General features: G+C 49.2%; 54 protein-coding genes, 1 tRNA gene, 3 pseudogenes and 1 other annotated feature (1 of these 59 cut by a window edge). Of the genes and pseudogenes, 29 read left to right on the top strand and 29 right to left on the bottom strand.

The window, feature by feature from the left end:
• Positions 1–1873: the 3' portion of a BamA/TamA family outer membrane protein gene (locus H6F86_RS08830; RefSeq protein ID WP_190448163.1), read on the top strand. The gene continues 602 nt to the left of window position 1, outside the view; 1873 of the gene's 2475 nt are visible here — the last part of the coding sequence; the start codon falls outside the window, past its left edge; the stop codon is at positions 1871–1873.
• A gap of 69 nt (positions 1874–1942) precedes the next feature.
• Here the strand turns inward: H6F86_RS08830 and H6F86_RS08825 are convergent, their stop codons facing one another.
• Both H6F86_RS08825 and H6F86_RS08820 read right to left on the bottom strand, forming a co-directional pair.
• Positions 1943–3085 (bottom strand): glycosyltransferase, encoded by a 1143-nt coding sequence (locus tag H6F86_RS08825; RefSeq protein WP_190448161.1) that lies wholly within the window; start codon positions 3083–3085, stop codon positions 1943–1945.
• 60 nt (positions 3086–3145) lie between these two features.
• Complete coding sequence (locus H6F86_RS08820; protein ID WP_190448159.1) at positions 3146–4759, bottom strand: cyclic peptide export ABC transporter; 1614 nt, start codon at positions 4757–4759, stop codon at positions 3146–3148.
• A 218-nt stretch (positions 4760–4977) separates the two neighbouring features.
• Here H6F86_RS08820 and H6F86_RS08815 point away from each other — a divergent pair, with 218 nt between their 5' ends.
• On the top strand, positions 4978–6003 hold the full coding sequence (locus H6F86_RS08815) for a glycosyltransferase family A protein (RefSeq protein ID WP_190448156.1): 1026 nt from the start codon (positions 4978–4980) through the stop codon (positions 6001–6003).
• 82 nt (positions 6004–6085) lie between these two features.
• Here the strand turns inward: H6F86_RS08815 and H6F86_RS08810 are convergent, their stop codons facing one another.
• Positions 6086–6475 (bottom strand): hypothetical protein, encoded by a 390-nt coding sequence (locus H6F86_RS08810; RefSeq protein ID WP_190448154.1) that lies wholly within the window; start codon positions 6473–6475, stop codon positions 6086–6088.
• A 145-nt stretch (positions 6476–6620) separates the two neighbouring features.
• Between H6F86_RS08810 and H6F86_RS08805 the strand changes: the two genes are divergently transcribed.
• Positions 6621–7361 carry an HAD family phosphatase gene (locus H6F86_RS08805; RefSeq protein ID WP_347240103.1) on the top strand — a complete coding sequence of 247 codons (741 nt, stop codon included), beginning with the start codon at positions 6621–6623 and terminating at the stop codon, positions 7359–7361.
• A 208-nt stretch (positions 7362–7569) separates the two neighbouring features.
• Here the strand turns inward: H6F86_RS08805 and H6F86_RS08800 are convergent, their stop codons facing one another.
• From H6F86_RS08800 to H6F86_RS08785, 4 genes are all read right to left on the bottom strand, one after another.
• Positions 7570–8031 (bottom strand): BON domain-containing protein, encoded by a 462-nt coding sequence (locus H6F86_RS08800; RefSeq protein WP_190448151.1) that lies wholly within the window; start codon positions 8029–8031, stop codon positions 7570–7572.
• A 95-nt stretch (positions 8032–8126) separates the two neighbouring features.
• Positions 8127–8780, bottom strand: coding sequence for a general stress protein (locus H6F86_RS08795; RefSeq protein ID WP_190448148.1), 654 nt, complete (start codon positions 8778–8780; stop codon positions 8127–8129).
• A 203-nt stretch (positions 8781–8983) separates the two neighbouring features.
• On the bottom strand, positions 8984–9853 hold the full coding sequence (locus H6F86_RS08790) for an aldose epimerase (protein WP_190448146.1): 870 nt from the start codon (positions 9851–9853) through the stop codon (positions 8984–8986).
• 9 nt (positions 9854–9862) lie between these two features.
• Positions 9863–12040, bottom strand: coding sequence for a CapA family protein (locus tag H6F86_RS08785; protein WP_190448144.1), 2178 nt, complete (start codon positions 12038–12040; stop codon positions 9863–9865).
• A gap of 276 nt (positions 12041–12316) precedes the next feature.
• On the opposite strand from H6F86_RS08785, the gene H6F86_RS08780 reads away from it, so the two are divergent.
• Both H6F86_RS08780 and H6F86_RS08775 read left to right on the top strand, forming a co-directional pair.
• Complete coding sequence (locus H6F86_RS08780) at positions 12317–13723, top strand: TldD/PmbA family protein (RefSeq protein WP_190448142.1); 1407 nt, start codon at positions 12317–12319, stop codon at positions 13721–13723.
• Positions 13724–13939: 216 nt separating this feature from the next.
• Positions 13940–14161 (top strand): hypothetical protein, encoded by a 222-nt coding sequence (locus H6F86_RS08775; protein WP_190448140.1) that lies wholly within the window; start codon positions 13940–13942, stop codon positions 14159–14161.
• 129 nt (positions 14162–14290) lie between these two features.
• Here the strand turns inward: H6F86_RS08775 and H6F86_RS08770 are convergent, their stop codons facing one another.
• Both H6F86_RS08770 and coaE read right to left on the bottom strand, forming a co-directional pair.
• On the bottom strand, positions 14291–14962 hold the full coding sequence (locus H6F86_RS08770) for a hypothetical protein (RefSeq protein WP_347240102.1): 672 nt from the start codon (positions 14960–14962) through the stop codon (positions 14291–14293).
• A 91-nt stretch (positions 14963–15053) separates the two neighbouring features.
• Complete coding sequence (coaE, locus tag H6F86_RS08765) at positions 15054–15710, bottom strand: dephospho-CoA kinase (RefSeq protein ID WP_190448138.1); 657 nt, start codon at positions 15708–15710, stop codon at positions 15054–15056.
• A 465-nt stretch (positions 15711–16175) separates the two neighbouring features.
• Between coaE and H6F86_RS08760 the strand changes: the two genes are divergently transcribed.
• The 3 genes from H6F86_RS08760 to cobW all read left to right on the top strand — a co-directional run bounded on the left by H6F86_RS08760 (position 16176) and on the right by cobW (position 18872).
• A complete protein-coding gene (locus H6F86_RS08760) occupies positions 16176–16517 on the top strand; it encodes an NAD(P)H-quinone oxidoreductase subunit M (RefSeq protein WP_190448137.1) in 342 nt (113 codons plus the stop codon).
• A gap of 297 nt (positions 16518–16814) precedes the next feature.
• Positions 16815–17531 carry a heme oxygenase (biliverdin-producing) gene (locus H6F86_RS08755; protein ID WP_190448135.1) on the top strand — a complete coding sequence of 239 codons (717 nt, stop codon included), beginning with the start codon at positions 16815–16817 and terminating at the stop codon, positions 17529–17531.
• A 258-nt stretch (positions 17532–17789) separates the two neighbouring features.
• Positions 17790–18872 carry a cobalamin biosynthesis protein CobW gene (cobW, locus tag H6F86_RS08750; protein WP_190448133.1) on the top strand — a complete coding sequence of 361 codons (1083 nt, stop codon included), beginning with the start codon at positions 17790–17792 and terminating at the stop codon, positions 18870–18872.
• Between the two features lie 196 nt (positions 18873–19068).
• On the opposite strand, the gene H6F86_RS08745 is transcribed toward cobW, so the two are convergent.
• Entirely contained in the window at positions 19069–19383 is a 315-nt protein-coding gene (locus H6F86_RS08745; protein ID WP_190448131.1) for a Mo-dependent nitrogenase C-terminal domain-containing protein, read from the bottom strand.
• Positions 19384–20043: 660 nt separating this feature from the next.
• Between H6F86_RS08745 and H6F86_RS08740 the strand changes: the two genes are divergently transcribed.
• Entirely contained in the window at positions 20044–20247 is a 204-nt protein-coding gene (locus tag H6F86_RS08740) for a hypothetical protein (protein WP_190448129.1), read from the top strand.
• A gap of 23 nt (positions 20248–20270) precedes the next feature.
• Here H6F86_RS08740 and crtH read toward each other — a convergent pair whose 3' ends face one another.
• Positions 20271–21803, bottom strand: a complete 1533-nt coding sequence (crtH, locus tag H6F86_RS08735) for a carotenoid isomerase (protein ID WP_242033446.1) — start codon at positions 21801–21803, stop codon at positions 20271–20273.
• A 459-nt stretch (positions 21804–22262) separates the two neighbouring features.
• Here crtH and upp (H6F86_RS08730) point away from each other — a divergent pair, with 459 nt between their 5' ends.
• The 3 genes from upp (H6F86_RS08730) (at position 22263) to H6F86_RS08720 (ending at position 23808) form a co-directional block, all read left to right on the top strand.
• A complete protein-coding gene (upp, locus tag H6F86_RS08730; RefSeq protein ID WP_190448124.1) occupies positions 22263–22913 on the top strand; it encodes a uracil phosphoribosyltransferase in 651 nt (216 codons plus the stop codon).
• Between the two features lie 137 nt (positions 22914–23050).
• On the top strand, positions 23051–23383 hold the full coding sequence (locus tag H6F86_RS08725; protein WP_190448122.1) for a hypothetical protein: 333 nt from the start codon (positions 23051–23053) through the stop codon (positions 23381–23383).
• Between the two features lie 122 nt (positions 23384–23505).
• Positions 23506–23808, top strand: a complete 303-nt coding sequence (locus H6F86_RS08720) for a YggT family protein (protein WP_190448120.1) — start codon at positions 23506–23508, stop codon at positions 23806–23808.
• Between the two features lie 122 nt (positions 23809–23930).
• On the opposite strand, the gene H6F86_RS08715 is transcribed toward H6F86_RS08720, so the two are convergent.
• On the bottom strand, positions 23931–24365 hold the full coding sequence (locus H6F86_RS08715; RefSeq protein ID WP_190448118.1) for a hypothetical protein: 435 nt from the start codon (positions 24363–24365) through the stop codon (positions 23931–23933).
• A gap of 161 nt (positions 24366–24526) precedes the next feature.
• On the opposite strand from H6F86_RS08715, the gene H6F86_RS08710 reads away from it, so the two are divergent.
• On the top strand, positions 24527–25228 hold the full coding sequence (locus H6F86_RS08710; RefSeq protein WP_190448116.1) for a hypothetical protein: 702 nt from the start codon (positions 24527–24529) through the stop codon (positions 25226–25228).
• An 18-nt stretch (positions 25229–25246) separates the two neighbouring features.
• Here H6F86_RS08710 and map read toward each other — a convergent pair whose 3' ends face one another.
• The 6 genes from map to H6F86_RS08680 form a co-directional block, all read right to left on the bottom strand.
• A complete protein-coding gene (gene map / locus H6F86_RS08705) occupies positions 25247–26071 on the bottom strand; it encodes a type I methionyl aminopeptidase (protein WP_190448367.1) in 825 nt (274 codons plus the stop codon).
• Positions 26072–26373: 302 nt separating this feature from the next.
• Positions 26374–29211, bottom strand: coding sequence for a pitrilysin family protein (locus H6F86_RS08700; protein WP_190448114.1), 2838 nt, complete (start codon positions 29209–29211; stop codon positions 26374–26376).
• A 174-nt stretch (positions 29212–29385) separates the two neighbouring features.
• Entirely contained in the window at positions 29386–30195 is an 810-nt protein-coding gene (locus H6F86_RS08695) for an ATP-binding cassette domain-containing protein (RefSeq protein WP_190448112.1), read from the bottom strand.
• Positions 30196–30207: 12 nt separating this feature from the next.
• On the bottom strand, positions 30208–30990 hold the full coding sequence (gene cbiQ, locus H6F86_RS08690; RefSeq protein WP_190448109.1) for a cobalt ECF transporter T component CbiQ: 783 nt from the start codon (positions 30988–30990) through the stop codon (positions 30208–30210).
• Positions 30991–31063: 73 nt separating this feature from the next.
• The gene (locus H6F86_RS08685) at positions 31064–31420 is read right to left on the bottom strand and encodes a PDGLE domain-containing protein (RefSeq protein ID WP_190448107.1); all 357 of its coding nucleotides are present in this window, start codon (positions 31418–31420) and stop codon (positions 31064–31066) included.
• A 66-nt stretch (positions 31421–31486) separates the two neighbouring features.
• Entirely contained in the window at positions 31487–32245 is a 759-nt protein-coding gene (locus tag H6F86_RS08680) for an energy-coupling factor ABC transporter permease (RefSeq protein ID WP_242033435.1), read from the bottom strand.
• 384 nt (positions 32246–32629) lie between these two features.
• On the opposite strand from H6F86_RS08680, the gene rplS reads away from it, so the two are divergent.
• From rplS to rplL, 8 genes are all read left to right on the top strand, one after another.
• On the top strand, positions 32630–32995 hold the full coding sequence (gene rplS / locus H6F86_RS08675; protein ID WP_190448105.1) for a 50S ribosomal protein L19: 366 nt from the start codon (positions 32630–32632) through the stop codon (positions 32993–32995).
• Positions 32996–33105: 110 nt separating this feature from the next.
• Positions 33106–33178 (top strand) — tRNA-Trp (locus H6F86_RS08670).
• A gap of 240 nt (positions 33179–33418) precedes the next feature.
• Positions 33419–33643, top strand: a complete 225-nt coding sequence (gene secE / locus H6F86_RS08665) for a preprotein translocase subunit SecE (RefSeq protein ID WP_190448103.1) — start codon at positions 33419–33421, stop codon at positions 33641–33643.
• Positions 33640–34272, top strand: coding sequence for a transcription termination/antitermination protein NusG (gene nusG / locus H6F86_RS08660; RefSeq protein WP_190448101.1), 633 nt, complete (start codon positions 33640–33642; stop codon positions 34270–34272). The genes secE and nusG overlap by 4 nt, the downstream gene beginning before the upstream one ends.
• A gap of 8 nt (positions 34273–34280) precedes the next feature.
• The gene (gene rplK / locus H6F86_RS08655) at positions 34281–34706 is read left to right on the top strand and encodes a 50S ribosomal protein L11 (RefSeq protein ID WP_190448099.1); all 426 of its coding nucleotides are present in this window, start codon (positions 34281–34283) and stop codon (positions 34704–34706) included.
• Positions 34707–34818: 112 nt separating this feature from the next.
• Positions 34819–35532, top strand: a complete 714-nt coding sequence (rplA, locus tag H6F86_RS08650) for a 50S ribosomal protein L1 (protein WP_190448096.1) — start codon at positions 34819–34821, stop codon at positions 35530–35532.
• A gap of 110 nt (positions 35533–35642) precedes the next feature.
• Positions 35643–35804, top strand: a sequence feature (ribosomal protein L10 leader region).
• Between the two features lie 74 nt (positions 35805–35878).
• Complete coding sequence (rplJ, locus tag H6F86_RS08645) at positions 35879–36412, top strand: 50S ribosomal protein L10 (RefSeq protein WP_190448094.1); 534 nt, start codon at positions 35879–35881, stop codon at positions 36410–36412.
• A 109-nt stretch (positions 36413–36521) separates the two neighbouring features.
• Positions 36522–36914 carry a 50S ribosomal protein L7/L12 gene (rplL, locus tag H6F86_RS08640; RefSeq protein WP_190448093.1) on the top strand — a complete coding sequence of 131 codons (393 nt, stop codon included), beginning with the start codon at positions 36522–36524 and terminating at the stop codon, positions 36912–36914.
• Between the two features lie 234 nt (positions 36915–37148).
• Here rplL and H6F86_RS08635 read toward each other — a convergent pair whose 3' ends face one another.
• The 3 genes from H6F86_RS08635 to H6F86_RS08625 form a co-directional block, all read right to left on the bottom strand.
• Positions 37149–37769, bottom strand: coding sequence for a heme-copper oxidase subunit III (locus tag H6F86_RS08635; protein WP_190448091.1), 621 nt, complete (start codon positions 37767–37769; stop codon positions 37149–37151).
• 198 nt (positions 37770–37967) lie between these two features.
• Entirely contained in the window at positions 37968–39728 is a 1761-nt protein-coding gene (ctaD, locus tag H6F86_RS08630; protein WP_190448365.1) for a cytochrome c oxidase subunit I, read from the bottom strand.
• A 113-nt stretch (positions 39729–39841) separates the two neighbouring features.
• Positions 39842–40945, bottom strand: coding sequence for a cytochrome c oxidase subunit II (locus H6F86_RS08625; RefSeq protein ID WP_190448089.1), 1104 nt, complete (start codon positions 40943–40945; stop codon positions 39842–39844).
• 450 nt (positions 40946–41395) lie between these two features.
• On the opposite strand from H6F86_RS08625, the gene H6F86_RS08620 reads away from it, so the two are divergent.
• From H6F86_RS08620 to H6F86_RS08600, 5 genes are all read left to right on the top strand, one after another.
• The gene (locus tag H6F86_RS08620; RefSeq protein WP_190448087.1) at positions 41396–42382 is read left to right on the top strand and encodes a heme A synthase; all 987 of its coding nucleotides are present in this window, start codon (positions 41396–41398) and stop codon (positions 42380–42382) included.
• Positions 42383–42520: 138 nt separating this feature from the next.
• Positions 42521–43519, top strand: coding sequence for a heme o synthase (locus H6F86_RS08615; protein ID WP_190448086.1), 999 nt, complete (start codon positions 42521–42523; stop codon positions 43517–43519).
• Between the two features lie 239 nt (positions 43520–43758).
• On the top strand, positions 43759–44778 hold the full coding sequence (locus tag H6F86_RS08610) for an ABC transporter ATP-binding protein (protein ID WP_190448083.1): 1020 nt from the start codon (positions 43759–43761) through the stop codon (positions 44776–44778).
• A gap of 151 nt (positions 44779–44929) precedes the next feature.
• The gene (locus H6F86_RS08605; RefSeq protein ID WP_190448081.1) at positions 44930–45805 is read left to right on the top strand and encodes an ABC transporter permease; all 876 of its coding nucleotides are present in this window, start codon (positions 44930–44932) and stop codon (positions 45803–45805) included.
• Positions 45806–45971: 166 nt separating this feature from the next.
• Positions 45972–46358 carry a hypothetical protein gene (locus tag H6F86_RS08600; RefSeq protein WP_190448080.1) on the top strand — a complete coding sequence of 129 codons (387 nt, stop codon included), beginning with the start codon at positions 45972–45974 and terminating at the stop codon, positions 46356–46358.
• Between the two features lie 84 nt (positions 46359–46442).
• Here the strand turns inward: H6F86_RS08600 and H6F86_RS08595 are convergent, their stop codons facing one another.
• Both H6F86_RS08595 and H6F86_RS08590 read right to left on the bottom strand, forming a co-directional pair.
• Positions 46443–48911: a bifunctional serine/threonine-protein kinase/ABC transporter substrate-binding protein gene (locus H6F86_RS08595; protein ID WP_190448078.1), complete on the bottom strand. Its 2469-nt coding sequence runs from the start codon at positions 48909–48911 to the stop codon at positions 46443–46445.
• A 132-nt stretch (positions 48912–49043) separates the two neighbouring features.
• Positions 49044–49367: a cytochrome c gene (locus tag H6F86_RS08590; RefSeq protein ID WP_199305166.1), complete on the bottom strand. Its 324-nt coding sequence runs from the start codon at positions 49365–49367 to the stop codon at positions 49044–49046.
• 329 nt (positions 49368–49696) lie between these two features.
• Here H6F86_RS08590 and petG point away from each other — a divergent pair, with 329 nt between their 5' ends.
• Positions 49697–49810, top strand: a complete 114-nt coding sequence (gene petG, locus H6F86_RS08585) for a cytochrome b6-f complex subunit V (RefSeq protein ID WP_075600448.1) — start codon at positions 49697–49699, stop codon at positions 49808–49810.
• A 291-nt stretch (positions 49811–50101) separates the two neighbouring features.
• Here petG and H6F86_RS08580 read toward each other — a convergent pair whose 3' ends face one another.
• The 3 genes from H6F86_RS08580 to H6F86_RS08570 form a co-directional block, all read right to left on the bottom strand.
• Positions 50102–50593 (bottom strand): ureidoglycolate lyase, encoded by a 492-nt coding sequence (locus H6F86_RS08580; protein WP_190448074.1) that lies wholly within the window; start codon positions 50591–50593, stop codon positions 50102–50104.
• A gap of 162 nt (positions 50594–50755) precedes the next feature.
• The gene (gene upp, locus H6F86_RS08575; RefSeq protein ID WP_190448072.1) at positions 50756–51391 is read right to left on the bottom strand and encodes a uracil phosphoribosyltransferase; all 636 of its coding nucleotides are present in this window, start codon (positions 51389–51391) and stop codon (positions 50756–50758) included.
• 182 nt (positions 51392–51573) lie between these two features.
• Positions 51574–52008, bottom strand: a complete 435-nt coding sequence (locus H6F86_RS08570; protein ID WP_190448070.1) for a DUF4079 domain-containing protein — start codon at positions 52006–52008, stop codon at positions 51574–51576.
• 733 nt (positions 52009–52741) lie between these two features.
• On the opposite strand from H6F86_RS08570, the gene H6F86_RS33105 reads away from it, so the two are divergent.
• Both H6F86_RS33105 and H6F86_RS08560 read left to right on the top strand, forming a co-directional pair.
• Entirely contained in the window at positions 52742–53020 is a 279-nt protein-coding gene (locus H6F86_RS33105) for a helix-turn-helix domain-containing protein (protein WP_190448068.1), read from the top strand.
• Positions 53021–53368: 348 nt separating this feature from the next.
• Entirely contained in the window at positions 53369–53647 is a 279-nt protein-coding gene (locus tag H6F86_RS08560; protein WP_190448067.1) for a hypothetical protein, read from the top strand.
• A 404-nt stretch (positions 53648–54051) separates the two neighbouring features.
• Here the strand turns inward: H6F86_RS08560 and H6F86_RS08555 are convergent.
• The 3 pseudogenes from H6F86_RS08555 to H6F86_RS08545 all read right to left on the bottom strand — a co-directional run bounded on the left by H6F86_RS08555 (position 54052) and on the right by H6F86_RS08545 (position 56025).
• Positions 54052–54878: pseudogene (locus H6F86_RS08555) on the bottom strand (IS630 family transposase).
• Between the two features lie 120 nt (positions 54879–54998).
• Positions 54999–55216, bottom strand: a pseudogene (locus tag H6F86_RS32140) (transposase); the annotation flags it as partial.
• A gap of 99 nt (positions 55217–55315) precedes the next feature.
• Positions 55316–56025 (bottom strand): annotated as a pseudogene (locus H6F86_RS08545) (IS1 family transposase).
• Between the last annotated feature and the right edge of the window lie 925 nt (positions 56026–56950).

Here is a 56950-nt window from a genome sequence, read left to right as displayed (position 1 = left end):
AGACATTAAACCGGAGACGATACTAGCCCCAGGTGAGAGAGTAACGGTGCCAGCGTTGCCCAGCGCCACACCAGTTACACCTCCCAGCCAGCGCACCCCTGCCCCTAGAGGCACGATCGCGTTACCTGATCTGGTTGTGACAGCAACAGATGTACAGATTGTGGGCGCTGAGGCAGAGCTACAGCAAGTGGTTCGCAATACGGTCAAAACACAACCAGGTGGCGGCACCAGCAGTACTCAGCTTAAGCAAGATGTGGCAGATATTCTAGGCACTGGGCTGTTTGCCAATGCCAGCGTTAGCAGTCGCACTAATCCTCAAGGGTTGAGTGTAGTTTTTCAAGTCGAGCCAATCATAGTGCGATCGCTGCGGCTAACAGGGGCACAAGCGCTGACGGTAGACGTTGCAAATCAACTGTTTGGCGAACAGCTTGGTACAGCAGTTAGACCCACCCTGCTCAACGAAAGTGTAAGACGTATTAATGAGTGGTACGCCCAAAACGGTTATTCGCTAGCGCGGGTCTTGACCTTACAGCCAACACGAGAGGGGGTTGTCACCGTTGAGGTTGCTGAAGGCTACGTGGGTGATGTGCAAGTGCGCTTTGTCAACAAAGAAGGTAATCCCGTTGATGAGCAAGGACAGCCGATTCGGGGACGGACTCAACCCGGTTTCTTGCGCCGCCAGATCAAACTACAACCAGGACAGGTCTTTCGCGAAGACGTAGCCCGCACCGACTTGCGGCGGCTTAGTGAATTGGGCATCTTTGATGGTGCCAACGTTTCCTTTGAGGGCGATGCACGACGGGTTGCCGTTATTTATAACGTGGTTGAGGCATCGGCGCGGCGGGTCAACTTTAGCGGTGGTTATAACGATGAGCAGGGTCTTTTTGCGTCAATCAATTTTCAGGACAACAACTTTGGGGGACTGGGACAACGATTTAGCACCAACATTCAGCCAGGAACGCTAGACACACAGTTTGATGCCCGTTTTGACAGCCCGTACCGTGATACCGACCCGAATACACCTGGTTATGGTGCCAATGTTTTCCGGCGACAGGGACTATCGCGCGTGTTTGACGATGACATCAAGCTGCCAAACGGTAGTCGTGCGCGGGAACGCAAAATTGGTGTCGGGATTGATGCCACTAAACCGCTAAGTCCTACCTGGAGAGGAACGTTAGGGTTGAGCTATACCAACGTGAGCCTACGCGATCGTGAGGGTGACGTTTTTGCCAGAGATGAAAGAGGGAATCCACTCTCACTGAGCGGGACAGGCATTGATGACTTGACGACCCTATCGTTCACAGCCATTCAAGACTTACGCGATAACATCGTTAATCCAAGCCGTGGCTCGGTTGTAACGCTTAGTACCGAACAATCCATTCCGATCGGTCGCGGCGAAGTGTTTGGCAATCGCCTACAGGCAAACTATGCCACATTCATCCCAGTCGGTTTAATCAAGCCGAATGCGGATGCCCAACAGCCTCAAGTGGTTGCTTTTAATCTTCAGGGTGGCACTACGATCGGCGATCTGCCTCCTTACAATGCCTATGTGTTAGGCGGACCGAACTCTGTACGCGGCTATGGCGCAGGCGACCTCGCAACCAGCCGCAGTTACTTTCTAGCCTCTGCCGAATATCGCTTTCCCCTTTATCGCTTCATTGGGGGTGTGGTCTTCGCTGATTTCGCCTCCGATTTAGGCTCTAGCGATGAAGTGCTGGGCGAACCAGGCATACAACGAGGCAAACCGGGCACAGGCGCTGGCTTTGGTTTAGGCTTACGAGTTAACTCACCGTTTGGCATTATTCGTGCAGACTTTGGCGTCAGTAATCAAGGCGATAGTCGCTTTCAGCTTGGCTTTGGGCAACGCTTCTAAAGGCGGAGATCGGGAGAGTTTCGCGTTGATTCTTTCCTCTAACAATCAGCCACTTGAACCCTTTACCCCTTACTCCCATTGGGTTAGCAGCCCATCGCCTTCCACTCGTAGCTGTCGTCCACGCCAGTAAACACTCTGACCAAACGCACCCATCAGCCAGACGAGAAAGGTCAGCACATCTCGGAATGGCAAGAGCCAGAGCCAGCGTGAGAGGCTGGGACACTTGATACTGAAGATAGTAGTCGCCACCTGAAGGTAGCGAACGATGAAGGTAACTAGACTAAGGGCGATCGCCCAATTAGCAAAACCCGACAGCAACAGCAACGGCAAACAAAACACTGTGCCATAGCAAAACACCATGCTGTAATACTGGGCACCCCGATTAAAGCGAATGGTGCGTGCCCAGCGTAGCTCCCGCTGAAAGACCTGCCCAACAGTTTCGTTCCCAGTGTCTGATTCCACCACGTAGCGCGATAGTTCGATGCGATAGCCCGCCTCAGCGGCTCGTTTGCCAAGGTTATAGTCTGAGCCAATACGGTTAAAGTGCAGACCACCAAAGCTGGCAAGCGTAGTTTTGCGAGTGGCGATCGTCGCACCAACGGCACACCGCAAACCACGATCGAGTACGCGGGCAATGAGCAAGCTAGGAATAAAGTCAAAGCAGCGACCTAATGAGGCGATCGCAGCTCCCAACGAGTGTGGCTGGTAGCTAATAAACGCACAGGTCACAAGCCCCACTTTTTCATCTACTAGCGGTGCCGTAACGGTGCGAATGTAGTCAGCATGAACCCGAATATCGCTGTCAGCAAAAATAATGACCTCGTGCTGTGCCTGCTCCAGCAGATAGCTTAGATTGCTGTCCTTATAGTTAATGCCCCGTGGTTCCAGTCCGTAGAACAAGCGGGCGCGATCGCTATAGGTTGCCACCACTTTTTGCAGCATCGGGATTGCCGGATCGTGCGGATCTGTGACACCAAACAGCACTTCATAGTTGGGATAGTTCTGAAGGCAGAAGGACGACCAGTTCTCCCAGGCTCCAGCATCAACACCACAAGCAGGTACAAGAATAGAGACGGGCAAATCCAGGTTATCTGCCGTACTAGGGAGAGTAGCAGCGTTAAAGAACTGATAGGTAAAAGTGGCACAGGCAAGGTAGAAGACGATCGAACCACTGATGAGCAAGACAAGCAAAAGTTCCAGAAGCGTGATCATGAGTGCTGTAGGTTAGACACGATCGACTGACCGTAAGGGTGATGAGTGTGGCTCGTGGTGCTAGTGCGATTCTATCTGTCCGTAGTTCAGTTTGAGGGCACGATCGCACAAGTGAAAGTATTGGTCATCATGGCTAACCACAAGCACAGTCTTGCCCTGCTTCTGTAATTGGGGCAAAAATTCTGTATAAAACAGATCCTTAAAGCTTGGATCTTGGTCTGCCGCCCATTCATCAAAGACATAAATCGGGCGATTCTCAAGATAGGCAGTCAGTAAGGTAAGCCGCTTGCGCTGCCCTTGAGACAGTGCCGTGGTCGAAAGCTTCCCGTTTAACACTTTCACTTTACGATCGAGACGTAAGCGTTGCAAATAGAGTTGCGCCTGTGCATCTAAATCCGTCTGATCTAACCCCAGCAAGCGATCGAACAGGTAGAAATCGGCAAACACAACTGCAAAGTGCTGACGATACCACTCCTGGCGCTCAGCATCAATTACCTGTCCATCCAGATAAATCTCACCGCTCTCGGGTTGATACAGTCCGGTGATCAGCTTTGCTAGCGTCGATTTACCGCTACCATTGCCACCCACAATGAAGATGATTTCACCGTGCTGTAAGGTCAAGTCAATCGGTCCCAACACAAAGCAGGCATCATCTTGATCGGTCTGATAGGTGTAGGCAACACCTTTGAGCGTCAACGTTTGCCAGTTTTGGTTGGGCGGGGCTGGCACTGCTAGCACTTCCGATCGGGTCGCTAGCGACAAGCCCAACGCCTCAATTTTACCGAGCGCAATCCCAGCACGGCTAATCGTTGGCAGTTGGCTCACCAGGCGATCCATCGGCAACATCAGGTAGGTAAACGTCAGCACATACCCTGAAATCGTTTGGGGATTCAGCGTCATTATCTTTGGCAGGGCAAACAGTACAAACCCGACCGCAAAGAAAAAGATTAGCTTGCCCCAGCTAGCCGTAATTGCAAACATCATCAGCCCGCGCACACTGTAATGCCGAAAAGCCGCTGCCGTTGGTTGCAAATCTTCTTGCAAAAACGCCTGCCGCCTCCAGTAGTGCAGCTTCAGTTCCTTCGTGCCTTCCGTCACGGTGCGAAAGTGTTGAAAGAGATGATCCTGCTCTTCGCGGGCGCGTGCTAGCAGTTGCCGACCCTGCCGCAGCAGCCAGCCACAACTACTCAGTGCTGCGATCGTCACGCCCACAACGAGAAAAAATACCTGCCAGGAGAGCCAGGTAATGTAGACCAGACAACCTGCTACCGTTGCCAGATCGATGCAGAGGAACGGCACCAAGCGTACTGCATCTGTGACAGCCTGCACGTCATCTGTCAGGGTAGCCAACAGACGCGGGGCACCCAGCTTTTCGAGATGAGCTAGCTCAGAGGCAAGAATCTGACGGCTAAGGCTCAGACGCAGTTGAAACACTGCCTGCTGTGCAAGCTGGATCAGCATCATCTGCGAAATCACGCTGGTGACCAACGCCACTAGCGCCAGACCGCCAAAGATCCAAGCGAATGCAGCGAGCGATCGCGCATTTTCCTGAGTTAGTGATCGGCTAATCAGCGCGATCAAGCTTGCCGTGCTGCCACCGCTAAGAAAACCTGTCAAGACGGCGATCGCCACCATCCACCAGGACGACCGTAAAAGAAAAACAACCAGACTCATGCGGTCCTATCAAACTCCATCCTGAACAAGCCGCCTGGAAGGAATGAACTTTTTAAAAAACGCTTAGTCATATTATCCTGTCAACTTAGAATTACATAAAGAAAGATGGGCAAAATTAAGTCACGACCGATGCCTAGCACCCACTCAAGACATTCTTTTGATTAGCAACGTTTAATTAATCTCTTCATCGCAGCCCTATCCCTTGAACAGGAGTACTAATGCAATCGGCAAAGATGCCGCCAATGGAGCAGTTTCCAAGCTTTTCTTTGGTGCTGGAGACAGAAAATCTAGCCAATGCTCATCTAGACGGTTTATCGCAGTCTTTAACCTCATTGGCGCAACAAAGTGTACCGCTAACAGTTGCTAACGAAGTTTTGATTATTGATACTGGCAATACGCCAGCCCAATTATTAAAGCAACTGTGCGATCGCTATCCTTGGCTAAAAATACAGCAAGCACCCTCTTCCACAGGCTACTACAAGGCAAAAATGCTGGGAGCCGCACTGGTTACGGGGGAAGTAGTTGTCTACTGCGACTCTGATTGTACCTACGAGCCACAATGGCTACAGCACCTTCTGATGCCCTTTGTAGTCAGGAATGATATCCAGATCGTCGCTGGTGAAACAAGCACTCGTGGCGTTGGGCTTTACGGCACTGCAATGGCAATCGCTTACATTTTTCCGCAGTACTCTAGTAGCCAATCTCTGGCTCCAACAACGCAATACTTCCTCAACAACGTGGCGTTCCGGCGCGAATTTCTGCTGAAGCAGCCCATTCCAGTCGCGTTACCGTTATATCGTGGTAATTGCGTCATTCATGCTCGTTATCTACAGCAACAGGGCTACACGCTTTGGCGACAGCCTCAAGCAAGAGCTGCCCATGCACCACCGAGCGATCGCTCACATTTTTTTTGGCGGTTTCTGCTGATTGGGCACGACTATTATTGGCAGCAGCAATTGCTAGCCAAACCGACTAGCACAATGCAGCAACCGAATGCCATGCAGAACCTCAGCGACGATCGCGATCCTACTGCTGGTTTCAAGGGCAAGCTAGAGGTCTTTCGCGATCGCCTCCAAAAGATGGCGCGGCACGATCGTCGCCATGTTTTTTACCTGCCCTTTGCACTGCCGATCGTCATCGTCTCTGCACTGCTGGTTTTTGCCGGATACGTTATCACAGCTCGCCGCCCAGACTACTTACTCAAGTCTTATGCCCATGTACTTGATGGCAGGGAGGAGCTTTGAGTTTTTTGCTCCCCGTTTTAGCCTTTAGCCTTTGTTTTAGGTTTTAGCCTTCAGCCTTTAGCCTTCCACTCTCTTGCCACTTCTACCGTTGAATCGGAATCTTGACTCCACCCTCTAAAGCAGGCGGCTTGAAGAAATCGATCGGGTCAATCGTAGTTGGCTTTCGCTGAGAGGTGGAAAAGCGTTGGATGAGGGAGTCGAGCGAATTGGTCGCTGGCGGCGTTGTAGGTTTGGGATTTGCCTGAAGAATACCTAAAACACCGTTCAATTGGTCAGACGTATAGGATGTGACAGGACGACCAGCGCCACTTGGCATCTGGTTGATTGACGCTGGCTGAGTTACCAGAGGCGCACTTTGAGACGTCATAGGTGTAGTGGTTAGATCTGCCGCACTCGCTTGTGCGTAAGCAGCAGTCCCATGAAAACCGATCGCGATCGCAGTCAATAGCACTCCAGCTAGCAAACCTTTCATCAGCACAGCTCCTTAATACACTCAGAATAAAACGAGCGTTCCCTCAAAGATAATGCATCTATCAAAAGGGACCTCTAATTACGTGCCAGTCGTCTCCTCTCGCTCAGAGGTGCTACTTTAAGGTGAAGAAATCTTAAGCATCGCCGTGGCAACCACTCAACCCAACTTAGAACAAGCTCTCGCTACCATTGCAGAAACTCAACTTTTAGGCATTCTGTACGATCTAGACGGCACGCTAGTGAACACTGACCCGCTGCATTTCCAGGTTTGGCAAGCCATGCTGCAAGAGTATGGACTAGACATTGACGAAGCCTTTTACCAAGCCAAAATCAGTGGACGTTTAAATCCGGCGATCGTGCAGGATTTGCTGCCCCACCTGTCGCCATTGCAACAGCAACAGTTTATTGAGCAAAAGGAAGCTCAGTTTCGTGAGCAAGCACCTCAACTAACGCCGTTACCAGGCTTAATGAAGTTGATGCAGTGGGCAACAGAACAAGGGCTAAAACAAGGCGTTGTCACCAATGCACCACCCGAAAATGTTCACCATGTCCTGCGATCGCTACATCTAGAAGAAGCCTTTGATCAGGTTGTAATCGCTGACATACTTGGCATTGGTAAGCCCGATCCGGCTCCCTATACTCATGCACTTCAACAATTTGACCTCGCGCCCAAACAGGCTCTAGCCTTTGAAGATTCGCCATCGGGGATACGATCGGCAGTTGGTGCAGGCATTCTCACCATTGGCATTGCCACAAGCTACGACCCCCAAACGCTCTATGCCCTAGGAGCCGCGCTAGTTATTCCCGATTTCACTGCGCCTGCTCTATGGGAACTGCTAGACGCTACCGCCAATAGATCCAAGGAGCGAGAATTAAATAACCTATAACCGTTCACAATCTGGAAAGGCGGTAGCCTGCATCATTGCCCTACGTCAATGTCGTGCCTTACGTCCCCCTATCTCTGCTTTCGAACAGTGGAATAGATCGCCCTTCGTTCAAAAAAGTTGGGTTTATACAGATACTTTAAACCTGAGAAATTTCACAAAAAAGGGATGCCTACTGACATCCCTTTTCACAGTTACTGAAGTGTTCCAGCTAGTTTGTTTTTGCTGGTGCTGCCACTTTTGCTTTCACTGCAACACTCTTAACACCCTTAATTTCCTTTGCCAACGGTTCAATTTTGGCAAGCTGTGCTTGAGTCGGTACAGACCCTGCTACCGTTACAACCCCTTCCTTAGAATCTACAGTCAGCTTGCTGTTGGGGATATTTGCCTCTAGCTTGCCGCGCACTTCACTTTGCAGATCTCCATCAGTTCGCTTGTCCTGATTGCCGCCAGCATCATTACGCTGCTCACGTGCCCGGATATCAGACTCAATTTGCTTTTTGCGAACGTCATTAGTTGCGTCATTCTTCGCAGTCTGAGCTTCTTGAGTATTCGGCACCTGACCGCTATTGTTAGTAGCATTAGGGGCATCTGACGTTGTTTTAGCATTGTTGCAAGCGACTGTACTGACTAATAAAAAGCCGCCCAACAATAGGGGCATAATCTTTTTCATTTTTTTAATCCTTTGATTGAAATGTATCAACTAAAAAGGTTTGCAGAGACGAGCTTATGCCCGTCCCCACAAAGTACTTAAAGCACTAGCAATAACTACAGCAAGGGATCGCGTCTTGTTGTCGTTTCGCTTGCTGTATAACCAGCGCCAGAAGGATAGGTTGTACGATCGGCGTTTTCGTGAACTGTTGCGTTATAAACACCCCATTCCTGAATACCGCGATGGCTTAAGATTGCTTCTGCTCGGCGAATCTCGTCTTCAGAGCCATCCACGATCACTAAGTAATCGCCTCTAGAGACGCGATCGTTGTACACCTTGGCACGGTCTTCAGGAATACCCAGCCCAACTAAAGCACCAACGAGACCACCTGCTGCTGCACCAATTGCGCCCCCAGTAAGGGTGGTTGCCAATGCAGTTGCCAGCGCTCCGCCTAACATCACTGGACCAATGCCAGGAATAGCGAGTGCGCCCAGACCAACCAGCAAACCTGTCAAACCACCCAAAGCACCCCCTGCTGTGGCACCTTTCTTTGCACCTTCGTCTGCTTGGGTATCATGAGCCACTTGCTTGCCCTTGTCACCAGCATGGGTGCCTGCACCAGCAATATCAGCCGCACGATCGGTATCACGACCCACAACTGAAACTCGATCCATTGGAAAACCGCTATCTCTCAATTCACGTACGGAGGTTTCTGCATCCTGATAGCTAGAAAAGGTACCCACTGCACGTTTGTGATGTCCTAAAGCCATTTTTCCCTCCTTCCCACTTGCAGGTCTAAAACGCTACAAGTACGGAATAAATTTGTTATCTACGCTACTATTTTGTCTGATGCGCTTAGCGTTTGTCTCATCCCGAAGAGATGACTTGCACTCAGATTCAAGGAGGGGAAGGATAAAGGCTAAGGACTAAAAATTGTCTGTTCGGTTTCTGCTTCAGCCTTATTCAGCTCAAGTTAAAGGAAATCTGCTGTCAGGCTAAAAACGGTTTCCAGGCTGGCTCCTGGTGCAAGGGAAAGCAGCCGCTCGCCTGTATTCAGCGCATTCCGCCCAGCAGTCCAGGGTTCCAGGCAATAGAATGGCTTGCCCTTCACTGTCCAGAACACAATGATGGAAAACTCATCGCTTTGAGTTAATGTTAGGCGGAAGCCTTGGGCGCGATCGGTGACGCTAGCAGAGTGGCGAGACAGATTAGTAAAGGCAACGTCGATTTCATCCCGCTCAAAGTCAAACGTGCCGTCAAACGGATGTTTGATCTTAGTCGGTTGGTCTAGCAGGCGATCGGCAGGGATATCAACTTCTAACTGTGCCTTGTCCACAACTTGAAAGTAGGGATGAAATCCAGCAGAGAACGGCATGGGACTATCCGAATGATTCACGTAACGCTGATGAGCAATCAGTTTGTTGCCCTCCAGCGTGTAGGTAAAAAGAAGCTGAAAGTCGAATGGGTAGACGGCGCGAGTTTGGTCGTTGCTGGTAAGCGAGAGGGTGATGCTGGCACGATCGTCCGTCGCCTGATCCACTACCTCCCAGGGAAGTTCACGGGCAAAGCCATGCTGCTTGAGCGTATAAGACTGCCCGTTGTGAGTGTACGTGTTGTCAGGCAGATTGCCACAGATGGGAAACAGAATCGGAATACCGCCCCGCACCGTCAGCGTTGGGTCTGTAAGTCGGGCTGCGTCCAGATAGAAAATTTCCTGCCCTTGTACGCGCCAGCGAGTCACAATGCCTCCACGCTCTGGAATCACCTCTAACGAGGTCTTCGTCGTCTGATCTGAGAGCGTGTAGGTCTTGTATTGACCTTGTTCAACTGCGATCGCAAACATCCAAAGACCTCACCATGCCATCGCTGCCAATAATGACACATCTGGAATTAATTCGGCACCAACGTGTTCGGAAGCAACCCAATCCTGACGGTGCTTTTTAGCGGTTTGGCGACGGGCAGAAGGCTGCTGTGCTGTCTCGTTTTGCAATCGAGCGCTGGATGCCGGAACCGCAGTGCTAGCTGTAACGGACTGACGGACAGGTTGACGGTGAGCAACTGGCAGTGCGCTTAAGAGCCGTCCTGGTAACGCTGAGTGGTCTAACGTGGCAGGCGTGGCGGCATCTGGCTGTGCAGGTTCAGTCGCAGGCACCATTGCATCCGAGGGTGAGTTCACTGGTGAATCACTAGATTCTGGCTGGCTGGAGTTAAACGGAGTGCGATCGGGCGAAGTGATGAACGAATCAGTTGGATTGGCGAAGCCAGAACGTTTTTTTGCTGGCAAGGGAGCCGCCTGCTCCATCTGGCGATCCGTCTCACTGTCAGTTGAAGCTGGCGCAGTTGATTCGACTGGAAGCGGCATATCAGGTGCTGGTTCGGTCGCTGGTTCAGTTGCGTCAGAGGGCGTAGTAGCAGGTAAAGTCGGTGATTCAGTTGTTGTAGCAGCAGTCGCTCCAGCAACGCCTGGTCGGGCATCGAGCGCAATGGGCGATCGCATTGGTTCCTGAAAGCCGCTGGAGCGGTCGGCAATCTGGTTCAGAATCTCGGCGCTGCGTTCGCTAGCAACTCTCGGCTGGTAGCCCCGCACTTCCACCGGCACAAATTCGACTTTCATTTGCTTGTCTTTAAGAGCAACCTTCAGAACAGCAGTATCGTAATCGCTGCGAGGATTGCCGCCAAAGATAAAATTACCCATCGAGTAGGCGATCGGGCGACCTTTGTAAATTTCTGCACCCTGTAGCACATGGGGATGATGCCCCACGACCACATCTGCACCTTGGTCGATTGAAAAATGCGCCAGGTTTATCTGCCAGTCAGCGGGATGGGTCGCCAGTTCTTCACCCCAGTGGTAGTTCACAATCACCCAATCCACCTGGCTACGAACGGCTTTTATATCTTCCGCAATGCGTTGCTCATCCGCGTAGTTGGTGCCAGCCTTGGTTTCACTCGCACTTTCAAAATCCGCGCCATAGTAGCCAAAGTAAGCAACCCGCTGACCTTTCACGTCGATGATTTCGGGGCGACGGGCTTCTTTCACGTTTCGTCCTGCACCAACGTGGGCAATGCCTGCTTGTTTCAGCGTGTCTAGCGTCTCTACTAGCCCAGGTTCTTGATAATCCATCGCGTGGTTGTTTGCCAGGTTCACCAGACTAACACCGCCGCTAGTCAAGACCTTTACTGCATCAGGATCAGCTTTGAAGTTAAATTCCTTATCTGGCAGCGGAATCGTAGCCCGCGTCAACGGGTTTTCCAGGTTCACCATACCTAGATCTGCCTTGCGGTACTCATCCATATTGGCAAAGGTGCGCTCATAGTCTTTTCCAATCGCATCGGCAAAATGGTCCGACAGCGTTACATCACCCGCAAACGTCAGTGTAACGGTAGGGTCTTTAGGGTCGGGAACGCGATCGTGCTTGACAACAGACACTGTTTCTAACGCTGCCTGTACTGTGTTAGGACGAAGAGATGTAGGGCTGGGGTTTGCTTTTGGTAACGAGGAAGAAGCGGTTGCGTTGGTTTGCTCAGAGGGCGCTTTGGAAAAGCCCAGCACACAGCCAAACACGAACGCAAAAATCGGTGGTCCGCTAATCAGCATTGACCGCATCGTTTTAAGCTGCGATCGCTGCTGCGCGGTTTGACGAAGCTGAGTGCGAAGGTGCTGCGATCGTTGTTTGCGGGCACGACGCGCTGGCGAAACTACCCGTACACTTTGCTCCCACACTGGCGCTTGCTCATGCATCAGCTTGCCAGCAATGCGAATGCCCTCAATTTGAGCCGAATTCAGCTTCCAGATGCGATGACAGATGAAGTGGATCAGTTCAGTGCGTCCCGACTCAGCAAGCTCGCGCTGTGAGGGCGGCAGCGGTAATTCGATCAACACTCTCAAACAGCCTGGACGAATGCCACCTACATAGGCACGAATACCATGGGGCAGCAACACAGCGTTGAGCCAATGCGCGATCGCTTGAAAATTTCCCGCCCGTGCCAGTTCTACTAGCGATGGGTGGTGAACGCTATCTGTATAAACCATGAATCTCTGACCTCACTCTGCCGCATCACACCGTAACCTTGCAGCATTCTGCTATCACTCAGCATGAATCACCACAATGGTTAGTTCATTAATACTCTATAATCTCTAACTTTCGGCATACGATCGCCAGCAAACTGCCTAAATCTTAAGGATCGTTCCAGTTCCTCCCCTCATGTCCTACATTAAGCCTTGCATTTAGCGGCGACTGTTTTACTTTTTACTAACCAGCCGTAATTGATTGCAGAATGAAGACTGTTACTATCACAACCGTTTGACATGGCTACATTGCCCGCCAATATCAAAGATTTGCTCTCAGACTTGATTGCACGCTACCGCTCTCGCGTCGATTATCTAGCAGTACGCCTCGAAGCTGCTGAAGGCGCAGACATTTTTCTACGGAGTGACAAAATTGAAACGTTGACAGAAGGGATTGCGATCGGTGGGCAGGTAAGAGCTTGCCACAAAGGCGGCTGGGGTTTTGCCAGTTTCAATCAGCTTTCGACGTTGAGCGATCGCATTGAAGAAGCGATCGTCGCTGCCCGACTAGTTGGCGAAGAAGAAACCTTACTGGCACCTATTCCTCCCATTCAAACAACCTGCACCCTACCATTGACGGGCACTGATCCCCGCCATATTCCCCTGGCGCAGAAGAAAGCACTCTGTCAGCATTACAGCGACATTCTTCGCAGCATCAGCCCCCATATTACGACTACCTCGATCCGGTATGGTGACAGCGCCCAGCACGTTATCCTTGCCACCTCAGAAGGCACGTTGCTAGAGCAGTCCTGGGTAGATATGGAAATGCGGTTTGCTGCCACCGCGCGTAATGGCGAAACGGTTCAAACCGGACGCGAGACTACTGGTTCCCGCAAGGCGTACGAAGATTTGGTAGGACTGGATGCTCAAGTTCGCAATGCCGCCCAACGAGCCGTTGGCTCACTAGCACTGCCACCTGTGCGGGGCAACACTTACACCGTCGTTATTGACCCTGTCCTCACTGGACTGTTTGTGCATGAATCCTTTGGGCACCTTTCGGAAGCCGACATGACCTACGAAAACCCCGATCTGATGGAAGTTATGAGCCTTGGTCGGCAGTTTGGTCCATCGGATCTGCAAATTTTTGACGGTGCGGCACCTGCTGGTCATCGCGGCAGCTATTTTTATGACGATGAGGGCACGCCTGCCACCACCACTCAGTTGATCAAAGATGGCATATTGGTAGGACGGCTACACTCCCGCGAAACCGCTGGAAAACTGGGCGAGCTTGCAACAGGTAACGCCCGCTGCCTAAATTATCACTATCCACCGATCGTTCGTATGACCAATACGTGGATCGAACGTGGTCAAACCCCTGTCGCGGATCTATTTAACGGCATTCAAGAAGGGGTATACGCCCGCAACTGGCTAGGCGGTATGACCAACGGCGAAATGTTTACCTTTACAGCCGGAGAGGCATGGATGATTCGCAATGGTGAAGTGGCAGAACCGGTGCGTGACGTAACTCTATCCGGTAATGCCTTCACAACCCTGGGCGACATTGAGGCGATCGGCGACGACTTCTTCTGGGACGAATCAGGCGGTTGTGGCAAAGGTGGACAAAGTGGCTTACCCGTCGGTTGCGGTGGTCCTAGTCTACGCATTCGCAACGTTGTTGTTGGTGGAGAAGCATTAGACGAAGAGTAAGGGCAGAAGCGGCTTTTAGCGTCTATTGACGAAACGTTTGCGTCTGTCTCAACGTAGCCAAGTTGGCATGAAGTGTCTCAAAAGGTAGAGGCGATCGAGCCAGATTATTACACCATTAGGCACAGCACTAAACCAGGGCAAAACGTGACCGACGATAGACGCTAATCGCTCTAGCTTGATTAAAAATAAGCAAATCGTGTTGATGCATGAGGTCTTATGTTTAACGTTCTAGAGGCTACCGTTCGCCCTCTGATGCTCAACGGTAAAGTCTTAGATGTTGCCTACGAGCTTTACCTGGCAGCACCACCAGCAAGCTACCCTGTCATCAGCCTTCAAGAGCTTTCGCGCAAAACAGGCGCTAGCTTACTGGAATGTCGCAATGCAGTCGTTGAGGCAAATCGGCACGGGCGTTTTCCCCAGTGTGCACTAGAGACTTAAATATGCTGGAGAACCAAGTGTGCCGGAGATTGTAAGTAGCGCGACCGTCTACTTTGTCAACTATCCTGCTTTTTCAGCTACCTAGCCTTCTTAATCGTTTAGCCACAGTCATTGTTTAGCTGCAGCCGTTTAGTCCTCGTCGGAAGGTGATAAGCGACCGCGACGTTTCCGGGCTTCCATAGCGCGTTCGAGTACGTCTAGCAGCCCTGGCGATTCTTCTTGCAGCTTTAGCAACAGCCGTTCCCCTTCAGTGACATCACCGGGATCTTCACCCGTTTCCATAACGGTTTTCAGACGTGGCAGTGCAATTTCATCAACTAACTCTACCAGGCTATACAAACAGCGATTGAACTGTCGCTCGGTTAGGGTAGAGTCCTCTAACGGAAATTCAATGATGGCGCGAATTTCACCGTCTGAAGGGTCATACTCCCATTGCAGCATTTTAGTTTCCCAGGAAATGCAGAGCATTGTCTGAAGGATGGCTGCTTTATGTGGATGGTTATTAACCCCAGAAAGGACTCGTGGTGCGAAGAGTTCAAAAAACTCACCGTCTTCATCAAGCTGAATCACGATGAGGAATTCGGGAATGTTTTCAGCATAAACGCCGGTGAGGATATGGCATTCATCCTCGTCAAGCTTATATTTCCAGCCTTTGTTGTCTAAATAGCGAGCAATTTGTTGCAGCGTCGCGCCCATATAAAAGTCTCGATAGAAACCTGCAAGCGTTGGTGTATTCCAGGTTAGTGATTTATAAACGGTAGAAGTGGAAAGGGGCAGCCCCACAGTTTTGTCTTCAGTCAATTATCGTCTAAAGTTCAACCCAAAACAGGAACTGTCGCCATACGCTACAATTGCTGGCGATCGCTCGCCCCTTTTATGCCCAAAGACGCTATTACCCGCGTGGTACGGTCAAGCGAACGGGTATTTGTGCCAGTCCAGCATCCACTTGCTGAAACAGATGCTCCAGCGTCGAGGTGTTATCTAGCACTAGATCAGCATAAGTCGCCTTCTTTTGAATCGACATCTGGCTGTCAATACGGGCACGAGCCTGCTGCAAACTCAGGTGATCGCGCTGCATCAACCGTTCTAGCTGCTGCGCTGGCGGACAACGCACTACCCAGGTTTCAGTCACCAGATCAGTCATGCGCGCTTCAAACAAGAGCGGAATCACCAGGACAATGGTGGGATGCGGCGGTATCTCTGTAGACAGCGTGTGCATACCTGCTACCAGACGATCGCGGACATAAGGGTGAATCCGTTGCTCTAACCACAGTCGCTCTGGTGGACTGCTAAAGATGATATCGCCCAATCGGTGTCGATCCAGCGTCTTATCAGGCAGCAACAACCCAGAACCATAGCGCTCTACCACCTCACCAAGTACAGGCGACCCTGGCGCAACAGCCTCTCTAGAGTAGATATCGGCATCTAGAACAGGCAATTGGTGAACTGTTGCCAAATAATTTGAGACAGTTGTTTTACCCATCCCAATACCCCCTGCAAGACCAATGATGCGTTGAGGGGGGTGAGCTTGATTGCTGTGAGTATTCATAAATTAGACACCTGGAAAGTCTCGAGGTGGTTTGCCAGCAAGTACTCCCTCATTGAAGGGGCGGTTACAAAAGGGTATGTGTAGTTAAAGCAGCTTGTCCAAAGTTCTAAAAGAGCAATAAGGTTGCAAGTGCTGCTGCACCTCTTTGATTCTGCCAGTTTTCTGCTCAAGGAGCTAGAATCTGACGGAATCTGCATGATCGCGCCCTGATTTAAGCAGATGCAATCAGTGATTGCTCTGTTAGTGATTACTGACGATATGGACTGAGCTAAGCGATCGTATGACAGTTTTCAAGTAGGCTTTTAATGGTACATAGCACCCTTCTATCGATCGCTCTTACTGCATCAGTCAGTTTTGCTTCTCTAAAGCACTCGGCAACTAACAAGACTGCCCCTTACAATAACGTTTAGAACAGTCACCCCCGAAATCAACTCACTACACATCCAGTTCAGCGGAGTTTATGCCATGTTGCTCAAATCTACTACTCGTCACATCCATATCTTTACGGCTGTGGTTGAGAATAACGAGCTAGTCCCCAATGACAATGTTTTGACACTTGACATTGACCCAGACAACGAATTCAACTGGAGTGAAGAAGCAGTACAGAAGGTTTATCGCAAGTTTGACGAGTTAGTCGAATCCTACGGCGGGGCTGACCTGACAGACTACAACCTGCGTCGTATTGGTTCTGATCTGGAGCATTTTGTGCGAGCGCTCCTGCAAAAAGGCGATATTTCTTATAACCTCAACAGCCGCGTGCTCAACTACAGCATGGGTCAGCCCCGTGTAGCACCGAGTGAAGGCTAATGACGCTTGTTAAGCGATCGCTGAATGGTAATGCAATTTTACGCACCTATCTCTGTTAGAGAGCAGCCTTGAAGCGCATCTTTCATTCTGCTTACTCTGCGCTTCTTCCCTTCGCAACATCACCTCTTTTTCACTCACAAACGTTTAACAGTAGGCACATTTGCTTTAGATTTTTTAATAAAAATTCTCATCAAATCAGTCTACCGTAACAAGTGGGTGGCTACTGGCGAGGTTCATCGCGCTCACCGATCGCGCATCAGTTACCATCCAGTCAACGTAAGCTTTAGAAGATTTAGCATGAGCAGTAATTTAGCAACCAAGCTGCGTGAGGGGACGAAAAAGTCTCACTCAATGGCTGAAAACGTCGGTTTTGTAAAATGCTTTTTAAAGGGAGTTGTTGAGAAGAACTCCTACCGCAAGCTGGTTTCAAATCTCTACTTTGTCTATTCCGCTATGGAAGAAGAGATGGAGCGGCATCAACAGCATCCGTTGCTTGCCAAAATTTACTTCCCAGAGCTAAACCGTAAAGCAGCCTTAGAGCAAGACTTGCATTACTACTACGGTCCTAACTGGCGAGATCAAGTAGCCCCTTCTTCGGCTGCTGAAGCTTATATTCAGCGCATTCGTGAAATCTCTAACACTGCTCCCGAACTGCTGATTGCTCACTCCTATACTCGTTACCTAGGCGACCTATCGGGTGGGCAGATTTTGAAAGGCATTGCCGAACGCGGTATGAACCTTTCAGATGGCAACGGTACCGCTTTTTATGAGTTCAAGGGCATTCCTGACGAAAAGCAGTTTAAAGCAACCTATCGGCAGGCAATGAATGATTTGCCGATCGATGATGCTACTGCCGATCGGATTGTGGATGAAGCTAATGCCGCTTTTGGCATGAACATGAAGCTGTTCCAAGAACTAGAAGGCAACCTGATTAAGGCGATCGGAGCAATGCTGTTCAACACCCTTACTCGTCGCCGCAGTCGTGGCAGCACCGAGCTAGCAACGGCAGACTAAGCAGTACCTTTGTCAGATCTCAATCATTTCACTGCATTACCTTTAGAATCCTGGGGGCTTGGTGGTTAAAACGCTATCAAGCCTTCAGGATTCGTAGTTTGAAGACAGAAGGCTAAAGGCTAAAAGCTAAAGACTAAGAAGTCTTAGTTAGAATCAACTCAAACCTCTCTAGCAACACTACTCAAAACCTAAAACTTCTCCCTCTGCTTCCCTATCTCTCCCGCTTCCTCCTTACTCCTCATTCCTCACCTCCCTCAAATGGCAGCAAAAATCCCCGTCACGATCATCACAGGCTTTCTCGGCAGCGGCAAAACAACGCTGATTCGGCATCTGCTGCAAAATAATCAGGGCAGACGTATTGCCGTACTGGTTAACGAGTTTGGCGAATTGGGGATCGATGGTGACTTACTGCGATCGTGCCAAGTCTGTGATGAAGAAACCCCTGCTGATGAAACGGCTTCACAGACAACTATTACATCTCGCCCACCCGACATCGTGGAATTAACCAATGGTTGTCTCTGCTGTACCGTGCAGGAAGAATTTCTGCCCGTCATGTTAGAGCTACTTAAGCGCAGAGATAGTCTAGACTGCATTCTCATTGAAACTTCTGGGCTTGCACTGCCCAAGCCGTTGATCAAAGCGTTTCGCTGGCACGAAATTAGCCATGCGGTAACAGTTGATGGCGTGATCACAGTAGTCGATTGCGAAGCAGTTTCAACTGGAACGATCGCTACTGACCTAAAAGCCTTAGAAGCACAGCGTCAAGCCGATCCAAGCCTTGATCACGAAACACCGATTCAAGAACTGTTTGAAGATCAGCTTGCTTGCGCCGATCTGGTGATCCTTAACAAAGCCGATTTAGTCGATACAGCAACCCAAGCCGACGTTGAACGACTCGTCCTCCAAGAACTTCCTAGAGCCGTCAAAATTGTGTCTAGCCGCCACGGTCAACTTGATCCAGACATCCTACTTGGCTTTCAAGCGGCGGTCGAAGCAAACTTAGAATCTCGCCCTAGCCACCACGATGAAGAAGAAGACCACGATCACGATGATGAGATTACTTCAGCACATCTGATCCTTGATCGCGCCTTTGACCCTGCCCTATTGAGAAAGCAACTAGAAACGCTAGTACAAGAGCAAGAAATTTACCGTATCAAAGGCTTTGTCGCTGTGCCCCAAAAACCAATGCGGCTGGTGATGCAAGGTGTAGGCAAGCGCTTTGACCAGTTTTACGATCGCCCCTGGCAGCCTGAAGAAGCAAAACAGACCCGTCTGGTCTTCATCGGTCGCGCGTTGGATGCAAGCCGCATTGAGAGTCAATTAACCGCTTTGCCAGGGTGAAGGGAGGGGATAAGGGATGAAGGATAAGCTACAGCTACTTCCGCTTGCCTAAGCCATACTCTTCACCCCATCACTCTTTCACTCACTGATTACTCACTGATAGAAAACTGTAGCTATCCGTAGAAAATTTCTGTAACTCTGGCTCTCAGCTTCTAACTACTGACCAAACCTTTAGTAGCCTTTAGCCTCCTGCCTTCTAAACCGTCTCCCCGCAGACATCAACCAGATAGCACATCGAACGAAAGCGCAAGCCGACTAACTGGTCGTAAAGAGGGTTCAGTTTGCAGAGAGGTGGAATGTGAGCCAGTTTGCGACCAAAAAGGATGATATCTCGCTCGAAGGGGCACTGACCAGGAATTACTTTGTATAAAAGACGGGCAAGCTTTGGATCGTTAATTGCAAGACGGTCAAGCCACTGGCGAACGGGTTGCAGCACATCGATGCAGAGAGTATGTGGTGCAGCTTTGGCTGAGGGCAGGGTGGAATGAAAGGCTAGTTGTGAATCAGACATCGTAAACCTCACTTGTCTGTATGTTCTCAATCTGTGTCTGCTCTTAATCGTTGATACAGCCACCTACAAGCTTTGATGTTGTAGCTGATTGATTGTTCCTCCCTATAAGATACAAATCAGGAGCTTTTTTTCCGTAAAGCTAAGAATAGAAAGGCTCATTTTCAAATAAATTTCTAGTAAATTTGGTAGAACGATCGCAGAGCTTAAGGCGCTGATTCGCCCCAAGCAAACTTTAATCTCGATAGCAACGTTAATTAGTGAAAACTATAGTTAAGCTGCGATCGACTTAACAGCACCCTATTACGTTTAGCAAAAGAGACAATTGTAGCGAGCGCTACGAAAAACTCACTGCACAAGACTTCTGGACATTACGCAGCACAAAGTTAATGCAGAAGGGATGACAGAAAAGAGTCTGTAGATTTTTTCAAGCGGCTGATTTTGTGCTGCTTAAGCACAGTTTTTGTAGAACGGCATAACACCTGAAAAGGCACTTGTTCCTAGCTACGCGTAGCAAGCAATCACAAAGCTACTTTTTTAGAAAAAACAAAAAGCGCTAAAACAATTGCACAACTTGTTGTGTGATCGTAATCACAGGAAAAAGGCGATCGCGCAGACATAGAGATTTGATAAACTCAGCGTGCGATAGTTCCGGGTGCATCAATGACAAAAGACGTTCATCTACATCATCCAGATATTGAACAGATGGTGAATCAAATTACAGCCTGTGGCAAAATTAGCCGTGCTGATCAGCAGCAGTTTATGTCCGCCTTACTTTCCCAGAAGAGTATTAACCAGACTGAGCAAGAGTTAATTAATCGGGTGTTTGAACTGCTGCGGAGGGGTCGTTTGCGAGTAGTAGATTGAGGGCGTTGGCGGCTGTAAAAGCCTTAAAATCCCAAATCAGCCGCGACCCGATGAGCGCAGGCAAAGCCAGAAAAGGCAACTGCGTTCAACCCTTGTCCTGGAAAAGTGCTGTCGCCAACACAGTACAAACCAGACACGGCTGTGCGATTGAAGGGCATACCCAACAGACCTGCCAGCTTGCGACGAGGGATCGGTCCATAAGTGCCGTTATCGCGCCCAAGAAAGCGGCGATGGGTGCGTGGTGTACCGATCTCCTGATAATCCAGATGGGTAGAGAGATGAGGAAAGATGCGCTCTAGCCGCTGGATAAGGCGATCGGCGGCAGCCTCTTTGCGGTCTTTGTAGGCAGTCGGCGACAAATGCTGCCAATCGTGAAACCAACTGGGTGTAAAAGTGTGAATGATGTGATAACCGGGAGGAGCTAAGGTTGGATCAAGCAGCGTTGGAATCGAGACAAAAATGGTGCCTTCACCCTCTTCCATGCGCTCCCAGTCTTCTAGCAAAATGTGATGGCACTCAGTCCCAGCAGGCAGTGCTTCGGCTTTAACACCCAGATGCAAGCTAAGAAAGCTTGACGACTGCTGATAGCGACGTTGCCATTTTCGTTCTGAAGTTGGCATCTGCGCCGCTGGAATCAGCTTCTCGAAGGTATCCCAGCGGGTTGCATTAGAAATGATGCGCTTTGCGGTGTAACGTTTTCCAGAAGCCAGTTCTACCCCTGTAGCACGTCCGTTTGTTTGCAAAATTTTGGTCACTCTAGCTTTGTACTGAATCTGCCCACCGCATTTTTCTAGCCCTTCGACCAGTTTCTGAGCAATCTGCCCTACGCCACCTTTGGGGTAATTAATACCGCCGTAGTGACGATCGCTAAACACCATACCCGCATTAATCATCGGTGTACGATCGGCGGGTACAACCGACCAGCAATAGCACTCCATATCAATAAACTTCAGCAACGCGGGATCACTGATATACCGTCGGGCAATGTCTCCAGCATTTTGGGGTAGATATTTGACTAGCCCCAAGCAGGCAAGCGGGTGCTGAAAAAAGACGCGCATAAGGTAACGCGGTTCTTCTAGCGACAGCAGATCCATCACGTTCAGGCAGTTGAACACGCGCCAGCATTCATCGTAAAACTGTCGAATGCCATTCTGTTCATGAGGAAACAGATCCGTTAACTCTTGCAAAAACTTCTCATAGTCTTTGTGTACTTTTAGCTCTAAGCCGTCGGGCAAATGATAATGAATTTGCACAGGATCAGGAATCGTTTCAAGACTGACGTTCACCGCTTCTAGAGCGCGAGTGAGAAGATTGGTCGTACCCTGTTGACCAAAGCCAAAAATCATCGAAGCGCCAACGTCAAACCGATAACCCTGCCGTTCAAAATAGCCTGCACTGCCGCCAGGAATCAGGTAGCTCTCCAGCACTAAGACGCTGGCTCCCTTTGCTGCTAGCTGTGTGGCAGTCACTAAGCCACCAATGCCCGAGCCAATCACGATCGCGTCAAAGTCAGTAGAAGCGGCTGGTGACAGCGGCGATTGCCCAGCAACAGGCATTGAAACGGGTTGAGAAGATGAAGGCATAGAATAGCGCAATCGACACGACGAAGACTTTCACCAGTCTACCGAAGTTGCTGCCTCTAGTAAGCCTTACGCCGCAAGAGCTAATCACCTAGGCTGTGCTCTTTAAGCATAGAGAGAAGCGTTAGGGGAAATCGATCCTAGTAATGGATCAAAAAAAAGGGGATCGGTCTACTGCTGCTGACCAATCCCCCTGCTAATCCTTCAGAGAGGAGAACACTCAGATAACCATAGCTTTGTTGAGAATCTGTGTCAACTCTAAGTCATTGCCTTACAGCATGATCGAAAAAGGGCAGTAAGCACCTGCGCGATCGCCTTGGCTTACCGTTTACAAGTGAGCCTAGAAGTGCAAACTGAGTTGTAGTAAGAGAGTATGATGAGTCAAACTTGTGACCGATCGCCGCTGGACTATTCTTTCTCAGATTTTTCTAATCTATGACTCTTCAACTGCGTGTCTATGTGCCGCCACATCCCCTTATCCAGCATTGGTTGGCTGTAGCCCGTGATGTGTCAACCCCTTCAACGCTTTTTCGCAGTGCCATGACTGAGTTAGGTCGCTGGTTGACCTATGAAGCCATTCGCGACTGGCTGCCGATTCAAGAAACTACGATCAATACACCGCTGGCTCCCTGTCCAGCGACCTTTATTGATCCAACAGTGCCCGTTGTCGTGATGCCAATTCTGAGGGCTGGACTGGCGCTGTTGGATGGTGCCCAAGCACTGCTGCCGTTGGCGTCGATTTACCATATTGGGTTTGTCAGAAATGAAGAAACTCTGGAGCCAAGCTGCTACCTTAACAAGCTGCCAAAGAACTTTGCCCCCCAGACACGGGTTTTAATTACAGAACCGATGCTAGCAACGGGAGGAACAAGCATTGCAGCGATGGCAGAGTTAATCCAGCGAGGAGTTGATCCAGCACTGGTACGCATTATCTCTGTCGTTGTGGCTCCAACTGCGTTACAAAAGCTTAGTGCAGCGTATCCCAGCCTCACTATTTACGCGGCTGGCATTGATGAAGGTTTAAATGAGAGTGGCTTTATCGTGCCGGGGCTAGGTGATGCTGGCGATCGCACCTTTGGCACGTGATGATGTTAATCTAAGGCACTTGCTTGGCTAGGTGTTTAGCCTGTTCACAGTGCTAGCCGTTAGCGGCACTAGCAGTTAAGCTAGGGGTAACAAGGCAAGAGTTAAATTTGGCGATGCAAGTGGGATTTTGAGCAGCGATGAGTCAGCGAGACAATTTTTCGGGCGGCTTTTTACTCGGTGCTATGTTTGGGGGCATCGTGGGCGGTGCGTTGGGTGCTGTAGTTGCCTCTAGGGTACTTAACCCCCAGTCTGAGGAACCGCTGTTAAGTAGCAGTCAGGCTGATCCTCAGGACAGTAGGGCAAAGCGGCGATCGCTGAAGGCAGCCGACGAACAGGCAGAAATGGAAGTTGCCCGCCGCAGCCTGGAAGATAAAATTGCCCAATTAAATGATGCGATCGACGATGTGCGTCAACAACTGGGTGGGGTGAATGGCTCTACCGAAGCGCGATCGACTGCTAGAGAACTGTAGCTACTACCTGGAAATAGCGCGTCTGGTATGAGGTGATAAACTTACCTGGATCGATCGCTGCTGATATTCGTTAAATTAAGTCCAGATGCCAACATCTTTGCTGTAAAAGGAAACATACCTCTATGCTTGACAACCCCATCTTTCTATTGTTTCAAGTAATTCAGAACTGTCTTGGCTTCTACCTGGCTCTACTATTTATCCGGATTCTATTGAGCTGGTTTCCCAACATTAACTGGTTTGATCCACCGTTTTCTATTCTGAGTCAACTCACTGACCCATACCTGAATATTTTCCGCTCCATCATTCCGCCTTTGGGTGGTCTTGACTTCTCAGCAATTCTGGCATTGCTGCTTCTACAAGTAGTTCAATCCACTGTTCTGCCGCTGATCGCTCAATTACTCGTTGGCTCACAAGTAGGGTATTAGGATATTCCTTGTAGTTGCTTGCTCAAGCGCTTCTAGCATTTGTTCTAGCACCTGAATATGCTGAGTCAAACACATCAAAGCCTGCTTACGTTTTCTTGAATGCGGAGCAGGCTTTTCCAGTCTTAGCGACGAACTGTTCCCGTGAAGCCAGCCGCCTTAAACTGCTCTAGCTTTAGTGGTGTTGGTTGACTTGACGGCACTGAAATTCTCAAATCAAAGGTGCCAATACCAGGCGGCACTTCGTCGATCGCTCCCAAACGAGTACGATTTTGCATCACAGAATCGTTGTTTGCATCGTAGATACGCCCAAAAATGTCAGCGTTGACTACAGGTTTGCCAGATTTATTTTCGGTTTTTCCCGTCACGATGAAGCAGTTGGGGAAGATGCTGGCAACACCACTGTTCTCCTGCTTATCGGACAGTTCAGCAGGGCACTCATGGTAAGAGAGGTCAAACAGCCTAATTTGGGTAAGTGCTAGGGCGGGCGGCGTGCTCAAAGTGGTGAGCAACCACAAAAGACCTGTAGCAAAAACAGTGGCAAACGCGCGAAATGTCATAGGGTATGGGTCAACAGCTAGACACGGTGGATGGACGACTTCGTTACATCACGCAGAAGCCCTGTCTCAGCTTATCTTGAATCGAACCCCAATAGCCTGGAGGACGCTTTTTGAAACGTTTGTCATAATAGAGAATTCATGTTCGGCGATCGCTGATAGACATGACTCAATCGAAGCTTGAAGCTGCTCTCAACGCAGCGTTTAACCAATGTGCAGACGTTTTGCAGCCTCTAAGCGATCGCCAAAAGCAGATCTTGCTTCAAGTAGTACTGGCGGCAATGCAGTTTGAGCAAGAGGGGCAGCAACCGGATTGCGATCGCAGCGCCGTTGCGGGTGAGACAAATAGTACAAGCAATCCACTAGAGCAACTTACGTCTGATGAAAAGCAAGCCTTTCTGTCGTTCCTTAAACAGCAGGAAAGCCAAAACCAACCCTGGAAAATTACTTTACTGAATGATTGGCTTGAGGGCAGAAGCTCTGGAGGCGTTCAGTTTATCCGTGAACGTTACGGCATTCAGTGGTTAGAGCAGATTACCCCGGCACAAGTAGCAACCTACCTGGAATCAAACAGCAGTGACGGACTCAAACTAAAGCTGGGCGATCGCATTGAAGTCACCAATGGCTTGTGGGAATGGGTGCAAGAAAGCGGACCCTGTAGCCGAGAATGGTTTCCCTGTACAGTAGTCAGCATCCGAGACGCAACTGAAAGTAATGATGCTGGCTCACCCCTAAGGGACAGTAGTGTTAACGCATTAGGCAATAGTGAGACAAGTTGCATTCTTCGCTTTGGGGATGGCACCGAATACGAAATGCAAGGAATCTATGACTGGAATCGCCCTAATTGGCGTTGGCTAGACGGTTAATGGCTGCTGGGTCTGCGTTTAAACGTTCGTACGATCGGTTAAGATTTCGTAGCCGTGCTCCGTAACCAGCACTGTATGTTCAAACTGGGCGGAGAGGGTGTTATCGACCGTGACGGCAGTCCAGCGATCAGCAAGGGTACGAGTAAAGCGTGATCCGGCATTAAGAATTGGTTCGATCGCTAGAGTCATGCCTGCCCGCAATTTGACGTTTGGCATACTGTGGGTACGAAAATTGAACACCGACGGTTCTTCGTGCAGGTTGCGCCCCACGCCATGCCCTGTAAAGTCTTCGACAATTGTGAACCCGTTTGCCTTCACGTGATCTTCGATCGCGCCTGCCAAATCCAGCAAATGAGCACCCGCTTTTACCTGCTCAATGCCTTTATATAGCGCTTCTTCCGCCACACGAATCAGACGTGCCGCGTCGGGCGTAACAGTACTAACGGCGATTGTGATGCAGGAATCGCCGTGAAACCCCTGAAAGTAAGCACCAGTGTCTACCTTCAACACATCACCAGAGCGGATTACTTTTTTACGACTAGGGATGCCATGCACCACTTCGTTGTTGATAGATGAGCAAATGGAAGCAGGAAAGCCGTGATAGCCCTTGAAGCTAGGAGTAGCATCCATTTCACGGATGCGTTTTTCGGCATGGGCATCTAGATCGGCTGTAGTCATACCAGGCTCAACCAGCGCTGCAATTTCCTTCAACACGGTTGCCACAATCCGGGAAGCCTGCCGCATGATCTCAATTTCGCGGGGAGATTTTAGCTCAATGCCGCGACGCTGTTTAGGCGGTGAAGACAGAGCAGGTTTGTTACGCAGTTGGCTAAAAATATTCATGCGATCGCAACCAAAATTAAAGGCGTTACCAACAAAAGTCGCAGTTGACAAAAGACCCAAACCAGACAATTCAAGCCGTAGCCCAACGGTAAGACATTGTTCAAATTAACTCATACAGGTGTGTTGATTACCTGATCTTGAACGCTTACCTTTACTAACAGTAACTCAAATTACTGCATCCTAGGATGGCTGACCCGCTTGCCTCGTTCATAGGTCAGTAACGGTCGATCGTCTCTATAAACAAGATTACTTACGTTTATAGAGACGATTCTAAGCCTGGTTGAATCTTCTTTCCGTAAAGCTCACTTTTGGGAAGAAGCTGTACTGCCGGGTCCAGCAGTAACGACAACAACGCGATCGGGGTGGAGCAGCGCCTGAATCGTCTGGTTCACTTGTGCCAGGTTAACAGCATCGATCTTAGCGGTATAGTCGCGAATTTCGTTGATGCCCAGACCATAGACAAAATCCATCAGGATTTCGCTAGAGAGGCTCTCGGGATCTGCCAGTGCCACTGGATAGCTGCTGGTGAGCGATCGTTTGGCGGCTGCGACTTCAGCTTCGGTCACGCCGTTGTCGCGGAGCTGCTTCAAAAGGCTGAGAGTGCTGGCGATCGCTTTGTCTGTATCTTCTGGAGCCGTTTGCATACTAATCATGAAGGGCCCAGAGGTGATGCCTGCTTGAAAGACGCTGTAGATGCCATAGGTAAGACCCTGGCGATCGCGAATTTCGGTGCCTAGACGACTCGACAGTGTATCGCCACCGATAATCTGGTTCATGACCTGTGCACTGTAGTATTGGGGATCATTGCGATCAATCCCGTTGTAACCAATGTAGGTAATCGCTTGTGTCTTACCAGGCAAGACTGGATTGACCCGCGTGATGGCTTTTGGCAGTGGCACCTGTGGAAACTCGATGGTCGTCGCTTGAGTCGGGTCTTGCCAAGCACCTAGCTCCTGGTTAAGTAGGGCACGCACTTGGCTGGAGTCAAAATCGCCGACCAAGGCAATCACTGTGTTATCAGGGTGATAGCGCTGTTGGTAGAACTGCATTACGGTAGCGTGAGTCACTTGCTTCAGGCTAGCTTCCGTCGGGAAGGAGTGAAAGGGGTGATTTTCGGGGTAAATCGTTTGCTGAAAAATACGCCGTGCCAGACGAGCAGGGGTATCCAACTCCAGTTTGAGACTGGTGAGCGCCCGTTGACGGCTCAATGCCAATTCGTCCTCTGGAAAGCTGGCGTTTTGCAGCACATCGCTCAACACTTGTAACAGCGTTGGCAGGTCGGCTGATAGAGCATTACCGCTGATCGATACGCCTTCGCGATTCGCACTAAAACCCAAACTAGCTCCCCGATTTTCGAGCGTTTTGGCGATCGCCAGCGCATCCTTTGTTTTCGTACCATTCATCAGGTTGGCTGCCGTCAAGCTTGCCAAACCAGCGGTCTCTGCCTTGTCAAACGCACTACCCGCTTTAACATAGCCGCTGAGAGTAACCGTTGGCGTGCTGCGATCGGTCAGCAGCAGCACGTTCAGCCCATTCGCGAGGGTGAGCTTTTCAGGCAATGTCTGCGCCACTTGCTGATCACTGGCAGTCGGCTTCGGCAAATATTTAGCAAGTTCTGCCGGATCAACTGGGGCACCGGGGCTAAAGTTTTCCATCGTCTGCGCAGGATTGCTGGCGCTAGTGCCTGGTTTACCATCCAACTGTGTGGGTTCAAAAAAGCCAACAGTACGGTTTGCTGGCGTGAGGTAAGTGGTTGCAACCCGTTGCACATCCGCAGGCGTAACAGTAGCAATCGCAGCTTGCAGGCGATCGCTAAATTGGTAGTCGCCCGTACTGGTCTGATCGTCACCTAGCTGCTGTGCCTGACTGGTAATGTCACGATTCCGCAGGGCGATCGACGCTCGTAACTGTGTTTTTGCTCGTTCTAATTCTTCTTGACTAATGGGCTGAGCGCGCAGATCAGCCAACGTTTTTTGGAGAGCGGTATCAATCTGCGTTAGCTCCTTGCCTGGAGCCGCAGTGATGGAGAGTTCGTACCAGCCCGCACCAATCAAATTTGCTGCATAGCCGCTTGCATCACTTGCCAATCCAGACTCAACCAATGACTGATAGAGCCGCGAACTCCGTCCCCCAGTCAAAACATAGTCCATTACCTGCAACGCCGGGACATCAGGATGCTGAACATTGGGCAGGGGATAAACCTCGTTCAGCAATGCCGCACTGCCCGATTCTTTCAGAACGATTGGAGCCTTCTTAGTAGAGTTAGGCAATACCTTTGGCTGTGGTGACTCCAGATCAGGCAACACGCCCGTACCCTTAGGCACGGCACCAAACGTTTCTTTCACCGCTGCGAGAGTGTCATCAGTCTGAAAATTACCAACCACGACTAACGTTGCGTTGTCAGGTCTATAGAACTTACGGTAGTAAGCACGCACTTGCTCTACAGTAAACGCCTGTACGTCTGCCTTGGTACCGCCAACAGGCAAGCCATAGGGACTTTTTGGAAAGGCAGCCTTCATTACCGATCGTCCCAGACGATAGCCAGGATTGTTCTCATACCCTTGCAGTTCCGAAATCACCACTCGCTTTTCGCTGGTAAGCTGTTGCTCATCAATGAGAGCATTCTGCATCCGGTCTGCTTCCAGTACCAGCAGAGCCTTTAGCTTGTCTTGCTCAACGGTGCCAAAGTAGGCAGTCTGGTCGTAGCTAGTGAAGGCATTTGACTCGCTGCCCAATGCGCTGAAAAAGCGCCCAAACTGAATGGGACGCGCCTTCGTTCCCTTAAACATTAAATGCTCTAATTGATGAGCAATACCGCTGATCCCGGGGGTTTCGTTGCGTGACCCAACGCGGTACCAAACTTGTACTGTCACCACAGGAGCCGTCTTTACTTCTTTAGTCAAAACGGTCAGCCCATTGTCTAGCACCGTTTTACGGACGGTCGCAGTTAGCGCCTCTGAAGGTACGGCAGATGGCTGCGGTTTTGGTAGGGGACTATTTTGAGGGCTTGTTTGAGCAATGACGGCGCTGGGGATCGCCGTTTGACCAACCGCAGGCAGTTTAGACCACAAGACGACACCCAGACAAAGAGCAAACAGCAGGCTAGGAAGACCGTAGCGACGCAGTAGTGTAGAAAGCATAAATATACGGACAAAGCTCTGAAAAACTGATCTCAGCAAGCCAATCAAGGAAACTAACTTATATTCCCTCAACACTTGCCTCTGCTCTAATCTAATCCATTCGTAGAGCAGCGCAGTGGCGAATTTACGAGGCAGCCCAGAGCAACGGTTTAGGGGTTAGTGATCCGATCAACCTTAGCTTTGAGCAAACGATCCAGCACCTACAGCTTTTTTCACCACTGTTGGAGCGTGTTCAAGCTGGCAATACGGGCGGCTGTAGCTCAACGGCAGTTCCAGTGAATATTGTGCTAGCCGATCGGCATCGCTAAGGATATGTTCAGTAGGTCCATCAAAAACTACCTCACCTTGACTAAGGACAACGGTGCGATCGCACAGTTCCAGCGCTAGATCCAGGTCATGAGTTGCAATTAATTGTGTGAAGGGCAGGCTATCGAGCAGGTGAATCAGTTCACGACGACAGCGGGGATCAAGCTGGGCAGAGGGTTCATCTAACACAAGCACCTGAGGCTGCATAGCAAGAACACCCGCGATCGCCACCCGTTTCTTTTCACCACCCGACAAATTATTGGCATTCCGCGAACCATATTGCTGCGGGTCTAAGCTCACTGCTCTCATTGCTGCCACTGCCCGATGCTCCAGTTCATGCCCTTTGATGCCTTGATTCAACGGACCAAATGTGACATCTTCCCAAACCGTAGGCATAAACAACTGATCGTCTGGGTTTTGAAATACCAAGCCGACAAAGTTGCGAATTGCCTTCAAATTTTTCGGTGTCATCATTAGCTCACCAACCGCGATCGCGCCCGTTTGGGGCAGCAGCAGCCCGTTGAAATGTAGCAACAGCGTCGATTTACCAGAGCCGTTTGCACCGACGATCGCGACCCGTTCAGTCGCCTTAATCGAAAGGTTGATCCCTTTAAGTGCCTGTGTTTCATCAGGGTAGGCGTAGCTCAAAGCACGGATTTCTATAGGGTTATGGTGCATACGAGCCGCAAGTTAAACAACGTTGAAGAGGTAAATGCCCTGCCCCAGCAGGGTCAAGCTCACAGTGAGCGTTAACGCAAGGTAATCGTGCTGACCAACACCTGTAGCGTCTGGCGCAGGTGGTAAGCCCTCATAACCACGTGATAGCATCGCTTGATGCACCCGCTCGCCTCGGTCAAGCGTACGGATAAACAATGAGCCAAACATATTGCCAATGACCAATCGCTGCCAGCGATCGCTCCCCATCAAGTTACGGGAAAGCGCCGCTCGCTGCATCGACTGAAACTCGCTAACCAACACTGCTACATAGCGATACATGGATGCCATGATTGCGACCAGTAGAGGCGGTAGCCGCAACTCAGTCAATGCCTGAAGTAGTGCTGGTACTGAGGTTGTCAGAACTAAAACATTTGCTATTAAAAGCGATAGCAATGCCTTGAACGCCACGCTGCCCAAAACTAGAAGCCCTTCAGTCGTAATTTGCAGCCAACCCCATTGCCACAACACGTTACCACCGCCACGAAACAGCGTACCAAGCAGCACAACGCTAATAAAAACTGACTCAACTGCAACCCGCTGCACCAAGATAGAAAGGGTGACACGGCTGCATAAAATAATCACCCCAACACCAAGGGCATAGGCGAACCAAGTCCACCAGCGTCCATTTGGTGTAAGGGCGATCGCAAATAGCAGTAGCAACGTACATACCACGCGAGTCTTGGGCGCTAATCGGTGCCACAGCGATACTCGCTGACTATCAATGTCAAGACGAAAAGCACCAATGTGCAGGAGCATTCATGCTTCCTTCTGGTGAAATAGCACCAATACGAGTTCAATAAGCTATATCAGCAGTCAGGCAAGCTAAAAATCACTCTTCTGACAGAGAATCGTCAGAGGGTGTCCCTGACTTCCGCACAAGCAACTTGCCCGCCCCCCAAGCCAAACCAAACGTGACCAGTGTACCAACCAGTCCGGCTAGCGGTGTAGCAATCTGTTCGGGCACTCCCCTTACAGCGTATTCATCAAAAACAGCATGGAACGGCAGCTTCTGGGCTGGCTGCTCCTCAAGTGCCTTATCGCTAAACTTAAGATCTTCTGAAACTCGATCCAGACCATCTGGGTCTGAGCTTGCAAAGGGCGATAAAACGATCGCGATTAGCAGTGCAATACCCAGACCAGAAAGCACAAACGCGCGGTTCCGCTGCTGGTAACGACGGTTGCTCATAGTGAAACCTTTTAAAAATGTGAGCTTCTCAGCAAATATCTAACGTAAGCTTCTGACAAAAATGAGTTAGCGCGGTAAAAGTGACTTCGATGCTAGTGAATGCGCTTTACGCGGTGCATCGTAAAGTAAGTCAGGGCGCGATCGCCAGATAAAACTAATAGTTGTTACAGAAATAATTGCCTCACCGACACCAATCAGAATGTGCCAGGATAGCATCGCTGTCAGAGCTACAGCAAGAGGTACCGTACCAGACAAAGCCAGTTGAATTGCTGTAGCAACTGCAGCAACGATGACACTGAGCCAGGCAGCAATTGCTACACCAATCAGTGTTCCACGCAGAGAGTTGCGTCCTAAGGCAAAGCGAACGGCTCGATACAGGTAGTAGCCCCCAAAGGTGCCAATCAAGCCCATGTTAAAAACATTGGCACCCAGAACGGTTAAACCACCATCCTGGAAAAGAATACTCTGGACGATAAATACGACTGTCATCACGAGCGATCCCGCCCACGGTCCTAGCAAAGCACCTGCCAATGTACCGCCAAGCAAATGACCTGACGTTCCACCTGGGATCGGAAAATTAATCATCTGTGCCGCAAAAATAAAGGCTGCACAAACGCCCATTAAAGGAACTGTTCGATCCTTGTATTCGGATTCCACTCGCTTTAGCGCTACTGCAATCAGAGCGACTGCCACAACCCAGGTAGCTAAGCTAACTGGCAAACTGAGAAACCCATCTGGAATATGTAGTGCCAGATGAGACGGCAGTGCCCATCGCCATAGAGGGGAGGACAGTAGGTGCAAGAAAACAACTCCGACTGTAATCAAAACAAAGTCCTCATTGAGATACAAGTAGATACAGAACAGAAAAGCTGGAATAGTAGAGAAACGAGTGACCTAACGACTACCCAGATGGCGCAATCTGCCCATCCTGGACTAGCCCCAACACTTTCCAACAAACAGAGCTGAAAATTCAATCCTCCACGGGGGCATACTGAGAGAGGGTACTAGCTAGATTTGACTGCTTTTTGCTTAGGGAGAACATCTTGCTTACGCAGTTACGAATCTAAAAAAGATCCTGAAAGACCTTTCCCTATGGCGAAAGCCTCCCCCTGTTAAGTTCAAGCAGCATTTTAGTTATTTCATCAGTGTCTCTAGACCGAAGTGGCTAGCATGGTCTATGATTGTAGACTGTGAGTTTTCACTTAACCTATGCATGCCCAAGAGATTATCCGCTCCATCGAAGCGGAGCAAATGAAGTCGGATCTGCCAGTCCTTTATATCGGTGACACTGTTAAAGTTGGTGTCATCATTCAAGAGGGCGGTAAAGAGCGGACACAGCCTTACGAGGGTGTCATCATCGCCCGTCGGGGTGCTGGTCTCAATCAAAACATCACGGTTCGCAAAACGTTTCAGGGTGTTGGTGTAGAGCGGGTTTTTCTAATCCATTCGCCTCGTATTGAAAGTATTAAGGTGCTACGACGTGCTAAGGTGCGCCGCGCTAAACTATACTTCCTACGTGATCGCATTGGTAAGGCAACTCGTCTTAAGCAGCGCTTTGATCGTCCACTTCAGTGAGTCGTTAGCGTGCCCGGTTACTAATTGCTGGCAACCATGCCTTTAGCTACTAGTAACCGACAAACTAACAGTCAAACTGATAGACTGATGATGCTAATGCTGAAGCACTGGCGCTCTTAGTTCAGTTGGTAGAACGCAGGTCTCCAAAACCTGATGTCGGGGGTTCAAGTCCTCCAGGGCGCGCTTGGTGAACGGCGATCGTGAGTAAGGTTTGATACTGGTCTAGCGATCGCCTTTTGCTGTTTTACCAGAGGCTGTAAAAAGTCATTTATTTTAATGGACTGGACAAGCAGCACGAAGCGTTAAACGACAGCGATGGGATACATTGGTAGTACGGTCGCCAACTTCTAAGATGGTTTCCACCATGGAGACAGGAAAGAAGTGATCTAGTTTAACGCTGCACTGAAAGGGAGATGAGGAACTGTGGCAAAAAAAGAAGCTACCGAGGTGCAAGAGGCAAAGCCTGGCTTTAATGCTTCAGCCTTCTTGCAAGAGACAAAGGATGAGCTTGATAAGGTTGTCTGGCCTAGTCGTCAGCAGCTTATTAGTGAATCGATCGCTGTAGTTTTGATGGTGATCCTTTCCGCAACCCTCATTTACCTGGTTGATAATTTCTTCGCTTGGGGAGCCCAGCAGGTGTTCGGATGACTTTTGCATCAGACGACTTTCAACAAAATTCGGCACCAGAGGAACAGTCAGAAGAAACATCGGCTAAAAACGGTCGCTGGTATGCTGTGCAGGTTGCCTCTGGTTGCGAAAAGCGTGTCAAGGCAAATTTGGAACAACGCATTGAAACACTGGATGTTGTCAATCGCATCTTCCAGATCGAGATTCCTCAGACTCCTGCTATCAGGCTTCGCAAAGATGGCAGTCGGCAGAGTACAGAAGAAAAAGTATTTCCTGGCTACGTGCTCGTCAATATGCTGATGGATGATGACACCTGGCAGGTTATTAAAAATACACCTAACGTCATCAACTTTGTGGGGGCGGAGCAAAAGCGCCGTTATGGTCGCGGTCGCGGTCATGTTAAGCCACTGCCGTTGGGCAATGCTGAAGTCGAGCGCATCTTTAAGCAAGCTCAAGAGCAAGAGCCTATTGTCAAAATTGACATGGCTCCTGGAGACAAAATTTTGGTGCTGTCGGGTCCCTTTAAAGACTTTGAAGGCGAGGTGATTGAGGTCAGCCCAGAGCGCAGTAAGCTTAAAGCGCTGTTGTCTATTTTTGGGCGTGATACACCAGTGGAGTTAGAGTTCAATCAGGTTCAGAAAGAGAGTTAGTAGAGTCAATGGCAAAGAAAGTTGCTGCGGTCATTAAGTTGGCAATCACCGCTGGGAAAGCAAACCCGGCTCCTCCTATTGGTCCCGCGCTCGGTCAGCACGGGGTCAACATTATGATGTTCTGCAAGGAATACAATGCGCGAACTGCTGACCAAGCAGGCATGGTGGTTCCTGTCGAAATTTCGGTTTATGAAGATCGCAGTTTCACCTTTATTCTCAAGACGCCGCCTGCATCTAAGCTCATTGCAAAAGCAGCAGGCATTGAGCGAGGCTCAGGCGAAGCAAATCGTAAGAAGGTGGGTTCAATCACCCGCTCTCAGCTTCAAGAAATCGCTCAAGCCAAACTACCTGACCTGAATGCAAATGACATTGAGGCAGCAATGCGAATTGTTGAGGGAACGGCGCGCAATATGGGCGTGACAGTTAAGGATTAGCTTAAGGGCTCAGTTTGCACGTTGTCTAAGTGTCTTTAGACAAGAGATTGCAGTTTTTGTAAACCGTTAGCGGGGGAGAGGCAATGCTTCGTTAGCACCCCAAGAGGAAACTATGGTCAAAATATCTCGTAGACTGCAAGAATTAAACAAAAAGGTTGAGGATCGTGCGTACGAACCGCTTGAAGCCTTAAACCTGCTGAAAGAAACAGCGACCGCTAAATTTCCAGAATCCGCAGAGGCTCACATTCGCTTGGGGATTGATCCTAAGTATGCTGATCAACAGTTGCGGACGACTGTTGCACTCCCCAAAGGCACGGGGCAATCGATTCGAGTTGCTGTCATTGCTCGTGGTGAGAAAGTGACTGAGGCAACGAATGCAGGTGCAGACTTAGCTGGCTCAGAAGAACTGATTACCGAGATCCAAAAGGGCACAATCGACTTTGATTTGCTGATTGCGACACCAGACATGATGCCTCAAGTGGCAAAGCTGGGTAAGTTGCTTGGTCCACGTGGTTTAATGCCATCGCCTAAGGGTGGTACGGTTACCTTTGACTTACCGCAAGCGATCGCTGAATTTAAGGCAGGTAAACTAGAGTTTCGTGCCGATAAAACGGGCATCGTCCACGTGATGTTTGGCAAAGCAGCGTTTCCAGCCGAAGATTTGATGATTAATCTTAAGGCGTTGCAAGAAACGATCGATCGCAATCGCCCTTCTGGTGCAAAAGGTCGCTACTGGCGTACTGTCTACGTTGCTTCAACGATGGGACCGTCAATTGAAGTTGACGTAAGCCTCCTGCGAGATCTAAAGGTGGGAGACGCAGCCTAAGTTTTCCGTTAGTGACAGTTAGTTGGTAGACTAATGTTTAAGCACTTAAGCAAGCAACTGCACCTCATTACTGTTGCGATCGTAGGATTACTAGACGTTAACTAAGTACCAACAATTTCATAGCAAAGCCAGAGACAGCGGGTGCCCAGAGCTTAATTTCCTGCCGAGGTTTTCGTCTTGTATTTTCGGAGTGTCAGTGTTGCCTTGTACAGCACTGATAGCCAATTTACAGCGTAACCCCGGCTTCGAGTCCGGGGTTTTTTGATCTTACCTAGCTTTGTCTAATGAACTGAATGAGCAGTGTTTAAGTTTGACCAAACCATCCAACAAAAGGAGGTGAAGATAAATGGGTAGAACGTTAGAGGGTAAAAAGGCGCTTGTAGCTGAACTCAAAGAAACATTGAGTTCGTCTCAGTTGGCAGTTGTCATCAACTACAAGGGGCTAACGGTTGCCGAAATTACAGATTTGCGTAGACGGCTTCTGCCAAGTGGCGCAACCTGTAAAGTGGCTAAGAATACCCTCATGCGAATCGCTGTTACAGGTGATTCTGCTTGGGAGCCAATGACAACCCTGTTGTCAGAGTCATCAGCCTTTCTATTAATTAAAGATGACGTTGGCGGTGCGCTCAAAGCGTATCAGGATTTCCAGAAAGCGACCAAGAAGACAGAACTTCGTGGCGGCGTGATGGAAGGACGTGCGTTAACGGAAGCTGAGGTGAAAGCGATCGCTGACCTGCCATCTAAGGAGCAGCTTATTGCTCAAGTGGCTGGAGCAATCAATGGTGTGGCTGCCAAGTTGGCGATCGGGATCAATCAGGTACCGTCTTCGCTGGCTCGTGCTATTCAAGCGGTTGCCGACAAAGATCAAGAAGCCGCTTGAATCAGCTTTTAGTGCTTAGTTTTTAGAACTAAACCCCTCAAAACTAGCAATTTTTCTTGCCTGCCCAGTAGGCTTGATAACCGAAAACCAAAAACTTAGGAGACTACAAATGTCTGCAACCACTGATGGAATTTTAGAACAGTTGAAAACTCTGACGCTATTGGAAGCGTCAGAACTGGTTAAGCAAATTGAAGAAGCCTTCGGCGTAAGTGCGGCGGCTCCTGTAGGCGGAATGATGATGGCGGCTCCTGGCGCTGCCGCTGCTCCTGCAGAAGAAGCGGAAGAGCAAACCGAATTTAACGTCATGCTGGAAGAATTCCCGGCTGACAAGAAGATTGCGATTCTGAAAGTCGTACGAACCTTAACCGGTCTAGGACTGAAAGAAGCGAAAGATTTGGTTGAAGCAGCGCCTAAAGCCGTTAAGGAAGGGGTTTCTAAGGGTGATGCCGAAGATGCTAAAAAGCAACTAGAAGAAGCTGGCGCGAAAGTAGCAATCAAGTAAATCGATTAGCTCCACTGATAATGCCACAATAGAAATAAAAGGGGAGACGAAAACGTCTCCCCTTTTATTTTCGTACCCTTAAGCCCAGACTCATGTTATGAGGTTCAACTATATAGAGCTTTGGAGCAATTAGGATACTAGGCTTCTAACCCTATTTGCCATCTACTGTAGCTTGCTTCTCTGTAGAACTTGGCTAACCGCCGTCTCAAAAGTCAACCTACTCTTTACAAGCGCTTACAGAATGTAGAGCAGCAGAAAGAGAAAGATCCAAACAACATCAACGAAGTGCCAGTAGATTTCAGCAGCTTCAACACCAAAATGGTTCTCGCTGCTGTAATGCCCTTGTTTGAGTGATCGCCACAGCACCCCCAGCATTAGCACTAAGCCAAACGCAACGTGTAGTCCATGAAACCCAGTCAACACATAAAATGTGCTGGCAAACAAATTGGTAGTCAGCCCAAACTCCAAATGAAAATATTCATAGAGCTGACCGGCTAAAAAGACTGCTCCCATAGCAGCTGTAATCGCAAACCACTTTTGCAAGCCCTTTACGTCATTTTTCTTAATTGCAGTGTCAGCATTGTGGATCACAAAGCTGCTGGAAATAAGAATGATGGTGTTGATACCTGGCAGCAGCAGTTCTAGTTTTGGTGTGCCTTCTGGGGGCCAACTCGGCGCGACAGCGCGAAAGGTCAAATAAGCAGTAAACAGACCCAGGAAAATCATTGCTTCTGCAATCAGAAAGATGATGATGCCGAAAATCCTGTAGTCGTGATGTTCTGCGTGGGGTGCTTCAACTTCAGCATGGTGATAGTTGAGCGCAGTTTTAGCGGAATCTAAAGTTGAACCTGTCATGAGTAGAAAGTTTCCGTTAGGTGGCTCTTTGGTAATTGGCAATGACTGGCTGCAAACGATAACTCATCAAAAGTTTTAAGGGTATTAGTTTAGTCCGGTCCTAACTAGCTAAACTTCTTCGATCGCACTCAATCCACCGCTGCGGAAGGTGAAGCGAAAGCGAAACTTAATTGACTGGTACTTTTTTCATATCAATCCCTAATGGTTATTACTATCGCCACGATCATCAGGCGAAACAGCAACAGCAGGGTCAGGCGTCGCTCTCAGTGAAGAGTTGGGACCAGCAGCAAGTGCGGGATCTCTCGAATCGGAAAAGGGTACATCAACTGGAGTAGCACGATCGCCAAACCCATAATCATAAGGACCTGTTGCTAATACAGGATCAGCATCAAAGTTCTCGACGGGCGGCGGTGAACTGGTCATCCACTCCAACGTTAGACCTTTCCACGGATTATCACCGGCTTTCGGACCATACATCCAGCTCCAGATCACATTCACAATGAAGGGAATGGTTGACACTGCCAGGATATAAGCGCCGATCGAGCAAATCAAGTTAAGGAAAGCAAAACGAGGCTCATATTCCGCAATTCGACGGTTCATACCCTCCAGCCCTAGCTTATGCATGGGCAAAAACGCCAGGTTAAAGCCAACCAGATTGAGCCAAAAATGCACCTGCCCCCAAGTCTCATTCAGCATCCGTCCAGTCATTTTAGGGAACCAGTGGTAGAACCCAGCGTATAGACCAAAGACGCTGCCACCAAACAAAACATAGTGGATGTGCGCCACGATGAAATAGGTATCGTGAACGTGAATGTCGAACGGTACAGCCGCAACCATGACACCGCTGATGCCGCCAATCACGAACATTGACAAAAACCCAAGCGCGAACAGCATGGCGCTGTTTAGACGCAGCTTGCCACCCCAAATCGTTGCTAGCCAACTAAAGACCTTGATCCCCGTTGGTACAGCAATGACCATCGTCGTGATCATAAAAAACATCCGCAACCAGGGCGGGGTGCCACTGGTAAACATATGGTGCGCCCAAACAATCAGCCCCAAAAAGCAAATGGCGAGACTTGAATAGGCGATCGCTTTGTAACCAAAAATTGGTTTGCGCGCGTGGACTGGGAGGATCTCCGAGATCATGCCAAATACAGGCAAGATCATGATGTACACGGCAGGATGCGAGTAGAACCAGAACATATGCTGGTAGACGATCGGATTGCCGCCACCAGTCGGGTTAAAGAATGCCGTACCCACTAGCAAATCAAAGGCAAGCAAAATCAGCGCCCCTGCAAGGACTGGAGTCGCTAATAGAGCCAGCGTTGAGGTTGCCAGCATTGCCCAGCAAAAGAGCGGCATCTGGTTAAAACCCATCCCCGCGACACGCATCTTAAAGATCGTGGCAATGAAATTTACTGCTGCCAGAATCGATGACGTACCGAGAATCAAAACGCTAAGAATCCAAATCGCCTCACCCGCTTTATCAGTAACGAGACTTAGCGGTGGATACGAGGTCCAACCAGCACCAGGAGCGCCAACGAAAAAACTGCAAAGCAGCAGGATGCCTGCGGGCGGGATCATCCAAAAAGCAAGGGCATTCAGCTTAGGAAATGCCATATCTCGTGCCCCAATGAGCAGTGGCACTAGGTAGTTGCCAAAGCCACCCGTTGTAGCAGGCACAATCCATAGAAAGATCATCACCGTCGCGTGAACCGTGAACAGGCTGTTGTAAACCTCTCGGCTTACAAAATCCACTTCTGGCGTTGCAAGTTCTGTACGAACCGCCGTTGCTAGGGCACCGCCAATCAAATAGAAAACAAATGTTGTAACCAGGTACTGAATCCCGATCACTTTATGGTCAGTGCTAAAGCTGAAGTAAGTGCGCCAGTTATTACCGCTTGGTTCAACACCGTGAGCGGGAATATTAGCCGTCTCTTGTAGCTGTGCTTGGGTCATAAGAGCTAAGTCCATTGCGATCAGCTAATCGCGTTGCTTTTACAGGTTGCGTTACAGATGGTGTTTCTTTGTCGAAGGCGCTTTTAGAGCTAGGGTGACGGACGAATCGCGTCCTAGCTTGCAGAGTAAGCGTGCCCAGACTCTGAATGGAGCTGCTGGAGAAGATCGGAGTGAATGCCCATTCGGTCAGCATAGGGAGCCAAAAATTCAGCCGGTGCTTTGTCAGCAGGGTTAACGGCGATCGTCTGCTCCAAACCTTGAGCGCTTGCAACTTTTTGCTCGTCAATCCAGGTAGCAAAGTCAGCAGGCGATTCAGCAACCACTTTCGTTCTCATAGCACCATGATACGGACCGCAAAGTTCGGCACAAATCACTGGATACTCACCAATCCGATTGGGCGTGAACCGTAATTCAGTTGGTTGACCAGGAACGGCGTCTTGCTTCAGCCGAAACTCCGGCACCCAAAAGGCGTGCAGCACATCACTAGCAGAAATCTCAAGGAGAACCTCACGCCCAACGGGGACATGCAGTTCACCTGCGACAACACCACTATTGGGGTAAGTGAAAATCCAGGCGTACTGCAATCCATTTGCCTGGATCACAAAGGGTTTCAATGGGTCATCTTTTGTCGGCATAGAACCCACGCCAGGAGTGATAGAGGTTTCAGAGCCATCCTCTTTTTTGGTGATCCCGCCAGGCGCTCCAGCCTCAGCTTGAGTTGGTCCATCTGATCCAGCATCTGCCATAAGCATCTGGGATGCCATTGCTTGATCAGGTGGCAACGTTGCCGCGATCGCCGCCCCAGGTATAGTTGCCATTTGCTGGGTTGATTGCCCATGTGCCACCGAATGTTCCATAGGGTTCAACCCGCCAATCTGGGTATAAACCTCAAAGCTGTAGATTGCCAAGCCTAAGACAATGACAGCTGGGATAGAAGTCCAAAGAATCTCCAACGGAATGTTGCCATGAACGGGAGAACCATCCGTCTCATCACCCGGTTGACGGCGGAACTTAACCACGGCAACCAAAATAACCCCCATGACCAGCAGGAATAATCCGGTACCGATCGTCATCATTGTGTCGAACAGCCCATCAATCAAAGGAGCGGCTTCAGAGGCTTCAACTGGCATCAAACCGTGGTTTTGACCAACCCAGAGGCTAACCAGGGTAAGCAGAATGCCAGCAAGCATTGTTGTAATGGAACTTGGAATATTCACAATTCAGATTCGCCTAAAGATGTCGATCGCCAACGCAAGTCACTCAAGCTAGCCAAAATAAGCCTTACTTACCTTACAAGGTAAAGCAGTGCTTATAGAAAAGGAGTAATCGTTAAACATCCTTATGATTTTCTTCAGGATTGCTCCTCAGACCTCAGTTCTCGATCTCTAGCATAGAGCCTGGATATTGTAAGCGTCAGCTCCAAGACACAAAGAGCTTTAAAGCTAAAAGCCATTACGGCATCTTGCTTTTGCAACGCTTGATACCGCACGAAAGATGTAATCCGAAGAAATTCCAAAGGGGGAGGCTATGAGGCAACAGCATCACTAAAGTAATAGCTAGTAAAGTAGGCAGACCCGCTTTTGAGTCTAGAGTGCTAGGTTTGAAGTGAGCACTCACTCCTGTGTTGTATTTAGTTACATTTAGTTTTGTGATTTAAGGATAAGCCGATGGCTGATGCAATCTCCCATCAATCTGCTCCTGAAGCATCCCAACATCAATCGCGGATTAGCCACTTTGCGCTGGCGATGGCAGCAGAAACCTTGTTTCTTATGGCACTGGGCAGTGCAACGCGCGTGATGAATGCTGGTCTTGCGTGCCCCGACTGGCCGCTTTGCTATGGCGAATTACTGCCGCGACAGCAGATGAACTTCCAGGTTTTTCTGGAGTGGTTTCATCGTTTAACTGCATCCTCTATGGGCTTGTTTGCAATCGGGCTGTTCGGGCTTGCCTGGTGGTACCGCCGCTCCCTTCCTGGTTGGACACCCTGGGCAACTGCTCTAGCGCTGGCGCTAGTGCTCTTTCAAGGGCTTTTAGGCGGGCTGACTGTAACTGAGTTGCTCCGATTCGACATTGTGACGGCACATTTAGGTACGGCGCTGCTGTTTTTTGTGACGCTGCTGGCAATCGGCGTGGCGCTGATGCCGCACCAAGGCATGGGCACTGCTGGGAAACTGCCCTGGGTTGGTCTCATCGCGGGATTTTTGGTTTATCTCCAAAGCATCCTGGGCGCGCTAGTTGCGTCCCGTTGGGCGCTTCATCAATGCCTGAACGATTCTGGACTTTGCGTGGTGATGCACAGTCATATTGCAGGCGTAGTGCCGCCAACGCTGGCAGTTTTGACACTGGCAGTTCTGGCATGGCGAACTCCAGCCCTGCATCCCACGCTACGCAAGCTGGCAAAAGTGGCAAGCAGCTTGGTGGTGCTTCAGATTCTTTTGGGCGTAGCAACGTTTAAGCTCAGGTTGCAGGTGGAACCACTAACGGTTTCGCATCAGGCGATCGGGGCTGCCTTGCTGGGAACGTTGGTTGCCTTTACAGTACTGGCGTGGCGCGATTTGCCAACAGCGGCGATCGACGAAACGTCGTCTCCTCTGGCACCAGCGGCTACAGACGAGACCTTTCCTGGCGATCGTGCCAATGGTCAACCGGCTTGACTTCAAGCCAGTCCAACTGATTTCGGTGAAGTGGGTTTGGCAACGTACGGCTTGAGCAAGTCCTACAGGTAAGAGGCTCATCACTTTCATCATTGCGGTTCGAGTTTTTTTAGATCTGTCTTCTTTAGGAAAGGGCGAATGCAAGAAACTGTCTTAACTGGTATCCCCCGCCAACACGAAAACGTTCTACAGGTTCTTCAAAGCTATTATCAACTCACAAAACCTCGTATTATTCTGCTGCTGCTGATTACGACTGCTGGCGGTATGTGGATTGCGGCCAAGGGTGAGGTCGATCCCGTTCTCTTACTAGTCACGCTAATCAGCGGTGCTTGTGCAGCTGGGTCAGCCAATACCATCAATTGCTTCTATGATCGCGATATCGACTACATCATGGAGCGCACCCGCCATCGCCCCTTACCATCGGGTCGCATACAGCCGCGTGATGCACTGATCTTTGCAATCGCTCTTGCCACTCTCTCCTTTACGCTGTTAGCGGTCTTTGCCAATTTGTTGAGCGCCTGTCTCGCCATGTCTGGCATTGTCTTTTACGTGCTGATTTATACCCACTGGCTTAAGCGTCACAGTACGTTGAATATCGTTATTGGCGGTGCTGCCGGAGCAATTCCACCACTAGTTGGCTGGGCAGCCGTAACGGGTGACTTGAGCTGGGCAGCGTGGGTACTGTTTGCCATTATCTTCTTCTGGACACCACCACATTTTTGGGCACTAGCAGTCTTAATTCGAGAAGACTATGCCAAAGTTGGTGTGCCGATGCTGCCTGTGGTCGTAGGCAATGAGCCAACTGCTCGTCAAATCTTCTACTACACACTAATACTGCTTCCAGTAACGTTACTGCTGGTCTACCCCTTGCATGTTATGGGTGCAGTTTATTGCGGCATTGCTCTGCTCTTAGGCGGCGTTTTTGTCCAGAAAGCATGGCAGCTCATGCAAGCACCGTCAGATTTGCAAGTAGCGCGATCGGTCTTCAAATATTCCATTCTGTACCTGATGTTGCTTTGTGCTGGTATGGGTTTGGATAGTTTGCCGTTCACCCATGAGTTTGTCACTGTAGTAGCAGACAATTTACGGACGATCGCCGCGAATGTGCAGACAATGGTTGGTTCCTTAAGCGCTTAAATGTGCAGACGCTGAACTGGTAAAAAGCCCTAAAGCGCCAAAAAGCCCTGGTTTGGACCTAAGATCCCCGACTTCTTGAGGCAACATTGATGAGTTTAGTGCCCCTATTTCAGAAGTTGGGGCTCTAGAGATGTTTAATGCCCCTGTTTCAGAAGCCGGGGATCTAGATACGACTCCTTCGCTTCAACAAGTGCGATAGGATGAGTGTATTGAGATTTGTATAGCTTTGGGGCGGTGCTATGGCTCCTGCAGTGTTCATCGAAAACCTGAAAAAGCATTATGGCTCTGTAGCGGCTGTTAAGGACGTGTCGCTGCAAGTCGAACCAGGTGAGATCTTTGGTCTTTTAGGTCCGAATGGGTCTGGCAAAACAACGACGTTGCGTTGCCTTTGTACCCTGGCTGAACCCGACGCTGGCAAAGTAGAAGTTGCTGGCATCTCTGTAATTGAGCAGCCTCGCCTTGCCCGACAGCATTTGGGCTACATTGCCCAAGAAGTAGCGCTAGATAAGGTGTTGACGGGGCGAGAGTTACTTCAGCTTCAAGCGGCGCTGTATCACCTCCCACGATCGATCGCCCAAGAACGCATCGGGATCGTCCTTAAGCTACTAGATCTAGAAAGCTACGCTGATAAAAAAACGGGCACCTATTCGGGTGGGCTGAAGAAGCGTCTAGATCTAGCAGCGGGACTCTTACACCAACCGCAAGTATTGGTTTTAGATGAGCCTACTGTTGGGCTAGACATCGAAAGCCGGATTGCTGTTTGGGACTTTCTCCGAGGACTGCGAGAACAGGGCACAACTGTCTTGCTTACCAGCCACTATCTTGAAGAAGTAGATGCACTCGCTGATCGGGTTGCCATTATTGATCAGGGCATGGTCATTGCATCCGGCAAGCCCTCAGCCCTGAAGGACAACGTAGGCGGCGATCGCATCACCCTCCGCATTCGTGAGTTTTCGCCTTTGGAAGAAGCTGAAAAAGCGAAGGCGCTGCTGCAAGACCTACCATCTGTACAGGAAGTCATCATCAACAGCGCTCAGGGCAACTCGCTTAACTTAGTTGTTCATCCTCAGAGCGATGCCCTTGCTATGGTTCAACAGGCCCTCCAAACCGTCGGCTTACCCACCTTTGGCATTGCTCAAGCACGTCCCAGTCTGGATGATGTTTATCTTGCTGCAACCGGTCGCACCCTGTTAGACGCTGAAATTGCGGCGGCTGGTAGTCGAGATACTAAGGCAGAACGAAAGCAGAATATGCGGTAATTGAGACGCAGTACTTGAGATGCAATAGAGGCAAGGAAATCAACAGAGGCAACGAAATAGATGTAGCCATCAACATTGACATCGACCTTGCCCATCTAGCTTTTCGCTCCTTCACCCCTTTACAGAGCCACGGTTGAACCGTCTTACACCTATGAGCACAACTATTACGCCGTCCAAAACTAATCCCAAGCCAATCCCGGCGATACAAACCTCCTCGGCGTTAAGCGACTTTTTGCAGGAAACTGGAGCGCTGACCCGTCGCCTTTTCATCCAATTGCAACGTCGCCCCTCAACGCTTATTGCAGGGATCGTGCAGCCAATTATGTGGTTGGTACTTTTTGGTGCACTGTTTCAGAACGCACCACAGGGTTTGTTTGGCACCGATGTTAGCTACGGGCAATTTTTGGGCGCAGGTGTGATTGTCTTCACAGCCTTTGGTGGGGCGCTAAATGCTGGTTTACCCGTGATGTTTGATCGCGAGTTTGGTTTTCTCAATCGCCTGCTTGTGGCTCCACTGGCATCTAGATTCTCAATCGTGATGGCATCAGCTATTTTTATCACCATACTGAGCTTAATTCAAACGGTGGCGATCGTGACAGTCAGCGCTCTGCTAGGGGCAGGTCTACCAAACGCACCTGGATTGGGACTTGTGGGTCTGATTGTGCTCCTGCTTGTGCTAGGCGTAACCGCCCTTAGCCTGGGACTATCGTTCTCCTTACCAGGTCACATCGAACTCATTGCCGTGATTTTTGTGACCAACCTGCCGCTGCTGTTTGCTAGTACGGCACTGGTACCGCTGTCATTCATGCCAACCTGGTTACAGTGGATTGCAACGCTTAATCCCCTCAGCTATGCGATTGAGCCGATCCGGTATGTCTATTTGCACAGCGATTGGTCATTAAGTAGCGTTGTGATGCACGCTCCCTGGGGTTCTGTCACGCTAGGAGCGTCGCTCTTGCTGCTACTTAGCTTTGATGTAGTCGCGCTAGTGCTGATTCAACCAAAACTGCGTCGATCGCTCGCTTAACAGCCCCTTAAAGCTGCCAAAGCGATCGCCAAATTGATCTTGGCTTTGGATGTTAAAATCTCAAGATGGAACTATTTGCCTGGTAGGTGCAGTCTTAGCGTATAGAAAGGTTAGGAATTCTCTTAATTAAGGTGTGTTGGGTAAAGGACGCTTTATGGCTAGAACAATGAACATTTCAACCATGTATACACGCAAGCTCACCCAGATAACCCTGAGCCTTACGGCTGTGATCGGTTTAGTAGCCGGGTTAGCTCAGTCTGCGTCAGCAGAACAGGTAGATGTTGCCCAACCCCAGGATATCTTCCAGGACCAGCAAAATAACGATCCTTTTTCGGGTCGGGGGGGCAATCAGGCTGGTAGCGTTATGGATCTAGTGCATCGAGCACAGCAGGCAGGCTCTCTCAGCTACGAAGACTTTCAAAGCCAGCAGCAAGAAAATCTTGATTCGGCAACAGCTGGTTTTCGGGAAGCCCAGAAGAAGCGCTTGAGTGGTTCACAAACCCCACCTGTGGTTACTCCAAGCCCAGCGCCAACAAGCCAATCGCCTTTGTAAAAAGCTACTTGCTGTAAAGGCACGAGTTAGCGTTCAGCGTGATGAGTTGGTCAAACGTTCTTTAGCTTCTTTCCCTTTCAGCTCTTACTTTTTAGGCGTTGGCTTTAGCCCAATTGGTTTAAATTCATAGAGTACGCGATTGCCAGAACGAAGCGGCTCGACAGTCATTAGACGTACCCCGCCCTGTCGATCGCCAGATGATAAAAAGCGAACTGGCTCGGTTGCCCCTGATGCCATGAAATCGGCTTGAGCTAAAACCCTCTGAATACCATTGCGGCTAGGTTCGCGTCTCATTGCTACGACTAGCGCTTGCGTCGCGTCATATGAAAGTGCTGTACGCCAGCTAATGGCAGCATTCCGTCCCCAAAGCTGCTCTGACTGCTGCTGAAACGGGAGCCTAGCTAGATCAGCCGGTACAGCAACAACCATATCAACTGCTTCCCTCCCTGCAACTTTCAGCACCTTAGCAGTAGAGATACTGTCACCTGCTAGCACCTTTAAGCGACGACGATTAAGCTGCACAATCTGGATTGCACGATCAGAAACATTGCTATCGGGTGCCAGCATCATAACTTCAGCACCACTTGCGATCGCCATCTCAACACTATCAGCCGCATCAAAATCAGGTCGAGAGAGGTCAAACTCGTTCATGATCTCGACACCGTTGTAAAACAGCGCATTTTTGAATTCGGTTTTGAGCGATAGACTGTAGGCGCTGGCAGCATTAAAAAAAACAACCACTTTACGCTTCTTCATTTGATTGAGCATATGGCTACTCAGAGCCTTCGCCGTCAAACGATCGCTCGGCATAGTGCGAAAAATATAGCTACCCACATTTGATAGCTGTACGGCTGAACTCAGCGGTGATACCAAAACAAGCTGATTGGCTTGATAGACAGCAGCAGCAGACAGAGTTGTATCGCTGATCCCATGCCCAACTACACCCAAAATTTCTGGTTGGTCTACCAGAAGCTTTGCTAGCTGTTGAGCCGTTTCCGGCTGATTGTCATCGTTAACGATCGTCACCTTGAGACGTGTTCCACCAATGCCACCCGCTTGATTCACATCGTCTTGCGCCTTGGCAACCCCTCGCAGAATTTCGAGCGCCGACCCAAAGGTATCGCCTAGCGGCACAGCAGCTGCAATCGTATAAGACTTTTCCGTGCCAATACGGGCGTTGTTGAGATAAATCAAGGTCTCAGGATCACTACGATCGCTCCTTCGCGCTGCCTCCAAGGCTACAACTGCTTTTGTATAATTCTTGGCAGCAAGCTGCTCAACGCCTTCTTGCTTTTTAGGATTCGCTTGCCAATCACTAAGCAACTTTTCGCCTGTACTCATGCGATCGTTCAACGCCTTCTGTACTGGGTTGATCGCTAGCTCAGTGGTGGGCGGTAGCGGAGTGGGCGAGAAACCACGTACCCAAAAGACCAGAGCAAGGGCAGCGACGATTGCTCCACCCGCGATCGCCAGCACTTTCACACTCTTACGATTGGGGTCTGAGCGTAAAGTATGATGATCAGGCTGAAACTGTGTTTGCTTAGTAGGCGTTAACGTCAGTGACTTTGCCGTGTGTCTGACGGTCAAGGCATTTGCAGTGCGAACAGGCAGCATTAGACCAGTAGCAACTTGCTGGAGCGCCTGCCGAGCTTCTAAAGCAGACTGATAGCGGTGGATATAGTGGTAACAAATCATCTGATCCAGAAATGCCGCCAACGGCTCACCCACTTGCACCTGGTCACGCCAAATAATCTCAGAGGTATTAAAGTCCTGAGGCAACTGAGATGGGCGCATCCCCGTTAAGGTCTGAATCGCCACCATGCCTAAAGAATAGAGATCGCTGCTAAACTGCGGTCTACCTAAACATTGTTCACTCGCACCGTAACCCGAGGTGTAAATCGGGATGCTGAAGCTGGTTTCACCTGTTGCCTCAGCGATCGTGTTGCCAAGGGTTTTCACCGCACCAAAATCAATCAGCACAAAGTGCCCATCGCGATCGCGGCGAATCAGGTTTTCTGGCTTGATATCCCGGTGAATGACTCCTTGAGCATGGACAAACTCCAAAACACTCAGGACATCATCTAATAACGCTATCACCTGGCTCTCAGTAAAGCGAACACCCTCTGTCAACTCATCGCTTAACGGATGTCCCTCAATAAACTCTTGAACTAGGTAAAACTCCTGCTCCTCTTCAAAATAGGCAAGCAGTTGCGGAATCTGATCATGCCGACCCAAGCGCTCCAGTGTTTCTGCCTCTGTTTGAAAGAGCCGCCGCACTTGTTGAAGCACTAACGCATTAGAACTAGCAAAGGTCAGATGTTTAAGCACACAGCGCGGCTTACCAGGACGCTGAGTATCTTCGGCAATATAAGTATGACCAAAGCCTCCCGATCCCAGGACATTGATCACTCTATAGCGCGCACCGAGAAGTTCACCCAGCATTGCATCCACAGCCTGACGTAATCTTGCCCCACTTCTGGCAACAAAATTACTTTTCCTTGACTCTACCGTGATGCTGCTGATCCTGCCAGAGGGCGCACAGTCAAGTGTCAAAAGAAACCCTTAAGGAAAGAGAAGACTTGAAGAACGCTATTATCTAAAACAACGTGATCGAAGATCAACAGCTACATTGCTTTAGAAACTTATGCCAGTAAAAGTGGCGGCAACTGTAAAAACGCTTCCAGGCTAAAGGCTTTCCAGGTAACTCAACAAATCTGCCATTTCTTGTGGACTAGGCTGAAACTGGGGCATAGGGGGGGTTTGCCCGCTAATCACCTGATGGATCATACTAACCTTAGACTTCCGATTGGATATCTCTCGCAGGCTTGGTCCAACCCGACCCGCAGCCTCCGTACCATGGCAGCCAGCGCAATTCATCAAAAAAATGGCATGACCCTGTACAGAATCACCCTTGATTGCTAAAACATCCTGCATATAAGGCGAAGACGCACGAAACTGATAAACCCCTAGAACAGCTAAGAAGGCTGCAAAACAGAGGGCTAACAGCATGAGAGCAATCCGCTGAATCAACCTTTCGTTAGTAGGAAGCTGATTATCCAAAAGTTTTCAAGCCGCACAAAAGAGTGTTGTCGAATCAAGATAGCAATCCGTCGACTTCTCTATTTTAAAGCTTCTTCAGATAACTTTGCAATTCTCTCAGACTCTAAAAGTGCAAGCAACAAACGTAGCGCTTTCATCTTTAGTCCAAAGCTGTTAAGACTGCACCTTCTGTCCCCCAAAACCTATCTGTCTTTGCTGCGCTTTGGTCATGAACCTAGTACGATGAGAAGAGAATATGCAACTTACGTAAAAATTACTGATTCAAAAGGAGCTGTAACTTGGTAGAGCCACTTCTTTCAGGTATTGTGCTTGGGCTAATCCCCATCACCCTTGCCGGACTATTCGTCGCTGCCTATCTTCAATATAAGCGTGGCAACCAACTCGGTCTTTAGCCTGCTAAAGCGTTCTCTTCAAGTACCGAAGCCCAGTTATATACTGGGCTTTTTCGATCGCCAAACTTTTTCTGTGCTGCATGGGTTAGTGAAAAAACACTTCTTCGCCTTTAAGACTTGTAGAGGATAGGTCAAGCTTTATCGTGCTTGTAATGCACACAATAACTCCGAAGGCTTCCCTCATAGAGAGTGCCGCAACGTTATTCAAAAGCCGCTCGATCGCTTCAGACGCTACTTGGCGACCAGGGTGACCTACACAGCAAGCCTTTTGCCTAAAGAAGCTCGAAGCCATCAAACAAGCTCACATTCCACTCCGTAATGCTCCAGCAAACTGCAAGTATCGTGATCAACAAGATTGGTATCACTTAATTCGAGGTTGTAAAAATCAACCCAGGGATCATCAAAATATGGTCCTGCGTGCCAAGTGCCGACTTCTAACTTGATAAAGCAATTACCAGGAATGCGGAACGCCACAACATCCTCCAAGCGAGGAAGTGCTGCTTGACTTGGCGGCGCAACTGCCAGCAACCATTCCTTACCTTCTAAAGACCCTAAGCACTGTGTACAGAGCTGATGCCGCGTGATCTGATGAAACTTCCGCCCGCGTTGATGTAGTCGCATGATGTAGAAGTGAGGAATTCCATTTTGCAGTTGTAACTGTGCATCCTTCAAGCCAAAAGGTCTATGGTCACTCGAAGCGATGATCACCTGACCAAAAGGGTGAAAAGACTCTGAAGTAATCAACTGGGCACGAATTGTTTGCAGCAGTTTAGCTTCCATCATTGAACGCAGTGATCTTGGAGTTAATTGTAAGGTGCGAAAAGAAGCAAGTCAGTTATCTCCAGCAGAACGTTGATATCTGACCCCACAGCCAAGCTGTACCGAAAGCTTCAAGTAGAAGCACTCTAATGCCAACGCAAAGTGCTTTGTATCCAACAAGGTTAGCTATTTTGTACCAAACAGTCGATCGCCAGCATCACCTAACCCAGGCACAATATACCCATGCTCGTCCAGCTTTTCATCAATTGCAGCTGTAAAAATTGGTACATCTGGATGCTGCTCATGAAAATTATGAATACCTTCAGGTGCCGCTAACAAGCACACTAACTTTAGCGATCGTGGATTAGTCTGCTTCAATCGTTGAACAGCCGCAGCTGCCGAGTTACCCGTAGCTACCATAGGGTCAACTACTAACATATCGCGCTCTTCAATGTCATGTGGCACCTTAAAGTAATATTCCACTGGCACCAAAGTTGTCGGCTCTCGATACAAACCAATATGCCCTACTCTTGCAGACGGCATTAGCTGTAGCATGCCATCCAAAATGCCCTGACCGGCACGCATAATAGAGACAATAACAAGCTTTTTATCAGGAGCCAAAACTGGGGCAGACATCTCGCAAATTGGCGTTTTAATTAATTCCTGTTTGAGCGGCAAATCGCGTGTTACTTCATAAGCTAGCAACATACTAACCTCGGTCATGAGCGATCGAAACTTAGCAGTACTAGTCTCTACACGCCGCATAAGTGTAAGTTTATGTTGAATTAAGGGATGATCGATAACTGTGACGCTATGTGCCATAGATAGAACTCTTTATAGATGCAACAGTAATACATAGCATCGTTTAGTTAGTAGCCCTCCAACTATAGCGGTCCTATCTGGATGATGAGCAAGAATTCCACTAGAAGCCTTGCTCACTAAGCCTCTCAATCTCACAACTGATTTAGGACTGCTATAGAAACATTTGCTGTACCCAAAGTACATTAAGGTAGGTATTTCTGTACTACGTCCCAACCTGTCAATGAAACCCAGCATAACCCTATAAAAAGTACAGCATTAGTACTGACATGCAGCCACCGTGCCCAAGGCTTCAAGAGCTTTATCTGTACAGCGCTCCAAGCAGAAAGAAAAACTAAACTTACTACAATTAACCCTGCTAGCAAGTGCCATGAATGACCTAAACTGCCGAAATGACCTAATGTACCGACAATACCAATCCCTAAAAGAAGCAGCACTAATACAACAAGTACCCCACCCGTCAAAAAGTGTAAGGTACGAAGCCAATAAGAATAAATCTTCTGCTGACGCTGAACAGCTATGCTCACACCTGATGCTGCCAACAAAAAATAAGCAGCAATCGTAAAACCCATCGACCATGCTGCAATCTTCCACAACCAAAGAAAAGATGGTAAAGGCATACTTCAAACTCCAGCTAGCCTTAATGGTTTGCCCCGTATCTATTAAGCAAAATTACATAGCCGAGCAACGAACAGTATAGCTTTTCCAGGTTTTAGCTGTGGAAGAGTAATACTGTCTCAGGCTCTGTGAATATAGTTGATTTTTTTTAACCACGTAATCGTACTGCAACTGCAAACAAATCTTAGGTGAAGGCAATCGAAATTAAAATGAGTGTGAACGTTCCGAAGGTTTTCAACCCTAACCTTGGGTGGAGAACAGAGATGAGCAGAGCGTCGTCGAAAGCAGCACCAACACTTGAAAAACTCGTTGCGTTGCCAACGGTAGCTTGCGGAACGAATACTCCAGAAACAGGTTTTGCACCCTTTCATTCTGTTATTTTGTAGAACTGATAGAGTCAGCCCCTTATCCAGGGCTATTTCACTTTAAATAGAGACATTAGTGTGCCTAGTCCAAAGCCTCATAGCTTCTGTGCTTAAGCCATGTTAGCAAAACCATGGTCACGATAAAGATTGAGCGCGTAATTTCGCGCTAGAGCCCAGCTCTGTACCAACGGGGGGTGCAGATGCGAGAAGCATCTTTGCCTTGAGTCACATAATGCACTTTGTTCTCCACCGCCCAGAGCCCTGAATCTGGTCGGCAAATGACTGGGCTGTCTCGGTAAAGGGACAATGTAATACCAAATTGAAAAAAGAGAGTGACAGATGAGACACTAACTTCTAGCGTGTTGAGGAAGTGGCAATAGCAGGCATCACTCGGATTAAAATTCGAGAAACGATAGCAGAGCTAGAAGCATTGCTCCAACAGTACTCGAACCCCCACCTGAAAGAGCGGTTGCAAGTGTTGTACTTGCTGCAATTACCGAATGCGATGAGCGTCAGTGCGATTGCGAAAGTTACTAGACGGCATCAGGGCAGTGTGCAGCGATGGTTGAGCCAGTATTGCGACAACAGGTTGACGGGATTGCTAGAAACACGACAGAGTTCCGGGCGATCGATTGTCATTCTAACCTAGGGGCAGTGACTCGCTTGAAACGGCACTTGGATGACCCGAAAGGCGGTTTTGACAGCTACATGCAAGTGCAGCAATAGTTATCTAAGACCTTGAACATTGAAGCGAAATATGCAACGGTGCATCACCTCGTGCGCTATCGCTTGGGTGCAAAGCTCAAAGCCGCCCGTCCAGTTCATGCGAAGCAGGACCTGAAAGCCCTAGAGGCGTTTCAGCAAATCTTAGTGAGGACCTGCTCCTGCTCAAGCAGTATGCTGCGCTCACAAAACCCGAGTATTAACCTAAAGCGATTTTCGTCTTGAGGAAAGTCGCTTTGGGTTGAAGACAATCGTTAGGCGCTTAATTACTAGTTTGGAAGTCAAACCACTATGCAGTTGGCAATGGCAGTTCAAAGCCTTTTGGATCTACGGTCCGGTAGATCCAACGACTGGAGAGCAGTTCTTTTTGCAGTTTACGCCTGTTGGTAGCGACTGCTGCCAGCTTTTTCTCAATCAGTTCTCTCAAGCCTATCCTGGTACGCTCAATGTTCTGCAAGGCGATAATGGGGCGTTTCACAAAGCCAAAACCCTCCTGGTTCCCGATAGTACATCTGATACTTATTGTTTCAACCACCTTACTGTCCTGAATTGAACCCGTACGCCTTTGGCGGGGCGAAGCCCTATGAACGCTTGTGGCAGCACTTGAAGAGAGACCCGCGCGCGCTGGGGATTGTTCAAGAATTTGACCTAACTCCAAACCTAAGTAGACAAACTCATTGCTGCGTTGGCACCCAAAACGATTGCTTCTGTCACTAGCTTCCGCTTTATTGTAGAAGCCCTATCTGTCGCAGAGATTTTTTGATTTGGTATAACCTGAGTTAGGGTTAAGCCGAAGGCTAAAACTTCTACTATGACTAGCCTGAGCCTGGCAACCAGCCAGTCGTTTTTCTCAATAAGACCTGCTACTGAAAGTATTTGTAACTATGGATCTCATTGACAGGACCTGACCAAGAGCATGGTAGCAAGTCACGGAAAGCTAGGGCTTCTGGCGATTCCTTATCCCGAACTGATGTTAAGAACAGTCTCCATTGCCTCACACAATGTGTTGCAGTAGCGTAACTGTTTGCGAATATGACTTTTCAACCATGCTCAGCATTTCTCAATGCGATTGAGATCAGGCGAATAAGGGGGCAGATAGACGACTTAAGCACCTGTGGCTGCAATCAGTTAAGCAATACGTCCACCATGATGTAAAAGTAGCATTATTATCTACAATCACCCACTCTTCAGGCTGGAGTACCGGGATAAAGCAGGTTTCTAACCAAATCGCAAAAACAGTGCGGTTGCAAGCACCTTCAATAGTAAAGGGAGCAATGAGTTGACCGTCTCGATACTCTGCAATCATGTTGACTCGTCCTTGACGGCGACGTAACTTCTGCCCGAGAAAGCCCCTGCTGGCAACCAGCTGTACCCATAGTCATCTCGCTCATCCATGACGGACTCATCAACGTACACTAGATGCGCTGCTTTTAAGTCTCCTAACTGTTGAAAGCATTGGGCGCGTTTGGCTGCATCCCGTTCAAGATACCCGTAAGTCTTTTTTTTGCGCCAAGCCTAGCTTCGCTAGGGCGCGTGAAATCGTGCGGTCGCTGATTGTGCCTTGCCACAATTGCGCCATCTCGCCCTGGGTCTTATCCCTGTGCTCTTTAACGAACACCCGAAACTGCTCCCAATCTTTAATTTTCTGCCGTTTGCTTACTTGAGGTCTTGGCTGTGCTTGCCCATCATCCGTCTCCGCCTTGTGTTAAAGTCACAGGCTGATCGTGTTGCGTCTAATAGAATAACTCACTGGCTTCGCTTTTCTTAAGACCATCGAGTTCAATCGCTTACATAACTTTCTGACTGAAATCGTAACTGGACAATTTTGCCGTAGTCATAGAAGAAGAGCACTACTACTGCTTATAGTTCAACGTGAGTTCGAGTTAAGCTGGAAGCAACAAATTGTGGTCTGAATGTTCAATTTGAGAAATATTCTTTAACCGGCTAATAATGGTCTCGATAATCGAACGCTTACGCAGCATCAGACGGTCATTGAGCAGCAGAAATCGTTGTTTCATCTTGTATTTGAGCTTCGTGATGAGTTGAACCCTGCGGTTTGCAGCAATTATGTGGCAAGCTTTTGTGAGACATAGCCTTTGTCTGCAAACACTTTGCCAAACAACTGTTGCAGCAACTCAGGTAATGCATTCGGTCATCGGTATTACCGGAAGTCAGCATGATGTTGAGCAGTTCTCCTTGGGGTAGTCATGCATAGTAATGATCAAGTTCTCAAGGATGCATTGTAGTGATGCACAAAATCCCAAATTGCCCCAATGTGGTTGCTCAACTTTCTGAAATAGGGCAAGGTTTTGCATACTAAGCGCCCTACTCGTTGTCGCAATGTTTTGTAAACCGCTCAATATTATAGCTCGTGTATCCTGTTTCCTTGCCCACAGCGCGATATCGTTGGCTCGGGATCACTTGCATATAGGCTTGCCAAAAATTGGTATGGCATAGGGTATATATTGGTGATAAATGCGCGGCAACGACTGTCATAGCACTTCAGCACTATGCTGGCTGTAGTCACTGCTGTAGACACAGACAACCTCTCGAGTCTGTTGGTCTAAAGCAAATTAAAGCCACTGTTTGTTCTATTTATGTCTAACGAAAGACTACATCTCACCACATTGCAGTATCAACTTGCCAACTTTTTTGGAGTAACGTTAACTGCCTGTAGCAAAGCATAATATTTTTTATCACAGACAGCTGCAACCACCGTTCTAACACCCCAGTGACACGCGTAATGGCTGCTAGCAGCAACCGTTCTTTCAGTAGTTTCTCAATCAAGTTTCGTATTGCTTGATCAATGAGTTGACGGCTAGGATACTCGACAAACTGCCGCTTACAGCCCTAACACCGAAACCGTTGCTTGCCATAATAAGTGCGTTCATATTTGACAGTTTGCGCTAAGGTAAGCTGGCGGCGCTGCATAAGTTCTAGTACATAACAGATGACCTGTCTAGCTTACAGATTTATTGTTACTATACGGCACTACCTTCCTCTGTCATTAACCGCCAAATGCAACTTGAACCAAAGAAGCAATCAACTGAGGTTTTGTAACGTGCTGCAAGGTTGTCAAACACTTTGTATTGAGCGATGCAACGGTTGTGACAGATGCGCAGCGAGGTTAAACCCATAAAACTGATGCCGCTGCACTTGCCAAAGCATGAACGTAGATAGATGCACATCGATACTAACGTGTCGGGAACCCATTCGATGAATTGCGGGTAGCTAACGAATACGGGAAATGCATTTTTCCACTCAGTCTGCAACTTTTCTTAGTAGTAAGTTTTGAAATTGCGGCAGCACCACTGATGGAATTCAATCAAGACCGTCATGATTTCGCTCAATCTCAGACTTCGAGGTCGATTACGAAGATGCAACCCAAAGTCCAAAAGCTGCTGTTTCGAGCATAGTCTAAAGCTTTTACGGAAATTATCGATGGAGCAGAACAGGTCTTCTAGACTAAGCACAAGGGCAGGCTTGGCATGGGATTTTAGCATTTTCAGCCTATCGGATTTGCCCTTTTCTTATCCTAATTCTTATCCCTAACTTAGATTAGTTTAAGCCCTAACTGAACTGGCAACAGCTATAATACCAACGCACACGATCACTGTGAAGCTGTTTACATCTGTTCTCTCAAGACTGGCTGAACAAACTTTTCAGTGCCTCTAGGTCTATATCTGATAAGCGCTACAGAGGCGGTTGTAAGCTACGTTCCTACAACTGCCTCAATAGCGGCGAGAAGGATTTAAGCAGGAGGTTACTCAACAGAACGGTGGAATAGCCGCATTGGACTACCCCACCATTTGCCTAAGAATCAACCTGGCACCGAGCTATTTTTGCAGGGAGCTAC

This window comes from Phormidium sp. FACHB-592 (assembly GCF_014695795.1).
Classification (GTDB): domain Bacteria; phylum Cyanobacteriota; class Cyanobacteriia; order Leptolyngbyales; family Leptolyngbyaceae; genus Stenomitos.
The sequence above is the reverse complement of the archived record's forward strand: the minus strand, read 5'-3'. Positions and strand labels throughout refer to the sequence as shown.

What these genes read in the sequence shown, in the direction of transcription:
- coaE (WP_190448138.1), bottom strand. Translation starts at nt 15,710, where the DNA reads ATGAATACTCACAGCAATCAAGCTCACCCCCCTCAACGCATCATTGGT.
- H6F86_RS08615 (WP_190448086.1), top strand. Translation starts at nt 42,521, where the DNA reads ATGCAAGAAACTGTCTTAACTGGTATCCCCCGCCAACACGAAAACGTT.
- H6F86_RS08685 (WP_190448107.1), bottom strand. Translation starts at nt 31,420, where the DNA reads ATGAGCAACCGTCGTTACCAGCAGCGGAACCGCGCGTTTGTGCTTTCT.
- H6F86_RS08795 (WP_190448148.1), bottom strand. Translation starts at nt 8,780, where the DNA reads ATGGCTTTAGGACATCACAAACGTGCAGTGGGTACCTTTTCTAGCTAT.
- H6F86_RS08590 (WP_199305166.1), bottom strand. Translation starts at nt 49,367, where the DNA reads ATGCTGTTAGCCCTCTGTTTTGCAGCCTTCTTAGCTGTTCTAGGGGTT.
- H6F86_RS08740 (WP_190448129.1), top strand. Translation starts at nt 20,044, where the DNA reads ATGACAAAAGACGTTCATCTACATCATCCAGATATTGAACAGATGGTG.
- H6F86_RS08790 (WP_190448146.1), bottom strand. Translation starts at nt 9,853, where the DNA reads ATGTTTGCGATCGCAGTTGAACAAGGTCAATACAAGACCTACACGCTC.
- upp (WP_190448124.1), top strand. Translation starts at nt 22,263, where the DNA reads ATGACTCTTCAACTGCGTGTCTATGTGCCGCCACATCCCCTTATCCAG.
- H6F86_RS08745 (WP_190448131.1), bottom strand. Translation starts at nt 19,383, where the DNA reads ATGTCTGATTCACAACTAGCCTTTCATTCCACCCTGCCCTCAGCCAAA.
- H6F86_RS08610 (WP_190448083.1), top strand. Translation starts at nt 43,759, where the DNA reads ATGGCTCCTGCAGTGTTCATCGAAAACCTGAAAAAGCATTATGGCTCT.
- H6F86_RS08580 (WP_190448074.1), bottom strand. Translation starts at nt 50,593, where the DNA reads ATGATGGAAGCTAAACTGCTGCAAACAATTCGTGCCCAGTTGATTACT.
- H6F86_RS08780 (WP_190448142.1), top strand. Translation starts at nt 12,317, where the DNA reads ATGGCTACATTGCCCGCCAATATCAAAGATTTGCTCTCAGACTTGATT.
- H6F86_RS08600 (WP_190448080.1), top strand. Translation starts at nt 45,972, where the DNA reads ATGAACATTTCAACCATGTATACACGCAAGCTCACCCAGATAACCCTG.
- H6F86_RS08785 (WP_190448144.1), bottom strand. Translation starts at nt 12,040, where the DNA reads ATGGTTTATACAGATAGCGTTCACCACCCATCGCTAGTAGAACTGGCA.
- H6F86_RS08725 (WP_190448122.1), top strand. Translation starts at nt 23,051, where the DNA reads ATGAGTCAGCGAGACAATTTTTCGGGCGGCTTTTTACTCGGTGCTATG.
- H6F86_RS08755 (WP_190448135.1), top strand. Translation starts at nt 16,815, where the DNA reads ATGAGCAGTAATTTAGCAACCAAGCTGCGTGAGGGGACGAAAAAGTCT.
- H6F86_RS08800 (WP_190448151.1), bottom strand. Translation starts at nt 8,031, where the DNA reads ATGAAAAAGATTATGCCCCTATTGTTGGGCGGCTTTTTATTAGTCAGT.
- H6F86_RS08635 (WP_190448091.1), bottom strand. Translation starts at nt 37,769, where the DNA reads ATGACAGGTTCAACTTTAGATTCCGCTAAAACTGCGCTCAACTATCAC.
- cbiQ (WP_190448109.1), bottom strand. Translation starts at nt 30,990, where the DNA reads ATGCTCCTGCACATTGGTGCTTTTCGTCTTGACATTGATAGTCAGCGA.
- H6F86_RS08820 (WP_190448159.1), bottom strand. Translation starts at nt 4,759, where the DNA reads ATGAGTCTGGTTGTTTTTCTTTTACGGTCGTCCTGGTGGATGGTGGCG.
- H6F86_RS08775 (WP_190448140.1), top strand. Translation starts at nt 13,940, where the DNA reads ATGTTTAACGTTCTAGAGGCTACCGTTCGCCCTCTGATGCTCAACGGT.
- H6F86_RS08825 (WP_190448161.1), bottom strand. Translation starts at nt 3,085, where the DNA reads ATGATCACGCTTCTGGAACTTTTGCTTGTCTTGCTCATCAGTGGTTCG.
- nusG (WP_190448101.1), top strand. Translation starts at nt 33,640, where the DNA reads ATGACTTTTGCATCAGACGACTTTCAACAAAATTCGGCACCAGAGGAA.
- rplK (WP_190448099.1), top strand. Translation starts at nt 34,281, where the DNA reads ATGGCAAAGAAAGTTGCTGCGGTCATTAAGTTGGCAATCACCGCTGGG.
- H6F86_RS08700 (WP_190448114.1), bottom strand. Translation starts at nt 29,211, where the DNA reads ATGCTTTCTACACTACTGCGTCGCTACGGTCTTCCTAGCCTGCTGTTT.
- upp (WP_190448072.1), bottom strand. Translation starts at nt 51,391, where the DNA reads ATGGCACATAGCGTCACAGTTATCGATCATCCCTTAATTCAACATAAA.
- H6F86_RS08620 (WP_190448087.1), top strand. Translation starts at nt 41,396, where the DNA reads ATGGCTGATGCAATCTCCCATCAATCTGCTCCTGAAGCATCCCAACAT.
- H6F86_RS08570 (WP_190448070.1), bottom strand. Translation starts at nt 52,008, where the DNA reads ATGCCTTTACCATCTTTTCTTTGGTTGTGGAAGATTGCAGCATGGTCG.
- ctaD (WP_190448365.1), bottom strand. Translation starts at nt 39,728, where the DNA reads ATGACCCAAGCACAGCTACAAGAGACGGCTAATATTCCCGCTCACGGT.
- rplS (WP_190448105.1), top strand. Translation starts at nt 32,630, where the DNA reads ATGCATGCCCAAGAGATTATCCGCTCCATCGAAGCGGAGCAAATGAAG.
- H6F86_RS08760 (WP_190448137.1), top strand. Translation starts at nt 16,176, where the DNA reads ATGTTGCTCAAATCTACTACTCGTCACATCCATATCTTTACGGCTGTG.
- H6F86_RS08605 (WP_190448081.1), top strand. Translation starts at nt 44,930, where the DNA reads ATGAGCACAACTATTACGCCGTCCAAAACTAATCCCAAGCCAATCCCG.
- H6F86_RS08810 (WP_190448154.1), bottom strand. Translation starts at nt 6,475, where the DNA reads ATGAAAGGTTTGCTAGCTGGAGTGCTATTGACTGCGATCGCGATCGGT.
- rplJ (WP_190448094.1), top strand. Translation starts at nt 35,879, where the DNA reads ATGGGTAGAACGTTAGAGGGTAAAAAGGCGCTTGTAGCTGAACTCAAA.
- cobW (WP_190448133.1), top strand. Translation starts at nt 17,790, where the DNA reads ATGGCAGCAAAAATCCCCGTCACGATCATCACAGGCTTTCTCGGCAGC.
- H6F86_RS08710 (WP_190448116.1), top strand. Translation starts at nt 24,527, where the DNA reads ATGACTCAATCGAAGCTTGAAGCTGCTCTCAACGCAGCGTTTAACCAA.
- rplA (WP_190448096.1), top strand. Translation starts at nt 34,819, where the DNA reads ATGGTCAAAATATCTCGTAGACTGCAAGAATTAAACAAAAAGGTTGAG.
- rplL (WP_190448093.1), top strand. Translation starts at nt 36,522, where the DNA reads ATGTCTGCAACCACTGATGGAATTTTAGAACAGTTGAAAACTCTGACG.
- H6F86_RS08695 (WP_190448112.1), bottom strand. Translation starts at nt 30,195, where the DNA reads ATGCACCATAACCCTATAGAAATCCGTGCTTTGAGCTACGCCTACCCT.
- map (WP_190448367.1), bottom strand. Translation starts at nt 26,071, where the DNA reads ATGAATATTTTTAGCCAACTGCGTAACAAACCTGCTCTGTCTTCACCG.
- crtH (WP_242033446.1), bottom strand. Translation starts at nt 21,803, where the DNA reads ATGCCTGTTGCTGGGCAATCGCCGCTGTCACCAGCCGCTTCTACTGAC.
- H6F86_RS08815 (WP_190448156.1), top strand. Translation starts at nt 4,978, where the DNA reads ATGCAATCGGCAAAGATGCCGCCAATGGAGCAGTTTCCAAGCTTTTCT.
- H6F86_RS08715 (WP_190448118.1), bottom strand. Translation starts at nt 24,365, where the DNA reads ATGACATTTCGCGCGTTTGCCACTGTTTTTGCTACAGGTCTTTTGTGG.
- H6F86_RS08720 (WP_190448120.1), top strand. Translation starts at nt 23,506, where the DNA reads ATGCTTGACAACCCCATCTTTCTATTGTTTCAAGTAATTCAGAACTGT.